56 protein-coding genes (1 of these 56 cut by a window edge) are annotated in these 55,267 nt (G+C 66.4%); 31 read left to right on the forward strand and 25 right to left on the reverse strand.

Going from position 1 to position 55,267, the window contains the following annotated elements:
* From ABIA73_RS17835 to ABIA73_RS17870, 8 genes are all read left to right on the forward strand, one after another.
* A partial coding sequence (locus ABIA73_RS17835; protein ID WP_354276097.1) for a hypothetical protein occupies positions 1 to 295 on the forward strand: 295 nt, incomplete at its 5' end.
* Between the two features lie 81 nt (positions 296 to 376).
* Positions 377 to 769, forward strand: a complete 393-nt coding sequence (locus ABIA73_RS17840; RefSeq protein WP_025874023.1) for a PTS sugar transporter subunit IIA — start codon at positions 377 to 379, stop codon at positions 767 to 769.
* The gene (locus ABIA73_RS17845; protein ID WP_354276098.1) at positions 762 to 1,031 is read left to right on the forward strand and encodes an HPr family phosphocarrier protein; all 270 of its coding nucleotides are present in this window, start codon (positions 762 to 764) and stop codon (positions 1,029 to 1,031) included. Before ABIA73_RS17840 ends, ABIA73_RS17845 begins: the two co-directional genes overlap by 8 nt.
* 2 nt (positions 1,032 to 1,033) lie before the next feature.
* A complete protein-coding gene (gene ptsP / locus ABIA73_RS17850; RefSeq protein ID WP_033830522.1) occupies positions 1,034 to 2,803 on the forward strand; it encodes a phosphoenolpyruvate--protein phosphotransferase in 1,770 nt (589 codons plus the stop codon).
* A gap of 434 nt (positions 2,804 to 3,237) precedes the next feature.
* Entirely contained in the window at positions 3,238 to 4,599 is a 1,362-nt protein-coding gene (gene mgtE, locus ABIA73_RS17855; RefSeq protein WP_025874026.1) for a magnesium transporter, read from the forward strand.
* 11 nt (positions 4,600 to 4,610) lie between these two features.
* Entirely contained in the window at positions 4,611 to 4,877 is a 267-nt protein-coding gene (locus tag ABIA73_RS17860; RefSeq protein ID WP_025874027.1) for a hypothetical protein, read from the forward strand.
* Positions 4,878 to 4,947: 70 nt separating this feature from the next.
* Positions 4,948 to 5,745: a carboxylesterase family protein gene (locus tag ABIA73_RS17865; protein ID WP_080149500.1), complete on the forward strand. Its 798-nt coding sequence runs from the start codon at positions 4,948 to 4,950 to the stop codon at positions 5,743 to 5,745.
* A gap of 132 nt (positions 5,746 to 5,877) precedes the next feature.
* Entirely contained in the window at positions 5,878 to 6,369 is a 492-nt protein-coding gene (locus ABIA73_RS17870) for an REP-associated tyrosine transposase (RefSeq protein ID WP_025874029.1), read from the forward strand.
* A gap of 81 nt (positions 6,370 to 6,450) precedes the next feature.
* On the opposite strand, the gene ABIA73_RS17875 is transcribed toward ABIA73_RS17870, so the two are convergent.
* Genes ABIA73_RS17875 through ABIA73_RS17885 form a run of 3 tightly spaced genes read right to left on the reverse strand, consistent with a single transcriptional unit; the run spans position 6,451 to position 8,444 of the window.
* On the reverse strand, positions 6,451 to 7,401 hold the full coding sequence (locus ABIA73_RS17875; RefSeq protein ID WP_025874030.1) for an aspartate carbamoyltransferase catalytic subunit: 951 nt from the start codon (positions 7,399 to 7,401) through the stop codon (positions 6,451 to 6,453).
* 16 nt (positions 7,402 to 7,417) lie between these two features.
* Entirely contained in the window at positions 7,418 to 7,885 is a 468-nt protein-coding gene (ruvX, locus tag ABIA73_RS17880; protein ID WP_025874031.1) for a Holliday junction resolvase RuvX, read from the reverse strand.
* Positions 7,878 to 8,444 (reverse strand): YqgE/AlgH family protein, encoded by a 567-nt coding sequence (locus tag ABIA73_RS17885; RefSeq protein ID WP_088099852.1) that lies wholly within the window; start codon positions 8,442 to 8,444, stop codon positions 7,878 to 7,880. Before ABIA73_RS17885 ends, ruvX begins: the two co-directional genes overlap by 8 nt.
* Positions 8,445 to 8,525: 81 nt before the next feature.
* Here ABIA73_RS17885 and ABIA73_RS17890 point away from each other — a divergent pair, with 81 nt between their 5' ends.
* Positions 8,526 to 10,337 (forward strand): DUF4153 domain-containing protein, encoded by a 1,812-nt coding sequence (locus ABIA73_RS17890; RefSeq protein ID WP_354276099.1) that lies wholly within the window; start codon positions 8,526 to 8,528, stop codon positions 10,335 to 10,337.
* Positions 10,334 to 10,879 carry a DNA-3-methyladenine glycosylase I gene (locus tag ABIA73_RS17895; protein WP_025874034.1) on the forward strand — a complete coding sequence of 182 codons (546 nt, stop codon included), beginning with the start codon at positions 10,334 to 10,336 and terminating at the stop codon, positions 10,877 to 10,879. Before ABIA73_RS17890 ends, ABIA73_RS17895 begins: the two co-directional genes overlap by 4 nt.
* 74 nt (positions 10,880 to 10,953) lie before the next feature.
* Here ABIA73_RS17895 and ABIA73_RS17900 read toward each other — a convergent pair whose 3' ends face one another.
* A complete protein-coding gene (locus tag ABIA73_RS17900) occupies positions 10,954 to 11,661 on the reverse strand; it encodes a YitT family protein (RefSeq protein WP_025874035.1) in 708 nt (235 codons plus the stop codon).
* A gap of 404 nt (positions 11,662 to 12,065) precedes the next feature.
* Positions 12,066 to 12,278, reverse strand: a complete 213-nt coding sequence (locus ABIA73_RS17905) for a DUF4287 domain-containing protein (RefSeq protein WP_033830520.1) — start codon at positions 12,276 to 12,278, stop codon at positions 12,066 to 12,068.
* A gap of 277 nt (positions 12,279 to 12,555) precedes the next feature.
* Here ABIA73_RS17905 and ABIA73_RS17910 point away from each other — a divergent pair, with 277 nt between their 5' ends.
* A complete protein-coding gene (locus tag ABIA73_RS17910) occupies positions 12,556 to 13,455 on the forward strand; it encodes a LysR family transcriptional regulator (protein WP_354276100.1) in 900 nt (299 codons plus the stop codon).
* 129 nt (positions 13,456 to 13,584) lie between these two features.
* On the opposite strand, the gene ABIA73_RS17915 is transcribed toward ABIA73_RS17910, so the two are convergent.
* From ABIA73_RS17915 to ABIA73_RS17925, 3 genes are all read right to left on the reverse strand, one after another.
* Positions 13,585 to 14,568, reverse strand: coding sequence for an aldo/keto reductase (locus tag ABIA73_RS17915; protein WP_080150841.1), 984 nt, complete (start codon positions 14,566 to 14,568; stop codon positions 13,585 to 13,587).
* Between the two features lie 141 nt (positions 14,569 to 14,709).
* On the reverse strand, positions 14,710 to 15,852 hold the full coding sequence (locus ABIA73_RS17920) for a PilT/PilU family type 4a pilus ATPase (RefSeq protein WP_025874039.1): 1,143 nt from the start codon (positions 15,850 to 15,852) through the stop codon (positions 14,710 to 14,712).
* Positions 15,853 to 15,952: 100 nt separating this feature from the next.
* On the reverse strand, positions 15,953 to 16,990 hold the full coding sequence (locus tag ABIA73_RS17925; protein ID WP_004147099.1) for a type IV pilus twitching motility protein PilT: 1,038 nt from the start codon (positions 16,988 to 16,990) through the stop codon (positions 15,953 to 15,955).
* Between the two features lie 87 nt (positions 16,991 to 17,077).
* Between ABIA73_RS17925 and ABIA73_RS17930 the strand changes: the two genes are divergently transcribed.
* Both ABIA73_RS17930 and proC read left to right on the forward strand, forming a co-directional pair.
* Positions 17,078 to 17,755 (forward strand): YggS family pyridoxal phosphate-dependent enzyme, encoded by a 678-nt coding sequence (locus tag ABIA73_RS17930; protein ID WP_100436580.1) that lies wholly within the window; start codon positions 17,078 to 17,080, stop codon positions 17,753 to 17,755.
* 16 nt (positions 17,756 to 17,771) lie between these two features.
* Complete coding sequence (gene proC / locus ABIA73_RS17935) at positions 17,772 to 18,593, forward strand: pyrroline-5-carboxylate reductase (RefSeq protein ID WP_059063283.1); 822 nt, start codon at positions 17,772 to 17,774, stop codon at positions 18,591 to 18,593.
* A 54-nt stretch (positions 18,594 to 18,647) separates the two neighbouring features.
* Here proC and ABIA73_RS17940 read toward each other — a convergent pair whose 3' ends face one another.
* Positions 18,648 to 19,523 carry a LysR family transcriptional regulator gene (locus ABIA73_RS17940; protein WP_354276101.1) on the reverse strand — a complete coding sequence of 292 codons (876 nt, stop codon included), beginning with the start codon at positions 19,521 to 19,523 and terminating at the stop codon, positions 18,648 to 18,650.
* A 98-nt stretch (positions 19,524 to 19,621) separates the two neighbouring features.
* On the opposite strand from ABIA73_RS17940, the gene ABIA73_RS17945 reads away from it, so the two are divergent.
* Positions 19,622 to 20,224: a short chain dehydrogenase gene (locus ABIA73_RS17945; protein ID WP_025874043.1), complete on the forward strand. Its 603-nt coding sequence runs from the start codon at positions 19,622 to 19,624 to the stop codon at positions 20,222 to 20,224.
* Positions 20,225 to 20,261: 37 nt separating this feature from the next.
* Here ABIA73_RS17945 and soxR read toward each other — a convergent pair whose 3' ends face one another.
* Positions 20,262 to 20,696 (reverse strand): redox-sensitive transcriptional activator SoxR, encoded by a 435-nt coding sequence (gene soxR / locus ABIA73_RS17950; protein WP_032951587.1) that lies wholly within the window; start codon positions 20,694 to 20,696, stop codon positions 20,262 to 20,264.
* An 88-nt stretch (positions 20,697 to 20,784) separates the two neighbouring features.
* Between soxR and ABIA73_RS17955 the strand changes: the two genes are divergently transcribed.
* Entirely contained in the window at positions 20,785 to 22,146 is a 1,362-nt protein-coding gene (locus ABIA73_RS17955) for an MFS transporter (protein WP_059063279.1), read from the forward strand.
* Positions 22,147 to 22,166: 20 nt separating this feature from the next.
* Here ABIA73_RS17955 and ABIA73_RS17960 read toward each other — a convergent pair whose 3' ends face one another.
* Positions 22,167 to 24,209, reverse strand: a complete 2,043-nt coding sequence (locus tag ABIA73_RS17960) for an esterase/lipase family protein (RefSeq protein ID WP_059063277.1) — start codon at positions 24,207 to 24,209, stop codon at positions 22,167 to 22,169.
* Positions 24,206 to 25,183, reverse strand: coding sequence for an Lnb N-terminal periplasmic domain-containing protein (locus ABIA73_RS17965; RefSeq protein WP_059063275.1), 978 nt, complete (start codon positions 25,181 to 25,183; stop codon positions 24,206 to 24,208). Before ABIA73_RS17965 ends, ABIA73_RS17960 begins: the two co-directional genes overlap by 4 nt.
* Positions 25,184 to 25,347: 164 nt before the next feature.
* On the opposite strand from ABIA73_RS17965, the gene ABIA73_RS17970 reads away from it, so the two are divergent.
* Entirely contained in the window at positions 25,348 to 25,752 is a 405-nt protein-coding gene (locus tag ABIA73_RS17970; RefSeq protein ID WP_032977314.1) for a GFA family protein, read from the forward strand.
* A gap of 275 nt (positions 25,753 to 26,027) precedes the next feature.
* On the opposite strand, the gene ABIA73_RS17975 is transcribed toward ABIA73_RS17970, so the two are convergent.
* A complete protein-coding gene (locus ABIA73_RS17975) occupies positions 26,028 to 29,129 on the reverse strand; it encodes an efflux RND transporter permease subunit (RefSeq protein ID WP_354276102.1) in 3,102 nt (1,033 codons plus the stop codon).
* 4 nt (positions 29,130 to 29,133) lie between these two features.
* A complete protein-coding gene (locus tag ABIA73_RS17980; protein ID WP_318533503.1) occupies positions 29,134 to 30,300 on the reverse strand; it encodes an efflux RND transporter periplasmic adaptor subunit in 1,167 nt (388 codons plus the stop codon).
* A 152-nt stretch (positions 30,301 to 30,452) separates the two neighbouring features.
* Here ABIA73_RS17980 and ABIA73_RS17985 point away from each other — a divergent pair, with 152 nt between their 5' ends.
* The 3 genes from ABIA73_RS17985 to ABIA73_RS17995 all read left to right on the forward strand — a co-directional run bounded on the left by ABIA73_RS17985 (position 30,453) and on the right by ABIA73_RS17995 (position 34,692).
* Positions 30,453 to 31,136, forward strand: coding sequence for a response regulator transcription factor (locus tag ABIA73_RS17985; RefSeq protein ID WP_025874050.1), 684 nt, complete (start codon positions 30,453 to 30,455; stop codon positions 31,134 to 31,136).
* Positions 31,114 to 32,499 (forward strand): sensor histidine kinase, encoded by a 1,386-nt coding sequence (locus ABIA73_RS17990; RefSeq protein ID WP_218788817.1) that lies wholly within the window; start codon positions 31,114 to 31,116, stop codon positions 32,497 to 32,499. The genes ABIA73_RS17985 and ABIA73_RS17990 overlap by 23 nt, the downstream gene beginning before the upstream one ends.
* Before the next feature lie 99 nt (positions 32,500 to 32,598).
* On the forward strand, positions 32,599 to 34,692 hold the full coding sequence (locus tag ABIA73_RS17995; protein WP_354276103.1) for a TonB-dependent siderophore receptor: 2,094 nt from the start codon (positions 32,599 to 32,601) through the stop codon (positions 34,690 to 34,692).
* Between the two features lie 541 nt (positions 34,693 to 35,233).
* On the opposite strand, the gene ABIA73_RS18000 is transcribed toward ABIA73_RS17995, so the two are convergent.
* The 3 genes from ABIA73_RS18000 to ABIA73_RS18010 all read right to left on the reverse strand — a co-directional run bounded on the left by ABIA73_RS18000 (position 35,234) and on the right by ABIA73_RS18010 (position 37,982).
* A complete protein-coding gene (locus tag ABIA73_RS18000; protein ID WP_354276104.1) occupies positions 35,234 to 36,118 on the reverse strand; it encodes a LysR family transcriptional regulator in 885 nt (294 codons plus the stop codon).
* 39 nt (positions 36,119 to 36,157) lie between these two features.
* A complete protein-coding gene (locus ABIA73_RS18005) occupies positions 36,158 to 37,039 on the reverse strand; it encodes an SDR family NAD(P)-dependent oxidoreductase (RefSeq protein ID WP_025874054.1) in 882 nt (293 codons plus the stop codon).
* Between the two features lie 79 nt (positions 37,040 to 37,118).
* Entirely contained in the window at positions 37,119 to 37,982 is an 864-nt protein-coding gene (locus ABIA73_RS18010; protein ID WP_354276105.1) for a DMT family transporter, read from the reverse strand.
* Between the two features lie 133 nt (positions 37,983 to 38,115).
* Between ABIA73_RS18010 and ABIA73_RS18015 the strand changes: the two genes are divergently transcribed.
* Positions 38,116 to 39,504 carry an aminotransferase-like domain-containing protein gene (locus tag ABIA73_RS18015; RefSeq protein WP_354276106.1) on the forward strand — a complete coding sequence of 463 codons (1,389 nt, stop codon included), beginning with the start codon at positions 38,116 to 38,118 and terminating at the stop codon, positions 39,502 to 39,504.
* 73 nt (positions 39,505 to 39,577) lie between these two features.
* Entirely contained in the window at positions 39,578 to 40,279 is a 702-nt protein-coding gene (locus ABIA73_RS18020; RefSeq protein ID WP_154231473.1) for a hypothetical protein, read from the forward strand.
* Between the two features lie 11 nt (positions 40,280 to 40,290).
* Here ABIA73_RS18020 and ABIA73_RS18025 read toward each other — a convergent pair whose 3' ends face one another.
* Positions 40,291 to 40,764 (reverse strand): hypothetical protein, encoded by a 474-nt coding sequence (locus tag ABIA73_RS18025; protein WP_154231474.1) that lies wholly within the window; start codon positions 40,762 to 40,764, stop codon positions 40,291 to 40,293.
* A gap of 117 nt (positions 40,765 to 40,881) precedes the next feature.
* Here ABIA73_RS18025 and ABIA73_RS18030 point away from each other — a divergent pair, with 117 nt between their 5' ends.
* Positions 40,882 to 41,565: a class I SAM-dependent methyltransferase gene (locus ABIA73_RS18030; protein ID WP_134832077.1), complete on the forward strand. Its 684-nt coding sequence runs from the start codon at positions 40,882 to 40,884 to the stop codon at positions 41,563 to 41,565.
* A gap of 15 nt (positions 41,566 to 41,580) precedes the next feature.
* Here the strand turns inward: ABIA73_RS18030 and smqnr are convergent, their stop codons facing one another.
* Positions 41,581 to 42,228: a SmQnr family pentapeptide repeat protein gene (gene smqnr, locus ABIA73_RS18035; RefSeq protein WP_025874060.1), complete on the reverse strand. Its 648-nt coding sequence runs from the start codon at positions 42,226 to 42,228 to the stop codon at positions 41,581 to 41,583.
* Between the two features lie 173 nt (positions 42,229 to 42,401).
* Between smqnr and ABIA73_RS18040 the strand changes: the two genes are divergently transcribed.
* Positions 42,402 to 43,175 carry a DeoR/GlpR family DNA-binding transcription regulator gene (locus tag ABIA73_RS18040; protein ID WP_033832060.1) on the forward strand — a complete coding sequence of 258 codons (774 nt, stop codon included), beginning with the start codon at positions 42,402 to 42,404 and terminating at the stop codon, positions 43,173 to 43,175.
* Positions 43,176 to 43,186: 11 nt separating this feature from the next.
* Positions 43,187 to 44,320 (forward strand): MFS transporter, encoded by a 1,134-nt coding sequence (locus ABIA73_RS18045; protein ID WP_354276107.1) that lies wholly within the window; start codon positions 43,187 to 43,189, stop codon positions 44,318 to 44,320.
* Positions 44,321 to 44,408: 88 nt separating this feature from the next.
* Here the strand turns inward: ABIA73_RS18045 and ABIA73_RS18050 are convergent, their stop codons facing one another.
* The 5 genes from ABIA73_RS18050 to ABIA73_RS18070 form a co-directional block, all read right to left on the reverse strand.
* The gene (locus ABIA73_RS18050; RefSeq protein ID WP_243377984.1) at positions 44,409 to 45,545 is read right to left on the reverse strand and encodes an RICIN domain-containing protein; all 1,137 of its coding nucleotides are present in this window, start codon (positions 45,543 to 45,545) and stop codon (positions 44,409 to 44,411) included.
* 305 nt (positions 45,546 to 45,850) lie between these two features.
* Positions 45,851 to 47,356, reverse strand: a complete 1,506-nt coding sequence (locus ABIA73_RS18055) for a PepSY-associated TM helix domain-containing protein (RefSeq protein WP_354276108.1) — start codon at positions 47,354 to 47,356, stop codon at positions 45,851 to 45,853.
* Between the two features lie 11 nt (positions 47,357 to 47,367).
* Positions 47,368 to 49,506, reverse strand: a complete 2,139-nt coding sequence (locus ABIA73_RS18060) for a TonB-dependent receptor (protein WP_354276109.1) — start codon at positions 49,504 to 49,506, stop codon at positions 47,368 to 47,370.
* A gap of 118 nt (positions 49,507 to 49,624) precedes the next feature.
* Positions 49,625 to 50,014, reverse strand: a complete 390-nt coding sequence (locus tag ABIA73_RS18065) for a DUF2946 family protein (RefSeq protein ID WP_218788807.1) — start codon at positions 50,012 to 50,014, stop codon at positions 49,625 to 49,627.
* A 191-nt stretch (positions 50,015 to 50,205) separates the two neighbouring features.
* Positions 50,206 to 50,586 carry a tautomerase family protein gene (locus ABIA73_RS18070; RefSeq protein ID WP_132825782.1) on the reverse strand — a complete coding sequence of 127 codons (381 nt, stop codon included), beginning with the start codon at positions 50,584 to 50,586 and terminating at the stop codon, positions 50,206 to 50,208.
* A 568-nt stretch (positions 50,587 to 51,154) separates the two neighbouring features.
* Between ABIA73_RS18070 and ABIA73_RS18075 the strand changes: the two genes are divergently transcribed.
* Together ABIA73_RS18075 and ABIA73_RS18080 are read left to right on the forward strand one after the other, a co-directional pair.
* A complete protein-coding gene (locus ABIA73_RS18075) occupies positions 51,155 to 51,583 on the forward strand; it encodes a hypothetical protein (RefSeq protein ID WP_354276110.1) in 429 nt (142 codons plus the stop codon).
* A 220-nt stretch (positions 51,584 to 51,803) separates the two neighbouring features.
* Positions 51,804 to 52,976 (forward strand): site-specific integrase, encoded by a 1,173-nt coding sequence (locus ABIA73_RS18080; protein ID WP_354276111.1) that lies wholly within the window; start codon positions 51,804 to 51,806, stop codon positions 52,974 to 52,976.
* A gap of 79 nt (positions 52,977 to 53,055) precedes the next feature.
* Here ABIA73_RS18080 and ABIA73_RS18085 read toward each other — a convergent pair whose 3' ends face one another.
* Positions 53,056 to 53,523, reverse strand: a complete 468-nt coding sequence (locus ABIA73_RS18085; protein ID WP_354276112.1) for an Arc family DNA-binding protein — start codon at positions 53,521 to 53,523, stop codon at positions 53,056 to 53,058.
* Positions 53,524 to 53,618: 95 nt separating this feature from the next.
* Here ABIA73_RS18085 and ABIA73_RS18090 point away from each other — a divergent pair, with 95 nt between their 5' ends.
* From ABIA73_RS18090 to ABIA73_RS18110, 5 genes are all read left to right on the forward strand, one after another.
* Positions 53,619 to 53,813: a helix-turn-helix domain-containing protein gene (locus tag ABIA73_RS18090; RefSeq protein ID WP_354276113.1), complete on the forward strand. Its 195-nt coding sequence runs from the start codon at positions 53,619 to 53,621 to the stop codon at positions 53,811 to 53,813.
* 100 nt (positions 53,814 to 53,913) lie between these two features.
* Positions 53,914 to 54,273, forward strand: a complete 360-nt coding sequence (locus tag ABIA73_RS18095) for a hypothetical protein (RefSeq protein WP_354276114.1) — start codon at positions 53,914 to 53,916, stop codon at positions 54,271 to 54,273.
* Between the two features lie 217 nt (positions 54,274 to 54,490).
* Positions 54,491 to 54,889: a hypothetical protein gene (locus ABIA73_RS18100; RefSeq protein WP_354276115.1), complete on the forward strand. Its 399-nt coding sequence runs from the start codon at positions 54,491 to 54,493 to the stop codon at positions 54,887 to 54,889.
* Positions 54,886 to 55,146: a hypothetical protein gene (locus ABIA73_RS18105; protein ID WP_354276116.1), complete on the forward strand. Its 261-nt coding sequence runs from the start codon at positions 54,886 to 54,888 to the stop codon at positions 55,144 to 55,146. Before ABIA73_RS18100 ends, ABIA73_RS18105 begins: the two co-directional genes overlap by 4 nt.
* Position 55,147: 1 nt before the next feature.
* On the forward strand, positions 55,148 to 55,267 hold the 5' portion of the coding sequence (locus ABIA73_RS18110; RefSeq protein WP_354276117.1) for a hypothetical protein. It continues 81 nt past the right edge of the window; 120 of the gene's 201 nt are visible here — the first part of the coding sequence; the start codon lies at positions 55,148 to 55,150; the stop codon falls past the right edge of the window.

Here is a 55,267-nt window from a genome sequence, read left to right on the forward strand (position 1 = left end):
CCTGCAATTTGAAACAAACCTCATATCTATTCATGTAACCCTCGGGGTTGGATCAGGTGTCCAACTCCTGGGGGTCACTTCACCTTGGGGGCTTGGCCGCGGCATCCATGCCGCGGACACCCCCGCCACCGGACCCACCCCGCCTTCGACAGATAGCGGCGCATCGTCGTTTGGCTGTTGGTGGGTGTCGACCTTGGTCGACACGGTAGATCCACGCCATGCGTGGATGAATCTCTGTCAGGCATCGAAAAAACGGATGGAGTCGGATCCCTTTTTCAACGAAAAAGGGCTCTGACCCGAACAACGCTGAATACGGGACACAGTGCCCCTCTCCTGCTGCTATCGCCAATTCACCTTGACCTGTTAACGTGCAGTAATGACCTGTGGCATTCTCCTCGTAACACATCCTGGGGTCGGGATCGCCCTGCTCGACGTGGCGACCCGGCTTCTGCGGCAGTTGCCGCTGAAGACCGAAGCTTTCGAAGTACCGTTCGACGCAGACCTGGATGCTCTGCTCCCGCTCGCCTCGGCCGCTCTGCGGCGGGTCGATGGGGGCGATGGCGTGCTGATCCTGACCGACCTGTACGGCGCCAGTCCTGCCAACCTTGCCGGGCAGCTGGCCCGGTTGGGGACCCCGGTTCGCCGGGTGTCGGCGCTGAGTCTGCCGATGTTGCTGCGGGTGATGAATTATCCGGAACAGGGACTGGATCAACTGCCCGCCACTGCGGCGGCGGGCACCCGTAATGGAGCGATAGTCGACGATGCTTGAACGAGAACTCACTGTGAGCAACCGCCTGGGCCTGCATGCCCGGGCCACCGCCAAGCTGGTGCAGACCCTGGCGCCGTTCCGCTGCAACGTGACCATGGCCGCCAAGGGCCGTGAGATCAACGCCAAGAGCATCATGGGCGTGATGCTGCTGGCGGCCGGGCAAGGCACGCCGGTCACCATCCGCATCAACGGCGAAGACGAAGTCGCCGCGATGGATGCGGTGGTCGACCTGTTCGAGCGTCGCTTCGACGAGGACACCTGAGCGTGCCGCGCGCGCGCGCCGGCCAAACCCCTACCGGCCAACGGCCGGTACAGCTGCTGGCCGGCCACGGCGCCGCCCGCGGCACGGCAATGGGCCGCGCCCGCGTGCGCCTGCCGCATGCACTGGAAGTGGCCGAACAGCGCGTCACCCCCTCCCAGGTTGAATCCGAGCTGGCACGCCTGCATCGCGCCGTGGATGCGGCGCGCACGGAGATGCACGAGCTGCGCCAGCGCCTGCATGGCGCGCTGAACCAGGAAGTGGGCGAGTTCCTCGACCTGCATGCACTGCTGCTGGACGATCCCGAACTGCTGTTCGGCCTGGACGAACTAATCCGCAGCGGCCCCTACAGTGCCGGCTACGCACTGCGCCTGCAGCGCGACCGCCTGGCCAAAGTCTTCGACGGCATGGACGATGCCTACCTGAAGAGCCGCATGGACGACCTCGACCATGTGATCGGGCGCATCCACGCGTTCCTGCAGCCCGAGCGGCCCGCAGCGGTCAAGGGCCTGGCCGGCGAAATCCTGGTCTGCGACAACATCGCCCCTTCCGAGCTGGCCCAGCTGCAGTCGCACGGTGTGGTCGGCATCGTCACCAGCGCTGGCAGCGCGCTTTCGCACAGTGCGATCCTCGCCCGCAGCCTGCACCTGCCGTTGATCGTCAGCGTGCCGCAGCTGCTGAACAAGGTGATCGACGGCGACGTGCTGATCATCGATGGCGCTGACGGCAGCATCACCGTCAATCCGCAGGCTGACAACCTGCGTGATTACCGCGCGCGCCTGAAGGAGCACGCACGCGAGCAGCGCGAGCTCGGCCGCCTGCGCAGCAAGCCCAGCCGTACCCGCGACCAGGTCGACATCGCACTGCTGGCCAACGCCGAATCGCTGGAAGATGTGACCCAGGCGCATGCGCTGGGCGCCCATGGCCTGGGCCTGTACCGCACCGAATTCCTGTTCCTGCAGCGCAACGAGCTGCCGGACGAAGAAGAACAGTTCCAGACCTACCGCGATGCGGCGCTGGGCATGAGTGGCCGGCCGGTGACCATCCGCACCCTCGACCTGGGTGCAGACAAGGCCGACCGCACCGGCCTGACCCTGAGCAACGAGGAAAACCCGGCGCTGGGCCTGCGCGGCGTGCGCCTGTCGCTGGCGCGGCCCAAGGTGGCCGACACCCAGATGCGCGCGATCCTGCGTGCCTCGGCCTACGGCAAGCTGCGCGTGCTGGTGCCCATGGTCAGCACCCGCGACGAACTGCTGGCGGTACGCCGGCGCATGCTGAAACTGGGCGAGCAACTGCGCGCCGAGGGCCACATGGTGGCCGAGCATGTGCCACTGGGTGCGATGATCGAAGTACCCGCCGCCGCGCTGGCGCTGGAGAGTTTCATCGACCTGGTCGACTTCCTGTCGATCGGCACCAACGATCTGGTGCAGTACCTGCTGGCCGCCGACCGCAACAACGAAGCACTGGGCGAACTGTATTCGCCGCTGCATCCGGCCGTGCTGCGCCTGCTGCAGATGGTGATCGAGACCGGCGCACGCCATCGCATCCCGGTGGCGGTATGCGGCGAAATCGCGGGCGACGCACGGATGACCCCGCTGCTGCTGGCACTGGGCCTGACCGAGTTCAGCCTGCACCCGGGCACCCTGCTGGAAGTACGCCGTGCTGTCCGTGATGCCGATCTGGGAGCCCTGCGCGCCCGCGCACCGAAGCTGCTGGGCATGCGTGACCGCCGCGGCATCGAGCGCTGGCTGGCGCTTGTGGCGGACGCGTCCTGACCCCCGCGCTACGCGCTCGCCGGGCACGGCCCGGCGCTACCGCCGCGTGTCACCTTTGGTAGCGCCGGGCCATGCCCGGCGGATTCGATACCGCCGCGTGTCACCTTTGGTAGCGCCGGGCCATGCCCGGCGGATTCGATACCGCCGCGTGCCACCTTTGGTAGCGCCGGGCCATGCCCGGCGGATTCGATACCGCCGCGTGCCACCTTTGGTAGCGCCGGGCCATGCCCGGCGGATTCGGTCTGGAGCAGCAGCCCCTTGTTGTTCAAGGAGCGCGCCGACAGGCGGGGGATGGGGTGGCATGCGTGGACCCCAGTGGCCTGTGGCCAGCGGGGTATGCGCTGAAACATCCCCTTGCGATAATGACGCGCTGAACACCCCTGTTGCCGCATCCTTGCCAGGATCGCGGCTTTTCTTATCCCGCGGGAGCTGCGATGGCTGAGGCCGTACGCCACGACAAGACTGCGCGCCAGCTGCGGATGCTGTCCGATGCACTGGACAGCGGTCGGCTGGGCCCGGTACGTCGTCTGGTCAATACCCTGGCGCCGGCCGAGATCGGCAACCTGCTCGAATCGCTGCCGCCGGGCAAGCGCGAGATCGTCTGGGGCCTGGTCGATCCGGAAGACGATGGCGAGGTACTGGTCCACGTCGGCGACGACGTGCGCGAAAGCCTGCTCGCGGACATGGACCCGGACGAGATCATCGCCGCGGTCGAAGACCTCGACATCGACGATCTGGCCGACCTGGTCGAAGACCTTCCGGACACGGTCATCGACGAAGTCCTCAAGTCGATGGACCGTGAGAACCGCGAGCGCCTGGAGCAGGTGCTGTCCTACCCCGAGGACAGCGCCGGCCGCCTGATGAACCCGGACGTGGTGACGGTACGCGCCGACGTCAACGTCGATGTGGTGCTGCGCTACCTGCGCCTGCGCGGCGAACTGCCGGACCACACCGATCACCTGTTCGTGGTCAGCCGCCGCCACCAGTACCTGGGCCGCGTGTCTCTGGCCTCGCTGGTGACCCACGAAGACACCACCCCGATCAACCGCCTGATCGACGATGAGCAGCCTGCCATCGATGTCGGCGAGAGCGACCAGGAAGTGGCGCGGCAGTTCTCCGACCATGACTGGATCTCGGCGCCGGTGGTGGATGACAACAACATCCTGATCGGCCGCATCACCATCGATGACGTGGTCGACATCATCCGTGGCCAGGCCGAGCACCAGGCGCTGGGCGCCGCCGGCCTGGACGAGGACGAGGACCTGTTCAGCCCGGTCTGGCGCGCGATGCGCCGCCGCTTGATGTGGCTGTCGGTGAATCTGTGCACAGCCTTCTTGGCCTCCAGCGTGGTCGGCCACTTCGAGGGCACCATCGACAAGCTGGTCGCCCTGGCGGTGTTGATGCCGATCGTCGCTGGCCTCGGCGGCAACGCCGGCACCCAGGTACTGGCGCTGATGGTGCGCGGCCTGGCACTGGGCCAGGTCGGCAGTTCCAACGCACGCACGCTGCTGTGGAAGGAAGTGCGGGTGGCCCTGCTCAATGGCGTGGTGCTCGGTTCGGTGCTGGGCCTGATCGTGCTCGCCTGGTTCCACTCGCCCGGGCTCTCGGCCGTGATCGCCATCGCGCTGACCTGCAACCTGTTGTTCGCGGCGCTTGCCGGCGTGCTGGTGCCCCTGGGCCTGAAGCGCTTCGGCTTCGATCCGGCGCTGGCCAGCGGCATCTTCCTGACAGCGGTGACCGACTCGATGGGCTTCTTTACTTTCCTCGGCCTGGCCACCATGGTCCTGCTGCACTGACTGGAACTGCCATGGCAACGACGATCGAAAACTACTTTGCACCGGGTTGGCGCGACCAGCTTCACACCTGTGCCGCCTGCGAGTGGAAAGGCAGTTCGCGGGCAATGGTGATGGAACTGGACGAGGACGCCACCGAGTATGTGTGCCCGGTGTGCGAGAACCCGTTGCTGGTGGTGCTGCACCCGGACATGGCGCAGGTGCAGGCCGCGGCCGCAGGCGGCAATGCCGAAGCACAGGAGCAGCTGGAGATCATCGCCAGCTTCCCGCGCCCGCAGTGATGCGGCGCACGATGCCGGGCCGGTCGCGGCGCACTACCATCGAGGCGACATCGCCCTCATGGGAACCGCCATGCTTCGATCGCTTCTGCGCTGGCTGCCGCTGCTGGCCCTGCTGATGTTGACCGGGTGTGCCAGTACGCCGCCCGGTGCCCGCGGCCACTTCGAGGCACGTGCGGTGAAGGTGGACGGCGACACCGCCTACTACCAGGTGTTCATACCGGCCGCCGCCGCGCGCGCGGCTGGTCCGCTGCCGGTGGTGCTGTTCCTGCACGGCTCCGGCGAGCGCGGCGGCGATGGCGTGAAGCAGACCCACGCAGGCCTGGGCCCGTACCTGCGTCGGCACGCGGCCGACTTCCCCGCGCTGGCGGTGTTTCCGCAGGTTCCCGGCGACGAGGAATGGAGCGGCCGCAACAACCGGGTGGCGATCGCGGCACTGGATGCCACGATCGCCGAATTCGGCGCTGATCCGGCAAGGCAGTACCTGACCGGAATGTCGATGGGCGGCTATGGCAGCTGGAACATCGCGCTGGACGATCCGAAGCGCTTTGCCGCGATCGTGCCGGTGTGCGGTGCGGTGCTGGCACCACGTGCGGTACGCCCTACCCTGTTCGTCGAGCAGGTGGCGAACGAAGCGGATCCCTATGCGGTGATCGCGCAACGGTTGCAGCGCACCCCGATCTGGATCTTCCACGGCGCGCTGGATGATGTGGTGCCACCGGATGATGATCGCCGGCTGCATACCGCGTTCCAGACCGCCGGCGCGCGCGACGTGCGCTATACCGAGTACGCGGAAGGCAACCACAATGCCTGGGATGCCACCTACGCCGACGCGGCGATGTGGGCGTGGTTGTTCGCCCAGAAGCGCTGAGCGCTTGCTCCGGTAGAGGCCAACCTTGGTTGGCCCCATTCTGGTAGATGCCAACCTTGGTTGGCACCAGCCTACCCAAGATCAAGCCATTCCCCGATGTCCGTCGCAAGCGTGTCCGCCCAAGCTTGCGCCATGCAAAACGTCCGCCTCCTGCTCGGCCGTCGCTCCAGCATCGGCCTCAGCTACATCCTGACTACCGTCGTGGATCGCCGCGCGCCCCTGTTCGCCAACGACGCTGCCGCAGCCCTGGCAATCCAGGAATTCCAGAGGCTGGATCAGGAAGGCTTCACCCGCTCGATCGCCTACGTGGTCATGCCCGATCACATCCACTGGCTGCTCGAACTACGCGCGGGAACACTGGAAACCGTCATGAAGCGCTTCAAATCGCGCACGGCGCAGCAGGCAAACCGGTTATTGGGAAGGGGCGGGCGCTTCTGGCAGGCCTGCTACCACGATCATGCGATCCGCTCGGACGAATCGTTGTACCGGCATGCGATGTACCTGATGGGCAATCCGATCAGGGCGGGTCTGACGACGCAGTTGGGGCAGTATCGGCACGCATGGTGCAAGTGGGAGCTCGAGGCCTTGGGTGATCGACCAGAGGCATTCAGCACGGACGGATAGTGCCAACCAAGGTTGGCATCTACCAAAGCAGTGCACGTGCCAACCCAGGTTGGCACGCACCAACGCAGCAATCGGAGGCAATCAACCCAGCAGGGTTTCCAGCACGGCCATGCGTACGGCGACGCCGTTGGCGACCTGGCGCAGCACCCACGACTGCGGGCCGTCGGCCACTTCATCGGTCACTTCCACGCCGCGGTTGATCGGGCCCGGGTGCAGCACGGCTGCGTCCTTGCCGGCGCGGGCCAGGCGTGCGGTGTTCAGGCCGTACTGTGCGTGGTACTGCTCCAGCGACGGCACCAGGCCTTCTTCCATGCGCTCGCGCTGCAGGCGCAGCATCATCAGCGCGTCGACGCCTTCCAGCATCGCGTCGAAATCATCACCGACCACGCAGCCCTTGAGGGTGTCGTCGTCAGGCAGCAGCGACTGCGGGCCACATACGCGGATCTCGCCCACGCCCAGCGTGCGCAGGGCATGCAGGTCGGTGCGGGCCACGCGCGAGTGCTTGACGTCACCGACGATCACCACCTTCATCTTCGAGAAGTCCGGGCCCTTGGCCTGGCGCAGGGTCAGCATGTCCAGCAGGCCCTGGGTCGGGTGCGAGCTGCGGCCGTCGCCGGCATTGACCAGCGCGGTGCCCTCGCCCGCCACCGCAGCCAGCGCCGCCACGGCGCCGTCATCGGGGTGGCGCACGACGAAACCACGCACGCCCATCGCTTCCAGGTTCTTCAGCGTGTCGCAGGCGGTTTCGCCCTTGCGTGTGGACGAGGTGGAGGCGTCGAAGTTCAGCACGTCCGCACCCAGCCGCTGCGCCGCCAGATGGAACGAGCTGCGGGTACGGGTGGAGGGTTCGAAGAACAACGTGCACACCGCCGATCCGCCCAGCACGTGGCGCTTGTTGCCGACACGGCCGACCGCGGCATCGCGGATCTGGCCAGCGCGGTCGAGCAGTTGCACCAGGGTGTCGCGGGGAAGACCTTCAAGCGTCAACAGGTGGCGCAGGCGGCCGGAGTCATCGAGTTGCTGGGCGGTCATGGCGGGGTTCGTATCGTCAGGGAATGGGAATGGCGTCGTCCGGCGACGACAGCCAGCGGTCGATGATCACCGCCGCAGCCACGGCATCGAGTGCAGCCGCGTCGCGGCGACGCTTGCGCCCTTCGGCGCGTTCGACGGCGAAGCGGCGGGCGGCCTCGACCGAGCTGGAACGCTCGTCGATCATCACCACCGGCAGCTTGAAACGTTCCCGCAGCTGGCGGGCAAAGCCCTGCGCGCGCTTGCGGTTGGGCTGGTCCTGGCCGTCCAGGGTCAGCGGATCGCCGACCACCAGGCCATCGGGCTTCCATTCCTTGAGCAGGCGTTCGATCGCCGCCCAGTCGGGGCCATTGCCGTGCACATCGACCACGGCCACCGCGCGTGCATGCGCGGCGAAGGCACTGCCGATCGCCACGCCGATCCGGCGCGAGCCGACATCGAAACCGAGTACGGTGCCATCGCGACGGATGAGGGCCGGCTCAGACATGGCCGCTGTAATCGGTCAGCCGGAACAGATCGACGCCAATGCGCGACGCGGCGCCCTGCCAGCGCTGTTCCAGCGGCAGCTGGAACACCAGTTCGGCATCGGCCGGCACGGTCAGCCAGCTGTTTTCGGACAGTTCGCTTTCCAGCTGGCCGGCACTCCAGCCCGCGCAGCCCAGGGTGACCACGGCATTGGCCGGGCCTTCGCCACGCGCCATCGCCTCGAGGATGTCACGCGAGGTGGTCAGGTACAGGCCCTCACCGACGACGAGGCTGGAATCCCACGCGCGCGCGTCGTCATGGATGACGAAGCCACGCTCGGGATGCACCGGTCCGCCATTGAGCACCGGACGCGCCTGCAGGACGCCATCGCCGGTAGCGATCTCCATCTGCGCAAGCACTTCGCCCAGGGTGTACTCGGACGGCTGGTTGACCAGCACCCCCATTGCCCCGTTCTCGTCGTGCTGGCAGATCAGCGCGACGGTGCGGGCGAAGGTGGCGTCGATCAGCGACGGCAGCGCCACGAGCAGGTGATTGGCGAGGGAAGTCGGCGTTACTGGCATGGGCGCCATTCTAACCGCTGCGACCGGATGCGGGCGCGAAGGGATGGGCTAGGATGGCGCTCTTGCAAGGAGGACGACCCGATGCAGCAGGATGCAACGCTGTCATGGCCCACCCGCAGCATGATCGTGTTGATCGCACTGCTGCAGGGGCTGATGCTTTTCGCGGCCCAGGAACTGGCGGATCAATGGCCGTTCCGGGACATCGGCTGGCGCTACTGCTGGTATGCCTGGGTATTGACCGTGCCCACCGCAGTGGCCTTGACGCTGGTCGATCTGAAGGCCTGGCGCCTGTGGCTGCACGCCGGGTTGGCCTCGTTGCTGGTCCTCGCACTGGCCGCCTGGACCGCCTGGAACCTGAGCGGAGAAACCGCACTGTATGCGGCCGTGCTGCAGGTTCCGCTCTCGATCTGCCTGGCCGTTGCCACGTTCATTGCCCTGCCGTGGTGGCAGTTCCGCCTGCATGCCGGACATTGGCGGGCCGACTATGGCGCGTTGTTCGAACGCGCCTGGCAGAACGGGCTGACCCTGGTGCTGGCGGTGGTGTTCACCGGCTTGACCTGGCTGCTGCTGTGGCTGTGGGCGGCGCTGTTCCGGATGGTCAAGGTCGACTTTTTCCACGTCCTGTTCGGCAGCGATGCCTTCATCGCCTTGGCCACCGGCATGCTGGCAGGCTTCGGCGTGCTGATCGGGCGCACCCAGCATCGCGCGATGCAGATCACCCGCCAGGTGCTCTTCGCGATCTGCCGCGGCCTGCTGCCATTGCTGTCGTTCATCGCGGTGCTGTTCGTGCTGTCGCTGCCGTTCACCGGGCTGGCGCCGCTGTGGGCCACGCGTTCGGCCGCCAGCCTGCTGCTGGTGCTGGCGGTGCTGCTGATCAGCCTGGCCAACGCGGTCTACCAGCACGACGACGGCACCCCGCCCTACCCGGCATGGCTGCGCCGGCTGGTCGAGGCCAGCCTGCTGGCACTGCCGATCTACGCCGGCCTGGCGCTGTATGCGATGTCCCTGCGGGTCAGCCAGTACGGCTGGACCCTCTCGCGCTTCTGGGGCGTGGCGGTGGCAGTGCTGATTGCCGGCTATGCCATCGGCTACGCCTTCGCCGCACTGCGCCGGCAGGGGCGTTGGCTGCATCGGCTTGAGCCGGTCAACCGCTGGATGTGCTGGGCCGTGCTGGCAACCGCACTGCTGGCCATCTCGCCGGTGATCGACCCGGTGCGCATCACCCTGGCCAGCCAGATGAAGCGCCTGCGCGCCGATCCGGCGTTGATGACCGCGGACGCCGCAAATCAGCTGCGTTTCGAGCTGGGCCGTCGAGGTGTGCAGGCGCTGCGCACGCTGCAGAAAGCACCGTCATTGGCGGCCGACACCCGCGCCTCCAGCATCATCGTGCAGGCCCTGGCCCGGCAGAAGCGTGAGTCACGCTGGGATAACGACATCGACGATGGCGTGCGCGACCTCGCCAGCCTGAAGTCCCGGATCGTGCAGGCCAAGGGCACCGCCTCGCCAGCCGATGACTGGTGGCAGGCGGTACTGGACCGTCGCTTGGATGCGGGCGATTGCCTGGACGACGACAAGACCGGCGACAACCGCTGCGTCACCCTGCGCCGTGATCTGGACGGCGATGGCCAAGACGACGTGCTGCTGTGCATGACCAGTCTGTACAGCGGTCCGCGCTGCCAGCTGCACGTGCGTGAACCGGCTGGCTGGAGAAAGGAGGGGGAGGTTTCCTTCCAGGACGTTGACCAGCGCACCTCGGACGGGGCCCCGCAGGCCCTGCGCGACGGCCGCCTGACCATGCAGCCGCCGCGCTGGCCGACGCTGCTGCTTGACGGCGCGGCGGGCCAGCTGGAGATTGATCGCAGCCACGACCGCGCGGAGGCGGCCACACCATGAGCGGATACTGCCGCATCGCCCCGGGCCATCCGGTGCACGAGTACTACCACGCCAATGAATATGGCTTCCCGCAGCGCGATGAGCGTGAACTGTTCGAGCGCCTGCTGCTGGAGATCAACCAGGCCGGCCTGAGCTGGGAGACCATCCTGAAGAAGCGCGAGGGATTCCGCGCGGCCTATGACGCGTTCGACGTTGATCGCGTGGCGGCCTACGCCGAGCAGGACATCGAGCGCCTGCTGTCGGACCCGGGCATCATCCGCAACCGCTTGAAGGTGCTGGCGGCGATCCACAACGCGCAGGTGATCCAGCAGCTGCGCCAGAGCCACGGCAGCTTCGCCGCCTGGCTGGACGCACACCATCCGCGCAGCAAGGCCGACTGGGTGAAGCTGTTCAAGAAGACGTTCCGCTTCACCGGTGGCGAGATCACCGGCGAGTTCCTGATGAGCCTGGGCTACCTGCCGGGCGCGCATGCCGAGGACTGCCCGGTGCATGCAACGCTGCTGAAGCTGGCACCGCCGTGGGTACAGGCAGCGCGCGGCTGATGCGCATCCGCCGGGCATGGCCCGGCGCTACCGGGGCGCGTGGCGCCAGGGCGGGCGATCCGCCGAATGCGGAATCAGACGCCCATGTAGCGGCCCGGGCGGTGGTTGAACATCAGCACCAGGCTGAGCACCACCGCACCGATGGCCGAGTACATCACTTTGGACGGCGACAGCACGAAGAACGCGGCCACCATCAGGCACGCATCGAAGGACATCTGCACCTTGCCGGCGCTCCAGCCGCGGGTGCGCTGCAGGTACACCGCCAGAATGCCGATGCCGCCGAGGCTGGCGCGATGGCGGATGAAGAACAGGATGCCCAGGCCGGACAGCGCGCCCCCGACCAGCGCCGAGTACAGCGGCGCGATATGCGAAAAGTCCGCCCAGCGCGGCAGGATGTCGGTGAGCAGGCCGCAGGCAGTGACCGCTGCGAACGTCTTCAGGGTGAATTCCCAGCCCATGCGGCGCACGGCCACCCAGTAGAACGGCAGGTTGACCAGCACGAACACCAGGCCGAAGTTCCAGCCCATCGAATAGTGCAGCAGGAAGGCCATGCCGGCCATGCCGCCGATCATCAGCCCGCCCTTGGCGAAGATCGCCAGGCCCAGTGAGGCCACGAGCATGGCCAGCACCATGCCCTGCACGTCCTCGGCGACCGAGTGGCGCAGCGCCTTCTCATCGGCGGGGGTGCCGGCAACATCGGGCGGCGGGGTCAGCGGGCCAGCGGTGACCAGGTGGCCGTCAGCGTCGTCGCACGGCGCCGGGCCATGGGATTGGAGGGACATACAGGTGGGGGCACTACGGGTGGGGAGCGGTATTAGACACGATCTGCATGACAGTTGCAGATGAAATCGTTCAGTTGGGAGTTGCGGCGAACGGCGCAGCCCCTCGTGGCTGGTGTACCAACAGCAAAAGCCGCGCTTGGCCGGGGGAGATGGGTTCGCGGGGGACGCCGTGAACCCGTCCTTGGGGACTTGGCCGCGTCTTGCTCGTGTGCGCTGTCCTGCGCACACGGCAAGACCGGGGTTGGGCGTCCTGCCCAACCCGCCCGCGGCATGCCTCGGGCCCATGCCGCGGACCCCCCCGCAGCCTCACCCCACCCGGCCTTGGACAGGTTCCGTGCGCGTCCAGCCACGTAGAGAGAAAAGAAGAGCAGAAGCGGGTCGCTGCGCTCGGTGGAGCGGTTGTCTCAGCGCTGGGTGGCCAGGTGGTGGGCGACCAGGGCGTTTGCATGGCCATGGCCCAGCCCGTGCTCGGATTTCAGGAAGCTGACCAGTTCCATGTGCTTCAGCCCCGGCCGTTTCGCCAGCAGACCCAGCCAATGCGCCACCGGCTGCCCGTAGGTCTTCTCGATGGAAGGAAAATAGGACGCCGGGCCCTTGGGTTTGCTGTCGGTGCTCATGTGCTGCTCCCTGTTGTTTGGAAAGTACCCGATCGACGAACCACGGAACCACAAATCGACATGGCGCATTAACCGACCAGCACCGGCAACACCGGGCACGCATCCACGCATAGCGTGGATCTACGTGTCGACCGAGGTCGACACCCACCAAGAGCAGGCCATGCGGCTCCACAGGAAGCCCGCTGTTGCTGTTGCTCCGGCTGTTGCTGTTGCGGTTGCCGGCCAGCGGCCGGCACTACCGCGGGCGCCGGGCGCGGCCCGGCCGTATCATCCCCTCATGCCGCGTGAAAACCTCAACGACCTGCAAGCCTTCGTCCACGTTGCCCGCGAAGGCAGCTTCACCAAAGCCGCTGCCCAGCTGGGTGTCTCCCAGTCCGCCCTCAGCCACGCCATGCGCGGGCTGGAAGAGCGACTGGGCATGCGCCTGCTGACCCGCACCACCCGCAGTGTCGCCACCACCGAGGCCGGTGCCCGCCTGCTGGAAACCCTGGCCCCGCGCCTGGCCGAGATCGAAGACGAACTGGCCGCGCTGGCCGAGTACCGCGAGCGCCCCGCAGGCACCATCCGCATCAACGCCACCGGCCACGCCGCCGAATACCTGGCCTGGCCCAGGCTGGCACCGCTGCTGCAGCAGTACCCGGACCTGAAGGTCGAGCTGACCACCGATTACGGCTTGGCCGACATCGTCGCCGAGCGCTACGACATCGGCATCCGTCTCGGTGAGCGCCTGGCACGCGACATGGTGGCGCTGCCGATCAGTCCGCCGCTGCGCATGCGCGTGGTGGGGGCACCGTCGTACTTCCGCCGGCACGTGGCGCCGGTGCATCCGCACGATCTGGCCGCGCACAACTGCATCACCCTGCGCCTGCCCACCCATGGCGGCCTGATGCCGTGGGATTTCGGTCAGGATGGCAACGAGCTGAGCATCCGCGTCTCCGGCCAATGGACCTTCAACACCATGGGCATGACGCGGGCTGCGGCGCTGGCCGGCAGCGGACTGGCCTGGCTGCCCGAAGACCAGGTGCAGGCGGCCCTGCTGGAGGGCCGCCTGCAATCAACACTGGATGACTGGTGCCCGCACTTCGATGGCTACTACGCGTATTACCCGTCACGCCGGCACGTCACCGTGGCGATGCGTACGGTGCTTGATGCGCTGCGCGGACCGATGGTGGGGTGAGGCGTGCGGACCAACGGTCTGCACCCACCACAGGACGAGAGTCCGCACCCACCACAGATCGAAAGTCCGCGCCCACCAAAGATCGAAAGACCACACCCAGCACAGGACGAAAGTCCGCACCCACTGCGATCAGCCCTTGGCCTGCGCTGCGCGCTGCGCGTTGTAGCGCTCGCCGACGATGGCGATCTCCTGCAGCGTCTGCGCGATGCGCTCCAGCTCGGCGGGAGACAGCTGCAGGTCGGCGGCGGCAAGGTTCTCTTCCAGGCGATGGATCTTGGTCGTACCCGGAATCGGCACGATCCACGGTGCCTGCGCCAGCAGCCAGGCCAGCGCGACCTGTGCCGGGGTGGCGCCCCGCGCCGCCGCGATCGTGGTGATGCGGTCAACCAGCGCTTGATTGGCGCGACGCGCTTGCACTTCGAAGCGTGGCACGGTGTTGCGGAAATCGTTGTCGGCGAAGGTGGTGTCGGCGTTGATCGCGCCAGTCAGGAAGCCGCGACCGAGCGGGCTGAACGGCACGAAGCCGATGCCGAGTTCCTGCAGCGCCGGCAGCAGTTCGCGTTCCGGTTCGCGCCACCACAGCGAGTACTCGCTCTGCACTGCGGCCACCGGTTGCACGGCATGCGCGCGACGCACCGTGGCGGCACTGGCTTCGGACAAGCCGAAGTGGCGCACCTTGCCCTCGGCGATCAGGTCACGCACGGTGCCGGCCACATCCTCGATCGGCACGTTCGGATCCACGCGGTGCTGGTAGAACAGGTCGATGTAGTCGGTGCGCAGGCGCTTGAGGCTGGCTTCGGCCACCGCACGGATGTTCTCCGGACGACTGTCCAGGCCGGTGTCGACCTGTGCGTCCTTGAAGCCGAACTTGGTGGCGATCACCAGCTTGTCGCGGTGCGGTGCCAGCGCCCTGCCGAGCAGGTCTTCGTTGGTATATGGACCATAGACTTCGGCGGTGTCGAAGAAGGTCACGCCGCGTTCGACCGCGGCGTGCAGCAGGGCGATGCCCTGGCTCTGCTCGACGGCGGGACCGTAGCCGTGGCTCAGGCCCATGCAGCCCAGGCCCAGGGCGGAGACTTTCAGGCCGCTGCGGCCGAGTTCACGTGTCTGCATCGTCGTGCTCCAGTAAGGGAGCGATGACGATACGCCTGCAGGGGCAGCGGATTGAACGACCTGGATGGCAGTCGGTCATGACTGGATTTCATGAATGCCGTCCTGCCATCCATCGCACTGCCGACGGCAGCGGCACCTTCGTTACCGGACCTCTGAAATCTCCACGCCATCCAACCCCTGCGACAGGGTGCGGGCATCGCCGCCCTGGCTGAGCTTGATGCGCAGGCGCACTTCGTTCTGCGAATCGGCGTAGCGCAGCGCGTCCTCGTAGCTGATCTCACCGGCCTGGTACAGCTCGAACAGGCTCTGGTCGAAGGTCTTCATGCCCAGCTGGACCGATTCCTTCATCAGCTCCTTCAGCTTGTGGATCTCGCCGTCGCGGATGTAGTCCTGCACCAGCGGCGTGCCCAGCAGGATCTCCATCGCCACCTTGCGCGAGCGGCCATCCGGCGAAGGAATCAACTGCTGCGCGACCACGCCCTTGAGGTTCAGCGACAGATCCATCAACAGCTGGTTGCGGCGATCTTCCGGGAAGAAGTTGACGATGCGGTCCATCGCCTGGTTGGCGTTGTTGGCGTGCAGCGTGCACAGCACCAGGTGACCGGTTTCAGCGAAGGCGATGGCGTGGTCCATGCCCTCGCGGGTACGCACCTCACCGATCATGATCACATCCGGCGCCTGCCGCAGGGTGTTCTTCAGCGCGGCTTCCCAGCTGTCGGTATCGATGCCGACTTCGCGCTGGGTGATGATGCAGCCCTCGTGCTTGTGCACGAATTCGATCGGATCTTCGATGGTGATGATGTGCCCGGTCGAATTCTGGTTGCGGTAACCGATCATCGCTGCCAGCGAGGTTGATTTACCGGTACCGGTAGCGCCGACGAACAGGATGATGCCGCGCTTGGTCATCGCCAGCGTCTTGATGATCGGCGGCAGGCTCAGCTCTTCCACGGTGGGAATGCGCGTCTCGATGCGACGCAGCACCATGCCGACCTGGTTGCGCTGGTAGAAGCAGCTCACGCGGAAGCGGCCGACGCCGGACAGGCCGATGGCGAAGTTGCATTCGTGGGTCTTTTCGAATTCTTCGCGCTGCGCCGGCGTCATCACATTCAGCACCAGGTCGCGGCTCTGCTGCGGCGTCAGTGGCGTCTGGGTGATCGGCGAAATCTTGCCGTTGACCTTGATCGCCGGCGGCATGCCGGCGGTGATGAACAGGTCCGAGGCGCGCTGGTGCGCCATCAGCTTGAGGAACGAGGTGAAATCGATGGTGGTCGCGGTGGTGTTCACGGCGGGCTCCCAATGGGGCATGTACCAGGAATCGGTCGGTGGAGGAAACAGCGCGGGGCCGGCGACGTATTCGCGCGCCCTGCCCCGCCATTGCCTCGCCTTACTCGAACAGACGCTTGTCCTTGGCGTATTCGCGGGCCTGGTTGCGGGTGATCAGGCTGCGCTTGACCAGGTCCTGCAGGTGCTGGTCCAGGGTCATCATGCCGTACTGCTGGCCGGTCTGGATGGCCGAATACATCTGCGCCACCTTGTCCTCGCGGATCAGGTTGCGGATGGCCGGGGTGCCCACCATGATTTCCCACGCAGCGGTACGACCGCCACCGACCTTCTTCAGCAGCGCCTGCGAAATGACCGCGCGCAGCGATTCGGACAGCATCGAGCGCACCATCGGCTTCTCGCCGGCCGGGAACACGTCGATGATGCGGTCGATGGTCTTGGCCGCCGAACTGGTGTGCAGGGTGCCGAACACCAGGTGGCCGGTTTCCGCGGCGGTCAGCGCCAGGCGGATGGTTTCCAGGTCACGCAGTTCGCCGACCAGGATGATGTCCGGGTCCTCACGCAGTGCCGAACGCAGCGCTTCATTGAAGCCGTGCGTATCGCGGTGCACTTCGCGCTGGTTGATCAGGCACTTCTGCGAGGTATGCACGAATTCGATCGGATCCTCGACGGTGAGGATGTGGCCGTATTCGTTCTTGTTGATGTAGTCGATCATCGCCGCCAGCGTGGTCGACTTGCCCGAACCGGTCGGGCCGGTCACCAGGATCAGGCCCTGCGGCTGCTGGATCACCTCGCGGAACAGCGGCGGGCAGGCCAGGTCTTCCAGGGTCAGCACTTCGGACGGAATGGTACGGAACACCGCACCGGCGCCACGGTTCTGGTTGAACGCGTTGACACGGAAGCGCGCCAGCGACGGGATCTCGAAGGAGAAATCGACTTCGAGGAATTCCTCGTAATCGCGGCGCTGCTTGTCGGACATGATGTCGTACACCAGCGCGTGGACCTGCTTGTGGTCCAGGGCTGGAATGTTGATCCGGCGAACATCACCGTCCACGCGGATCATCGGCGGCAGGCCTGCGGACAGATGCAGGTCGGACGCTTTGTTCTTTACGGAAAACGCCAACAGCTCGGCGATATCCATGAGCGGCTACTCCCCAATAACGGCTTCGACTGGAAGGATCTTTCCCCGGGCGGCAGTATAGCCTCCTGATTGAACGGAACGCGTTACGTGGCCACTCCCCTGCCCCAGATCCTGAGCAACCTGCACAACGCCGCCGCTGCCGCCGGGCGGCCACCGCCGCGCCTGCTGGCGGTGTCCAAGACCCAGCCGGCCGAGGCCGTGGCTGCGCTTGCCGCGCAGGGCCAGACCGCGTTCGGCGAAAACTACGTGCAGGAAGCGCTGGCCAAGATGCAGGAACTGCAGCCGCTGGGCCTGGAATGGCACCTGATCGGCCACCTGCAGTCGAACAAGGCCGAACCGGTGGCCACGCACTTCGACTGGGTGCAGAGCGTGGACCGGCCCAAGCTGGTCGCCGCGCTGGCCCGCTACCGCCCCGCTGAACGCGGCCCGCTGAACGTACTCATCCAGGTCAACATCGATGACGAGTCGAGCAAGCACGGCTGCGCGCCGGACGACGTGGACGCGCTGGCGGCAACCATCGCCGCCGAGCCGAACCTGCGCCTGCGCGGCCTGATGGCGATTCCTGCGCCGTGGCCCGACGCCGAGCGCCGGCGCGACGCGTTCGTGCGCATGCGCACACTTTTCGAGGCGCTGGCTGCCGGTCATCCCCAGGTGGACACCCTGTCGATGGGCATGAGCAGCGACTACGCTGAAGCGATCGCCGAAGGTGCCACCCTGGTGCGCATCGGTACCGCCCTGTTCGGCGCGCGTCCGCGCCCGGCCTGATTCCAAGGAGATTCCCATGGCAGCTGATTCCATCACCTTCATCGGCGGCGGCAACATGGCCCGCAGCCTGATTGCCGGCCTGATCCGGCAGGGCGTGCCGGCCGCGCACATCCACGTGGCCGAACCGGTGGCCGAACTGCGCGAAAAACTGGCTGCCGATTTCGGCGTGCAGACCCACGACAACGCGGCCGCTGCGGCGGCGCAGGGCAACACGTGGCTGCTGGCGGTGAAACCGCAGGTGCTGCGCGAGGTCTGCCAGTCACTGCAGGTGTTGGCGCAGGCACAGGAGCCGTTGGTGATCTCGATCGCCGCCGGCATCACCAGCCCGCAGCTGCAGCGCTGGTTGGGTGGCACGCTGCCGGTGGTGCGCGCGATGCCCAACACCCCGGCCCTGCTCGGCGCCGGGGTCACCGGCCTGTATGCCACGCCAGCGGTGGATGCGCAGCAGCATGCGCAGGCCGAACGCGTGCTGGCCAGCGCGGGACGCACGGTGTGGATCGACGACGAAGCGCAGATGGATTCGGTCACCGCCGTATCCGGCAGTGGCCCGGCCTATGTGTTCCTGCTGGCCGAAGCAATGGAAGCGGCCGGCATCGCACAAGGCCTGCCTGCAGAAGCGGCGCGCACGCTGGTGGTGCAGACACTGCTGGGCGCCTCGCGCATGCTGGACGAAGCCGGTGAAAGCCCAGCCGAACTGCGGCGCCGGGTGACCTCACCCAACGGCACAACCCAGGCGGCGATCGAAAGCTTCCAGGCAGGTGGGTTTGAAGCGTTGGTGGAAAAGGCACTGCGTGCCGCGCAGGTGCGTGGGCAGGAACTGTCTGCCGCCAATGATTGAAACAAGTGTGCCGACCAACGGTCGGCACCCACCGCCATCCACGCATGCGTGGATCTACGTGCCCAGCCTGGCCATGACGAAATCAACGAAACACTGCAGCCGCGGTCGGGGGCGACGGTCGGGCAGGTAGATCAGGTGCATCGGCCGTGGCTCGGGCAGATAGTCGCGCAGCAGTGGCTTCAATCGTCCCGCTGCGATTTCACCGGCAAGCAGCGCGGTCGGCTGCAGCACCAGGCCTGCGCCCGCCACGGCTGCTTCGCGGAGCGCGTAACCGTCATTGCTGGTCAACCGCGCTTCCCAATCGACCTGTTCGCCATTGGCCAGCTGCCAACCGTGACCGCCGCGCCAGGCCAGGTGGCTCAGGCAATCATGTCCTTCAAGATCGGCGGGCGTGCGCGGCGTACCACGGCGGCGCAGGTACGACGGTGATGCACACAGACTCATCGCATACGGCGGCAGCGGCCGCGCCACCAGTTCCTGCGACGGCAGCGGACCGACGCGGATGGCTGCATCGAAGCCATCCTCGATCAGGTCGATGCGGCGATTGCTCAGGTCCAGCTCGATGTTCAGCAGCGGCTGTGCCCGCAGCAGATCGCTCAACACGGGAGCCAGCATGCAGCTGCCCCAGGTGGTCGGCGCACTGACCCGCAACAGCCCGCGTGGCTGCACCTGCAGCCCGGCCACGTCCGCCTCGGCCTGCTGCACCTGTTCCAGCACCTGCCGGCAACCGGCCAGGTAGGCAGTGCCGGCTTCGGTCAGGCGTTGGCGACGGGTGTTCCGCTGCAGCAGCGCGGCGCCCAGGTGCGCTTCCAGCTGCTGGATGTACTTGCCGACCATCACCGCCGACACCTGCAGGTGGCTGGCGGCGGCGGAAAAACTACCGTGCTCGGCCACGGCGACGAAGGCCTGCATGCAGCGCAATGTATCCATTGCAAACCCATGGTTAGGAATATGCGAATCATACGCCACTTACCAAACCAACCGGTGACGGCGCAGACTGCGTCCATCCCCTCTCGCAAGGAGCTGTCATGAAGATTCTTCTCGTCGGTGCCAGCGGCACCCTCGGCCAGGCGGTGGCCCGCCACCTGGGCCAGCAGCACGACATCCTCGCTGCCGGCCGCCACAGCGGCAGCCTGCGCGTGGACCTCACCGACGACGCCAGCGTGCGCGAGCTGTTCGCGCAGACCGGCCCGGTCGATGCGGTGATCTCCACCACCGGCAAGCTGCATTTCGGCCCGTTGCAGCAGATGACACCCGAACAGTTCAACGTCGGCCTGCAGGACAAGCTGCTCGGCCAGGTACGCCTTGCACTGGCCGCGCAGCACCATCTCAACGCTGGCGGCTCGATCACCCTGACCAGCGGCATCGTCAGCGCGCAGCCGATCCGCGATGGCGCCAACGCCACCGCCGTCAACCATGCGCTGGAAGGTTTCGTGCGGGCGGCGGCGCTGGAACTGCTGCCGCGCGGGCTGCGCATCAACGTGGTCAGCCCGAACGTGCTGGTGGAATCGATGGAAGCCTACGGCCCCTACTTCCCCGGCTTCGAAGCGGTGACCGCACAGCGCGCGGCGCTGGCCTTCCAGCGCGCGGTGGAAGGCATCCAGAGCGGCGAAACCATCACCGTCTGGTAACGAGCGTGCCGACCAGGGTCGGCACCCACCAGCACGGTCAGCCCCAGCGCATCGGGCCGTCGCCGCGCTCGCCGAGCACGTCATCCGGGTTGGCCAGGCGGCAGCGCTTCAGTGACAGGCAACCGCAGCCGATGCAGCCGGTCAGCTCGTCGCGCAGCAGCTGCAGCATGTGGATGCGTTCCTCCAGCTCCACCTGCCAGCGTGCCGACAGCTTGGCCCAGTCGGCCTTGGTCGGCGCCCTCCCCTGCGGCAGGCTCTCGAACGCACGTGCCACTGCTTCCAGCGGCATGCCCACGCGTTGCGCCACACGGATCACCGCCAACCGGCGCAGTACGTCGCGGGCGTAGCGGCGCTGGTTACCCGACGTGCGCAGGCTGCTGATCAATCCCTTGCGCTCGTAAAAATGCAGCGCAGAGACGGCCACGCCGCTGCGACGGGCGACATCGCCGACGCTCATGTCCTGTGCCAGCATCGATTGACCTCAACTTTGGTTGAGGTGGCATGCTGCTACCATCGCCGCCAGATGACAAGCGCGGCCCGTCCGCCCCCGCAGGAACCCGATGCCCTCCCCCGCTGCCACGGCCGATCCGGTCGATTCCTCCATCCTGTCCGCGCGCTACCGCGCCACCACCCTGGGCATGGTCGCCCTGGTCTCCCTGCATGCCTTCGAGGCACTGGCGGTGGCCGCAGCAATGCCGACCGTGGCCGAGGCCCTGGACGGCCTGCGCTTGTATGCGTTGGCCTTCGGCGGCACCTTGGCCACCAGCGTGATCGGCATGACCCTGGCCGGCCGCTGGGCCGACCGCCACGGCCCCGCACGCCCGCTATGGTGGGGCCTGGCCTGCTTCGTGCTCGGCCTGCTGCTGGCGGGCTTCGCCCTGCGCATGGGCATGCTGGTGGCCGGACGCCTGCTGCAGGGCCTGGGCGCAGGCGCCATTTCGGTGTCGCTGTATGTGATGGTCGGCCGGACCTATCCCGAGCATCTGCGGCCGAAGGTCTTCGCCGCGTTCTCTGCCGGTTGGGTGGTGCCGTCGATGATCGGCCCCGCGCTGAGCGGCGTGATAGTGCAGCATCTTGGCTGGCGCTGGGTGTTCCTGGCGGTGCCGCTGCTGGCGATACCGGCCGGCCTGCTGCTGCGACCGGCGCTGGCGCGCATGCAGGCTGCAGCCACGGATGTTGCCGATGATGGCCGCGGCAACATCGTGCGCTGGGCCAGCGGCGCCTCCCTGGCTGCCCTGCTGCTGTATCTGGGCGGGCAACAACAGGGCGTACCTGCACTGCTGTGCATCAGCGTGGCGATGCTGGCGCTGCTGTTCTGCGTGCATCGCCTGTTGCCCGCCGGCACCCTGCGCCTGCGCCGTGGCCTGCCCAGTGTGATCGCATTGCGTGGTGTGGCCGCTGCCGCGTTCTTCGCCTGCGAGGCCTACCTGCCCCTGCTGCTGCAGCGCGAGCGTGGGCTGTCACCCAGTTGGGCCGGTGCCGTGCTGAGCCTGGGCGCGCTGGGCTGGTTCACCGGCTCGTGGCTGCAGGGTCACCAGCAGCGCGGCTGGTCGCGGCAGCAACTGCTGCGCGTGGGCACACCGCTGATGACCGTGGGCATCGGCGCGACGCTGGCGGTGCTGTTCACTGCGGTGCCACTGCCGGTCGCCCTGGTCGGCTGGACACTGACCGGCTTCGGCATGGGCATGATCTACGCCAGCCTGTCGGTGCTGACGCTGTCACTGTCACCACCACACGAACAGGGTGCGAACACCTCGGCCCTGCAGTTGAGCGAAGCATTGTCGGTGACCACCGCACTGGCGGTATCCGGCGCGCTGTTCGCACTGTTCGTGGAAAGCGCCCCGCATACCGGTTACATCCTGTGCCTGGCCATCACCCTGGGCCTGGCGGTGTTCGCCACGGTGATCGCACGTCGCGTGTAGACGCCCCGGAGAGCGTCCCGTTACGGCCTCGCCACCGTACCCACTTCATCGATGTCCTGGTGCAGGATGCGGCGCACTTCCAGCACTGCCTGCGGCGTCTCCTGCACGCTGTGGCCGGAGATGATCACCTTCTCCGACAACGCGCCCGGCAGGTGCGAGCTCCAGTACGGCACCAGCCCATCGTCGGATTTCTCCACCGGCAGTTCCGGTTTGCGCTGGGCGATGATGGAGTGGTACTTCAGGCCCGGCGTGATCGGCAGCTGCGCAGCGGCTTTCACGAACGGGTCGCTGGCCTTGAGGTTGTCGATGCTGTTGGGAATCTTCGGCTTGGCCGTGCCATCCGCCTGCTGCTCGGCCTGTGCCAGTGCCAGGAACACATCCTCGAACTTGCCGAGGATGGTCAGCGGCAGGCGCACCAGGCGGCCGATGAGGCGGCCGACCTTGTTGCCGGCGATGTCCGTGCCCTGGTGCGGGGCGGCGATGAAGATCGCACGCTCTACGTTCGGTTCGGCCTTGAAGTGCAGCAGCGGACCCAGCTTGGACTGCACCCGCTTCAGGCGTTCGCCCTTCAGGTTGTAGTTGGCGAGCAGATCGTTCCACAGCACATCGCCGGAATCGCTGACCAGCAGGCGCGCCAGCACGCCACCCATGCTGTGGCCGATGTAGACCATGTCCTTCGAGGCGCGCGTGCTGCCATTGGGGTCGAAGTGCTGCAACGTGTCGTTGAATGCGTTGGCGATCTCGTAGCGGTTCAGCGCGATCGGCGCATTGGTCGGGTAGTACACCTGCCACACCTGGAACTGCTGGCGCAGTTCGGGGTCACCCATGATCTCGTTGGCCAGGTTCACCCACGCTTCCGGGCTGCTGCCCAGGCCATGCAGCATGAAGATGATGCGGCGGTTCGGATCCCATGGCTGCATCAGGTAGATGTGCGGCTCGCCGATGCCCTCGCTCATGCCGAACAGGGTACGCAGCGACTGCGTGGCGAATCCGCTCTGCGCCAGCCACAGACCGTAGGCGGCGGTGAAGTTGCCCGCCAGCGGCACCTCTTCGCCATGCAGGGTGATGCGCTCGGTGGCCTCGGGCGAATAGCCATCCAGCAGCACCTGGCGGGTGCGCATCACGTCTTCCAGCGTGTTGCCTTCAAAACGCAGCAATGCCGTGACGTTGATCGAGGACATCTCGCTGTACTCGGGCACCGAATCATCGTGCTGGTGGCGTCGTCCGCGGCGGACGCCCTCCTCCTGCTCGTCCTTGGTGGCCTGCGCCTGTGCCGTTTCGGCCTTGGCCCCTTCCGCGGCGACGGCAGGCACCACCAGCTTCGGCGGGTCCATCACCATCACCAGCTCGGCGCCGAAACCGTCGCGGCGATAGGTGCTGCGCATGCCGACGAAGCTGACGGTACCGGCCGGCACCAGCTGCTTGGGGATGCTCTTCAATGAAAGGCGCTGGAAATCGGAAGCCAGCGTCCAGCTGCCCGCCGACACCGGCTTGGTGTAGTCCTCGCCGGCCAATGCTGCGGCACGGGCACGCGCGAACAACACCACGGCGGCCTTCTCGGCAGCATAGTTGTAGTAATCGCGTACCTGCGTCTGCCGATCCTCGAACGCGCGATCGGAGGGCGAGCGCCCGCTGTAGAAAAGATAGGCATAGCCATAGCGCGCCGCCTCCAGCCACGCATCCAGCGCCGCATCGCTCATCGGCGGTTCGTTGGCCGCCTGCTTCTTCGGCGTCAATGCCAGAGCGGCCTTCACCCACAGCTCGGACAGTGTCGACAACCGCTGTTCGACGTTGAGGTCATCGGTCATCAACAGCGTGCTGCGGCAGACCAGGAAGTCCTTCTCGCACTGCGATTCGTCCAGCCCGGCCGCACTCAGTGTCTCGCGCGAGGCGGGGCTGAGCTTGCCGGTGTTGAGCACATCGGCGCGCTTGTTGACCAGGTAATCGCTGGACGCCACCTGCTTGACGGTGACCATCGCGCAGCCGCTGCCGCCCAGCAGCAGGAAAGCAGCCAACAACGCCGGCAGCGCGCGCTGCCAGCGGAACAGGATCATCGGGGTCATTGCTGCGGGTCCTGCTCGGTGCCAGGGATGCCCTGGCGGATCACGGTGGAGAAATCATCGTCGGGTGCCATCTTCAGCGCGCGCTCGGTGATGCGGCCCTTGGCATGCAGTTCGGCGTACGGCACGCCAGGCGTGAGCGCCCCCACCTCCTGCGCGTACTCGGCCAGGTAGCCCGAGGCCAGCAACCGGTAGTCCAGCGGCAGGCGCGGGGCGATATGCCGCGCCAGGTCGAAGACAATCGTGGTGCAGTTGCTGGTCAGCGTGTTGTAGAAGCCGGGCGTGGCATCAAGCTGGCGCGCCTGGTCGATGTAGGCAGCAAACAGGGTCTTGAGCTGGTTGCGGTCCATGCCGTGCAGGCGGTACAGGTAGACATCCTCGCCGCGCGCGTTGGTGCGGGTGCGGATGATGTCGGTTTCTTCGGACGCGACCAGCGTCATCTCGAACTTGCGGAAGAAGCCGCCCAGTGCCGAGAACGATTCACCACGCTCCTTGCGGATTTCCAGCGAGAACACCAGATGGCGCCCGTCCTCGAATCCGAACGAGACCAGGGTGTGGGCGATCGCCGGGCCCATCCAGTACGACAGCACCAGGTCGGCCGAACGCAGCTGGTCCAGGTCGTAGCTGCGGCGCACCCAGCGCGCGTCGTAGTCGGTCTCGGTGCGCCAGGTGAAATCGCGCACGTTGTCCAGCACCACGTGGCGGCCATCGAAGGATTCCACGTGCAGGCGCTGCGCCACGTCATCGGCCCAGTCGCGGTCCTGGCGCGGGGCCAGCAGCAGCCACCACAGCCCCGCCAGCGCCAGAGCGCCGGCAAAGGCCGCCCACAGCCGGCGCGTGCCACGGCCGCGCGCCACCTGCCAGGCCGCCCAGGCGGCGGCCAGCAGCCACAGCATCGCCGCGGTCACGCGCAGCCAGCCTGGCCCGGGCATCTGGTAGGTCAGCAGACCGGCCACCCACAGCGCCAGCAGCACCATCACACATCCTGTCATCCATCGTCCTGCGGCTTTCACTGGCATCCTGTCGGGGTCCCGGGGCGGCATAGTTAGCCACAAGCCGCCTCACGGCGACATCTACGACGGTTCAGGCTGGCGCCGGCGGGCGCATACTGGCGTCCACCAAGGGTATACAGGGAGCGAGGATGGGCATTACCACCGTGGCCGGCGTCGCCGTGCAGGCGCAGCACCGGGCCAGCTGTCATTGCGGCACCGTCGAGCTGCTGCTGGACCTGCCCGAGGGCATCGTCGACCCGCGCCGCTGCGACTGTTCGATGTGCCGGCGCCGCGGAGCCATCGCCGCCAGCGTGGCCGAAGACGGGCTGCATATCGTGCGTGGCCAGGCCCATCTGCGCCTGTACCAGTTCAACACCCACGTGGCCGAGCACTACTTCTGCGACGTCTGTGGCATCTACACGCACCACCGCCGCCGCTCCAACCCGGACCAGTACGGCTACAACGTGGCCTGCCTGGAAGGCATCGATCCGTTCGCGCTGGGAACGATTCCGGTCAATGACGGGGTGAACCACCCCGCCGACCGCACCGGTTAGTGGCGGCTGCGCCGGGGCGGCGGCGCGACCTTCTGCCACGGGGCCATGCTGACCCGGCCGACGCGCAACGGACGCTTCAACGGCGTTCGACGCGCGGGCAGGTCCGCTGCAGGCGGCAGCGTCGCGGCGGGCAGCGCAGGGCGTGAGGGCCAGAGTCGGTCAAGCAAGCACATGGCAGGTCTCCGTGGGGACGGGGACGATCAACCCTACCGATGCCCGGGCCAAGACCGGGTGATGGCGTTGCGGCAGGATGGTGACAGCCGACGCCCCTGCCCTCAGTGCACCGGCCGCGCCCTGCCCACCCGCCGTACCAGCACGAAGAACAGCGGCACCAGCACCACCGCCAGCACCGTTCCGGAGAGCATGCCGCCGATCACGCTCATGCCGATTTCACGCCGGCTGACCGCGCCGGCGCCGGTGGCCAACGCCAGCGGGATGACGCCTGCCACGAAGGCCAGCGAGGTCATCACGATCGGCCGCAGGCGCAGGCGCGCGCCCTGCAGTGCCGCTTCCACCGCTGAACTGCCGGCGCGGTAGCGTGCTTCGGCGAACTCCACGATCAGGATCGCGTTCTTTGCCGACAATCCAATCGTGGTCAGCAATCCCACCTGGAAGTAGATGTCATTGACGAAGCCCGCAGCCGTGGTCGCCAGCACCGTACCGATCACGCCCAGCGGAATCACCAGCACCACCGCTACCGGCACCGTCCAGCTCTCGTAGAGCGCGGCCAGGCACAGGAAGATGAAGGCAATCGAAGCGGCGTACAGGTACAGCGTCTGGTTGCTGGCCAGTTGTTCCTGATAGGACAGCCCGCTCCATTGCAGATCGAAGCCGGGTTGATCGGCCACCAGCGCCTGCATGCGCTGCATCGCTTCACCCGAGCTGCGCCCGTCGGCCGCGCTGCCCTGGATCTGCATCGCCGGCAGGCCGTTGAAGCGCTGCTGAAGCTGCGGCCCACGCGCCCAGTGGCTGCTGGCAAAGCTGGCGAACGAGGCCATCTGACCGTTGCCACCGCGCACGTACCACTGACCGATGTCGTCGGGCACGCTGCGGTAAGGCTGGTCGCCCTGCATGTACACACGCTTGACCCGGCCGCGATCCAGGAAATCATTGATGTAGCTGCCACCCCAGGCGGCAGACAGCGTGGAATTGATGTCGGCCTGTGCCAGGCCCAGCGCGCTGGCCTGGGCGTGGTCGATGTCCAGCCGCAGCTCGGCCTTGTCGCCCAGCCCGTTCAATCGCACGGAGGTCAGTCCGTCGTCTTCGCCGGCCGCGCGTACCACCTGCTCCTGCGCGGCCTGCAACGCTACGCGTCCGGCCGCGCTGGTGTCCTGCAGCCACAGTTCGAAACCGCTGGACTGCCCGAGGCCGCGCACTGCCGGCGGCGCCAGCACGTTGACCTTGGCATCGGGCAGCTTGCGGAAATAGGCATTGGCGCGCGCGATGATCGCCGCTGCGGTGTTGTCGCCCTTGCGCTCGTCCCAGGGCTTGAGTGCCAGGAAGCCCTGCCCAGCATTCTGGCCGGTACCGGCGTTGTTGCGACCGACCACCACGAACACCACGTCCAGGTTCTGCTTCTCGTGCTCCATGAAGTAACGGCTGATCTGCTCGCCCAGCGCCTCGGTGCGCGCCATCGGCGTGCCTTCCGGCGTGGAGAACTGGAAGGTCACCTGGCCCTGGTCCTCCACCGGCAGGAAGCCGGTGGGCATGCGCGCGTACAAGGCAATCATGGCGATCACCAGCAGCAGGTAGAACGCCATCCAGCGCCGCGGACGTGACACCACGCCACCGAGCTTGCCCTGGTAGGCCGACTGGCTGCGTTCGACGCCACGGTTGAACGCGGCGAAGAAGCGCCCCGGTGGCTTCTGCGCCGACGAGGCCTTGAGCAGGGTCGCGCACAGCGCCGGTGTCAGGGTCAGCGCGACCAGCGCCGACAACGCCATGGCCGATGCAATCGTGATCGAGAACTGCCGGTAGATGATGCCGGTGGAGCCACCGAACAGCGCCATCGGCAGGAACACCGCACCGAGCACCACGGTGATGCCGATCAGCGCACCGGTAATCTCGCCCATCGACTTCTCGGTTGCCTCGCGTGGCGGCAGATGCTCTTCGTGGATGATGCGTTCCACGTTCTCCACCACCACGATCGCGTCATCGACCAGCAGGCCGATGGCCAGCACCATCGCAAACAGCGTCAGGGTGTTGATGGTGAAACCGGCCACCGCGAGGACGCCGAAGGTACCCAGCAGCACCACCGGCACCGTGATCGCAGGAATCAGGGTGGCGCGCAGGTTCTGCAGGAACAGGAACATCACCACCACGACCAGTACGATCGCCTCGATCAGGGTGTGGATGACCCCTTCGATGGAGACCCGTACGAACGGCGTGCTGTCGCGTGGATAGGCCACCTGCAGCCCGGGCGGGAACGTAGGCCGCAGCCGTTCAAGCTCGGCGCGTACCGCATCGGCAGTGGCCAGCGCGTTGGCGCCGGAGGCCAGGGTCACCGAGAAACCCGCAGCCGGATAGCCGTTGAGGAAGCTGCTGGTCTGGTAATTCTCCGCGCCGATCTCGACCCGCGCCACGTCGCCCAGGTGCACCGCCGCGCCGCTGGGCAGCGTGCGCAGGATGATCGCGCGGAACTGTTCCGGAGTCTGCAGGCGCGACTGCGCGGTGACGGTGGCATTGAGGCTCTGCGTCGCACTGGACGGCAACGCCCCCAGCTCGCCGGCAGTGACCTGGGTGTTCTGTGCCTGGATCGCGCTGCGCACATCCGACGGCATCAGGTCGTAGGCACGCAGCTTGTGCGGATCCAGCCACACCCGCATCGCATAGGCCGAACCGAACACATTGATCTCGCCGACGCCGGCAATGCGGCTGATCGGGTCCTGCACGTTGCTGACCAGGAAATCGGAAACGTCCACCCGCTCCATGCGCCGGCTGGTGTCGTACAGCGAAACCACCATCAGCGAGTCGCCCTGCGACTTGGCCACGGTCACGCCCTGCTGCTGCACTTCCTGCGGCAGGCGGTTGATGGCCTGGTTTACGCTGTTCTGCACCTGTACCTGGGCGATATCGGGGTTGGCGCTCTGGTCGAAGGTGACCGTGATCCGCGCCTGTCCCGAAGACGAACTGGTGGAGGAAAAATACAGCAGGTGGTCGATGCCCTTGATCTGCTGTTCGATCACCTGGGTGACGCTGTCTTCCACCGTCTGTGCAGACGCGCCGGTGTAGTTGGCGGTGATGTTGACCTGCGGCGGTGCGATGTCCGGGTACTGCTCGACCGGCAGCTGGGTCACCGCAATCGTGCCGAACGCCATGATGCAGATCGCCAGTACCCAGGCGAATACAGGGCGGTGGATGAAGAAGCGCGGCAGCATGCGCTCAGTCCTTTCCGGCCGGCGCAGCCACGGGCGCCGTCTTCATCCGCACCAGCATGCCGTCGGCAAGGCCCTGCGCCCCCGCCACCACCACCTGCTCGCCAGCGCTGATGCCATCAAGCACCAGCCACTGGTTGCCGACCGCGCGGGCGGTGCGGAAGGTGCGCAGCCGCGCCTTGCCCTCCTTGTCGACCAGCCACGCCTGCGCCTCGCCCTTGGCACTGCGGTCCACCGCCGACTGCGGTACCAGCAGCGCCTGCTGCTGCGTGCCCTGGCCCACCTGCGCACGCACGTACATGCCCGGCAGCAGTTGCCCATCAGGATTGGGGAACTGCGCGCGCAGGGTGATGCTGCCGGTCTCCTGCTGCACATCGATGTCGGCAAATTCCAGCGTGCCCGGCAGCGGGTAGTCGGTGCCATCGGACAGGCGCAGCCGCACCGGCGCGATGTTGGCCTGCACGCCCCCCTCGGCAATGGCGCGACGCAGCGCCAGGTACTCGTTGCTGGACTGGGTGATGTCCACGTTCATCGGGTCGACCTGCTGGATCCGCGCCAGCGGATCGGCCTGGGCGGATGTCACCAGCGCCCCCGGGGTGAACAGCGCACGCCCGATGCGACCGGCAATCGGTGCGGTGACCGTGGCAAAACCCAGCCGCGTACTGGCGGTATCGCGCGCTGCCTGCGCAGCCTGCACGGCCGCAGCCGCCTGCTGGCCACTGGCGATGGCATCGTCCACGTCCTGGCGCGCGGCCAGCTGGTCCTTGCCCAGCGCCTGCATCCGCTGCGCCCGCAGGCGAGCGGTCACGGCGGCCGCTTCGGCGGTCCTGAGGTTGGCCTGCGCCTCGTTCAGGGCGGCCTGGTACAGCGCCGGCTCGATCTGGAACAGGGGCTGCCCGGCCTTCACCAGCTGCCCCTGCTCGAACAGGCGCTTCACCAGCACCCCGTCCACCTGCGGGCGTACATCCGATTCCTGCGAGGCAATGGTGCGTCCCGGCAGTTCCTGCTGCAGCGCCAGCGTCTGGTTCTGCAGCGTCAGCACGGTCACTTCCGGCGTCGCCTTGCCTGGTTTGGGTGCGTCCTTGCCGCAGCCGGCCAGCAGGGTAGCCAGGGCAAGCACCAGCAGCGGCCGGCGCCAGCCCGCGGCAGGCAGGGAGAAGTACGGAAGGGTCATCGGCAGCAGGTTCCACGCGCGGGGGGAGCGTTCGGCGCCGAATATAGAAGACAGCGCGCTGCGATCCAGCGAAAAACGCATGAAACATTTTTCATTTGCAGTGCACACCCGTGGTTGCGAGGATGCGCAGGTCCCAATCTGCAAAGTGGCCCATGCCGCGCGTACTCACCATCGAGGACGACCTTGTCACCGCGGAGGAAATCGCCACCGAGCTGCGCAGCCACGGCTTCGAGGTGGACCTGGCCAGCGACGGCAGCAGTGGCCTGGCGCTGGCACGTTCAGGCGACTACGCGGTGATCACCCTGGACCGCATGCTGCCCGGCATCGACGGGCTGGCCCTGGTCACCACGCTGCGCCATGAAGGCATCGCCACGCCGGTGTTGATGATCAGTGCGCTGTCGGACGTGGATGAACGCGTGCGCGGCCTGCGCGCAGGTGGCGACGACTACCTGACCAAGCCGTTCGCCTCCGATGAAATGGCCGCGCGCGTGGAAGTGCTGATCCGGCGCCAGGGCCAGGCCGCTGCCAGCGACAAGGTGCTGCGCGCCGGCGACCTGGAACTGGACCTGATGAGCCGCTCGGTACGCCGTGGCGGCCAGGAGATCAACCTGCTGCCGACCGAGTTCAAGCTGTTGGAATTCCTGGTCCGCAATGCAGGCCAGGTGGTCACCCGCACCATGTTGTTCCAGGAAGTCTGGGGCTACCACTTCGACCCGGGCACCAACCTGATCGACGTGCATATCGGCCGGGTGCGCAAACGCATCGAACAACCCGGCCGGCCGCAGCCGATCCTGACCGTACGTGGAACCGGTTATGTCTTCGACGCGCAATCCTGACCATTGGCGCTCATCCAGCAGCCGCCTGCTGGGCCTGTACTGCATCCTGTTCGTGGCCTGGTCCAGCCTGCTGCTGGGCGTGATGTACTGGCGCATCTCGGACTACCTGAACGACCTGACCGAATCCGGCCTGCAGCAGCGCGCCCATCTGTTCATGAGTTTCGACGGCCCGGCGCTGGATGACGCGCTGCGCGACAGCCAGCGCTTCGACCTGCACCAGGTATATACGTACGGGCTGTTCGACAAGGCCGGCGTGGCGATGGCGGGCCCGCTGACGGCCATCCCCGAAGGACTGCCGCTGGATGGCAACTCGCACCAGGTAGCGGGTTGGACGCTGGTCGATGGCCGCCACGAGAGCGGTGGCAGCGCGCTCGGCGTGGTGACCCGGGATGGCCGGACACTGGTGTTCGTGCGCCAGAACGGCAAGCTGATGGCGGTCAACAGCATCATCCTCGATGCACTGCTGTGGGGCGTGTCACTGACCGTCATCCCCGGGCTGGTGGGCTGGCATCTGCTGCGCCGGCGCCCATTGAAGCGGATCCAGCAGATCGAAGCGGCCACCAACCGCATCATTGCCGGCGACCTCGGGCAACGCCTGCCGGTATCCAACCGACGCGATGAGATCGATCGGCTGTCGAGCATCGTCAATGCCATGCTGGAACGCATCGAACAGCTGATGACCGAGGTCAAAGGCGTGTGCGACAGCATCGCGCATGACCTGCGCACACCGCTCACGCGCCTGCGTGCACACCTCTACCGCATGCGCGTGGGCCTGGACGAACACGACCCGCATGCGGACCCGCTGGACAAGGCGCTGGCGGAGACCGACATGCTGATGGCGCGCTTCGCCGCCCTGCTGCGCGTGTCCGAGCTGGAAAGCCACCAGCGCCGTTCGGCCTTCGACGAGGTCGACATCGCCGACCTGCTGCAGGAACTGCACCAGTTCTACCTGCCATTGGCCGAAGAGAAACAACAGGATCTGCAGCTGCAGGTGGCGCCGCAGATCGGCATGCTGCGCGGCGACCGCGAACTGCTGTTCGAAGCGGTGGCCAACCTGCTGTCCAACGCCCTGCAGTTCACGCCTGCGCACGGGCGCATCCTGCTGCGCGCGGTGGACGACCACGGCGCGCCCCGGATCGATGTGATCGACAACGGGCCGGGCATCCCGCCGCAGGACCGCACCTTGATCTACCAGCGCTTCTTCCGCGGCAGCAGCAGTGCCGGGCAAGGGCCCGGCTTTGGCCTGGGGCTGTCGATCGTGGCCGCCATTGCCGGGCTGCACGGCTTCCGTGTCCGCGCCGGCAGCGCGCCCGGCGGCGGCGCCTGGATGAGCATCCGGGGCGCCGCAGACGGCCTGCCCTGAAGCCGGACTCATCACCGACAAGTGCATTTGGGAATCATTTGTATTTGGAAGCGGGCATCCGGATAATCCGCCGTCACCGCCCTTCCCGGATTCCCCACGATGCCCGCCCTGCCGTCGCGCCGCCCGCTGCTGTACGCGCTGTTCCTGCCCACCCTGCTGGCGTCGGCCATCGCCCAGGCCCAGGACGGCACTGCGGCCCGGACCCTGGACAAGGTGACCGTGGTGGCCGAGCGCGCCAGCACCGCGACCAAGACCGACACCGCCCTGACCGAGACGCCGCAGGCGATCAGCGTGGTCACCCAGCAGCTGTTCACCGATCGCGGCGCACACAACCTGCAGGAAGTGCTGCGCTACAGCGCCGGTGTCACCGCTGACGCCTGGGGCCTGGACACCCGCAATGATGCCAGTTCGGTACGCGGCCTGGACCCGGTGCAGTACCAGGATGGCCTGCGCCGCAGCTACGGCTTCAGCCCACTGGCACGCCCGGAGGTATACGGCCTGGAACGGGTGGAAGTGCTGCGCGGCCCGTCATCGGTGCTGTACGGAGCGGGCGCCACCGGCGGCATCATCAACGCGATGAGCAAGCGCCCGGCCTTCGGCGCCGCCAGCGGTGAGGTCGGCCTGCAGCTGGGCAGCTTCGATCGTCGGCAGCTGCAGGGCGACATCGGCGGTGCGCTGAATGACGACGCCACGATTGCCGGGCGTTTGGTCGGCCTGGTCCGCGAATCGAACATGCAGACCGATGTCCTCAAGGACGACCGCGTGTATCTGGCACCCTCGATCAGCTGGCGCGGTGAACGCAGTACGTTGACCCTGCTGGCCAGCTACCAGCACGACAAGACCGGCTCCAGCCAGCAGTTCCTGCCGCTGGCCGCGACCCTGCACGCAGCGCCCGGTCGCCGCCTGGATCCGACCACCTTCATCGGCGATGCCGGTTTTGACCGCATCGATTCGCGCGTGTACAGCCTGACTGCCCTGTTCGATCATCGCTTCAACGATGCGGTCAGCCTGCGCTCGGCGGTGCGCTACATCGACGGCAAGACCACCCTGCAGCAGTTGTATGTGGATAGCTACAGCAACCCGGAAAACCCCTTCATCGATGCCGACCGGCGCGTGGTCAACCGCACCGCCTACGGCACGCAGCCGAACATCCAGGTGATCAGCGCCGACAACGCGGTGCAGTTCGACTTCGCCACGGGCGCCTTCCAGCACCTGCTGCTGGCCGGCGTGGACTACAGCCAGTACAAGGAGCAGCTGCAGCGGCTGGATGCCACCGGCACGCCCATCGACGTCTACGCGCCGGTATCGACCGCCCCGACGGTACGTGGCTGGGAGCGCCAGCCGGACCAGGAATCTTCCCAACTGGGCGTGTATGTGCAGGACCAGATCCGCTGGGCTGATCGCGTGTCGCTGGTGCTGGGTGCGCGTCGCGACCATGCTCGTTCGAAGACCGAAGGCCAGCCCAGCCAGACCGACGATGCCACTACCTACCGTGCCGGACTGATCGGCGACGTCGGCGGCGGCGTATCGCCGTACCTGAGCTACAGCGAATCGTTCCTGCCGGTGTCCGGCCAGGATCTGTTCGGCAACGCCTTCAAGCCGATGCGCGGACGCCAGGCCGAAGGTGGCATCAAGTGGCAACCGGCCCGCAACATGCTGTTGACCCTGGCCGCCTACCGCATCACCGAGACCAACCGCCAGACCAACGACCCGGACAACGTGCTGAACGTGGTCCAGACCGGCCAGATCCGTTCCAAGGGCGTGGAGCTGGAGGGCCAGTTCCAGTTCGCCAACGACCTTACGGTCACTGCGGCTTACGCGCGCAACGAAGCCGAAGTCAGCCGCAGCAACTTCGCACTGGAAGTGGGCGAACGCCTGAACGACACCCCGCAGGACCTGGCCTCGGCCTGGGTATCCAAGGGCTTCCAGCTGGATGACGCCGCACGAATGAAACTCGGCCTGGGTGTCCGCCATGTCGGCAACACGGTGTCGCTGGGCAACGGCGGCCGCGTCATCACCCCCAGCTACACCCTGGCCGATGCGCTGGTGGAAGTGCAGGTGACCAACTGGACCTGGGCCTTGAACATCACCAACCTCACCGACAAGCGTTACTACGCGCCGTGCCGCACCTTCGGCGATTGTTTCGCCGGCTACCCGCGCGTGGTCACCGGCACCATCAGCTATCGGTTCTGAGCACGGCAACGGCCGGCGACCGCCGCAGCAGCACAGCCAGCACCCCATTGCTGGCGTGCTGGCCACACGTTACGCAGGTGCGCAGATGCACCGCCCGCCGCCGCTCCCCATGCACGACGCGCATTGCCACCCCCGAGGCAAGCGCCATCAGCGCACTCGTGGCTGACCACGAACGGGCGGCGGGCGATGCGGGTTGGCGTACCGGACAACTCTGGGACTGACCGGCGGATCATTGTGATCCCCACACATCGCCCACCACGGACAGCGGGTCACGAGATCCGCAGGCGCCATCCGTGCGCCTGCCGATCACGTGCCAGAGTTGATTGTGGGACGCCAATCCCAGCCGGCCGATGATGGCCGACGGGGGCATGCTGAGTGCTGTCGCCGAGGCGGTATGTAGGGGTTGTCCGCGCCCGCGCCTCAGGCTTGCCGCAGGTGCGATTTCCAAGGGCAGAACTGCAGGACGAGTCACACTCCGCAGGCATGCACGACGCCGATCAGCGTCGCACCACTGCACGCAGCACAGATGCTCAGCTGGCAATCACGACACCGGTTGCGCTGCCATCGCCAGGAAATTCTGCAGCACCGGCGCAGGCGATTCCGGGCGCATGCAGAACTGCAACTCGAACGCAGCGTTGCCGCCATCCAGTGGTCGATAGACGATTTCTTCGGGACGGAACCCGGCCATGCTGGCCGGCACGATCGCCACGCCCGCTTCCACGGCCACCAGCGACAGCACTGCGTGCATGCCCTGTGCTTCCTGCACGACCCGCGGCGTGAAGCCGGCAGCGGTACACAGGCCCAGCACCTGCGCGTGGAAGCCGATGCCTTCGGCCGACGGCCATGAAACGAACGGCTCGTCCACCAGCGCGGCGACATCCAGCCGTGGCCGTGCGGCCAGCCGATGCGCGCGCGGCAGGGCAATGGCCAGTCGATCATGGTCGAACGCCTGCAGATGCAGCTCTGCGGAAATGATCGGCGGAATCAGGATGCCCAGGTCGATGCGTCCCTCGCGCAGCCACTGTTGCTGCTGCCGCGAGGTGGCTTCGTGCAGATGCAGCTGCACCTGCGCAAACGCATGGCGGAACAGGCGGATCAGTGCCGGCAGTCGCCCATAGAGTGCGCTGCCGACGTAGCCGACACGCAGGCTGCCGGTCTGCCCTGCCGCCGCTTCCCGCGTGCGCTGCAGCGCCTGTTCGGCGTGCTGCAGGGTTGCACGCGCCTCCACCAGCAGCGTCTGCCCCGCTGCGGTCAGGCCCAGCGTGCGGTTGCCGCGTACGATCAGCCCGGTACCCACCTCGTCTTCCAGGCGCCGCATCGCCGCCGTCAATGGTGGCTGCGACATGTGCAGGCGTGCAGCAGCGCGATGGAAGTGCAGTTCTTCGGCCACCGCCACGAACTGGCGGAGCAGGCGCAGATCGATCATTTCATCGCAGGCAGGGGGAGACCTGCCTAGGGTACGCGTTCAACCGCGCGCGTCGACACTCGGCCGTGCAATGACCGGCCACTGCAGGGCCACCGATTCGATGCTGTCCGCTGCCACCGCACGCAGGTCGCGCGGATAGGCCACGTGTTCGGCTTCCTGCAATCGCAATGCATGGAACTGGCCGTTGCTGGCCCGCAGGGTCCAGCCACCCTGCCGGCACCGCGTAGAGGCAAGGAAGGCGACCCCGGGTGCCACCGCCTCTGGATGCAGTTCATCCGGTTCCCCGTCGATGCCCCACATGCGGGTCTTGGCCACCGGCGACACCGCGTTGACGACGATGCCGTGCTCGGCACCTTCCAGGGCCAGCACATTGACCAGCCCCTGCGCAGCCAGCTTGGCCATCGCGTAGCCGCACAGGCCGCGCTGCGCATACTGCGGGTACAGCGCGCGATCGGAGGTGGTCAGCACGATGCGGCCGCCGCCGGCAGCACGCATCGCAGGCCATGCCGCCTGTGCCAGCCACAGCGGTGTCTTCGCCGCCAGGCACAGCATCTGCTCCAGCGCATCGTCTTCCACCACTTCAATACCGGCGTAGGCCACCCAGCCGGCGTTGTGGATGATGAAGTCCAGGCGACCATGCCGCTGCAGGATGTCCTGCACGAGCGCGTGGCAGCCACTGCGCTGGTTGATGGGGCCGCTGGCGGCTTCGACCGGCAGGCCCTGGGCATGCAGTGCTGCCACCGCTTGGGCGATGCGCTGCGGATCGGTACCCGTGCCGTCCGTCGCGGCGCCCACGTCATGCATCACCACGTGCGCGCCACGCTGGGCCAGCAGGCGGCTGTAGGCCAGGCCGAGGCCACCGGCGGCACCGGTTACCAGGCCCACCTGGTCTTCGAACGAGATACTGGAATTGGGTTTCATCGGCACAGCTTCAACCAGGCGCGCCGGCCCCGGCCAATACTGTTGGCTGCACGCCACGATACGCCGACGCTATCGCGCGTCATCGGTTGAAGCGGCGGGCGCCGGCCACGCAGATCACCGCTGCCACGGTCACCAGCAACATGCCGGCGCTGACGGTCTCGTGCAGCAGCAGCGCCGCCAGCGCCAGGCCGAAGAACGGCTGCAGCAGCTGCAGCTGGCCGACCGCAGCGATACCGCCCTGGGCCAGGCCGCGATACCAGAACAGGAAACCGACCAGCATGCTGAACACCGCCACGTACCCCAGCGCCCACCAGGCCGACGCGGCGACCGCCGTGAACGAGGCCGGACGCATCGCCACCATCAGCGGCAGCATCACCGGCAATGCCAGCAGCAGTGCCCAGCTGATTACCTGCCAGCCACCCAGATGCCGGGCCAGGCGGCCGCCCTCGGCATAGCCAAGTCCGCACACCACGATCGCTGCCAGCATCAACAGGTCGGCCTGCAGTGAGGCTTCGATGCCGTTGCGCGCGGCGTAGCCGACCACACAGGCGCTGCCCAGCAGCGAGAACACCCAGAATGCCGGGCGTGGCCGGTCACCGCCGCGCAGGACGCCGAATACCGCCGTGCTCAGCGGCAACAGGCCCAGGAACACGATGGTATGTGCCGAGGAGGCGTGGCGCAGGGCAAGCGCGGTCAGCAACGGGAAGCCCACCACCACGCCCAGGCTGACCAGCACCAGACCGGGCAGATCGCTTCTGACCGGGCGCGGCTGGCGCAATGCCAGCAGCAGCACCAGCCCCAGCAACGCGGCAATGCTGGCGCGTGCGGCGGTGACGAAGCTGGCGTCCAGCTCCATCACTGCCAGGCGGGTGGCCGGCAACGAGCCGGCGAAGATCACCACACCGATGAAGCCATTGATCCACCCGCTTGCCGACCGTTCCACACCCTGCTCCAGAAATGCCGGGCAATGGCCGGCCGTGCCCGTCATTGGGCCACCGGGCACGGGCGATACACAGCTACAATCCAGTACAGTCACAAGTAACTGTACTGCCCACAATCCCCTTACAGTCACGCGCATGTCCCGACCGCCCAGCCGCATCGACAGCGTCATCCACGCCGTCCGCTCCCGCATCAGTTCGCGCCTGGATGGCCCGGGCAGCCGCCTGCCCTCGGTGCGCGCGCAGGCCACGGCGATGGGCGTTTCCGTGTCCACCGTGGTCGAGGCCTACGAACGCTTGGCCGCCGAAGGCGTGATCGCCGCGCGCGCCGGCTCCGGCTTCTACGTGGCTGGCCCGGCGGCACCACTGGCGCTGGCGGAAATGGAACCGCGGCTGGATCGCGCGGTGGACCCGCTGTGGGTATCACGGCAATCGCTGGAAACCCCGCCGGGACACCTCAAGCCTGGCTGCGGCTGGATGCCCAGCGACTGGCTGTACCACGATGGCCTGCGCCGCGGCCTGCGCCGCATGGCCCGCGCCGACTCCGCGCAGCTGGTGGACTATGCAGGACCGCTGGGCCTGCCGGCATTGCGGCAGACACTGCAGCGACGCGCGGCCACGCTGGGCATCGACGCGTCGATGGAGCAGTTGCTGCTGGCCGAATCGGGGACGCACGCGGTCGACCTGATCTGCCGCTTCCTGCTGAAGCCCGGTGACTGCGTGCTGGTCGACGACCCGAGCTATTTCAATTACCACGCGATGTTGAAGGCCCATCAGGTGCAGGCCATCGGCATACCGTACACGCACACCGGGCCGGACCTGCAGGTGTTTGCCAGCGCGCTGCAGGAACACGCGCCACGCCTGTACATCACCAACGCCGGACTGCACAACCCGACCGGCGCGGTGCTGTCGGCGACCACGGCACACCGCCTGCTGGGCCTGGCCGAACACAGCGAACTGATCATCATCGAAGATGACATCTTCGCCGACTTCGAGCTGCGCCCGGCGCCGCGGCTGGCGGCGCTGGATGGATTGTCGCGGGTGATCCATGTCGCCAGTTTCTCCAAGACCATTTCCGCGGCATCGCGCTGCGGCTACATCGCCGCGCGCCCGGACTGGATCGAGGCACTGACCGATCTGAAGCTGGCCACCAGCTTCGGCGGTGGGCACCTGGCTGCGCACCTGATGCAGATCGCACTGACCGACAGTGGCTACCGCCGCCACATGCAGGCGGTGCGCACGCGCCTGGCCGATGCGCGCAAGCACACGCTGCGGCAGGTGCAGAAGCTGGGCATTACGCCATGGCTGCAACCCGATGCAGGGCTGTTTCTGTGGTGCCAGCTGCCCGATGGCCGTGATGCATCGGCGGTGGCCAGGCAGTGCCTGCGCGAAGGCGTGGTGGTAGCGCCGGGCAATGCCTTCAGCCAGTCGCAGCGGGCTGCCGACTACGTGCGCTTCAATGTGTCGCAGTGCCAGGACCCGAAGATCTGGCAGGTGCTTGGGAAGGCGTTGCAGCAGCACAGCTGAAGCATCCGAGTGCGTTATCCTGCCAGCCATCCAGGCAAGGAGCGCCCGCATGCGTCGATGGATTGGCATCACCTTGGTCTGCGGGCTGGCCAGTGGTTGCGTCACGTTCGGGCCACCCGACGGCTCGCTGCAGATCGCTGGCTATGCGCCCACGGATGGCAACTGCCAACTGCAGATCACCGCGCCGGGGGCGTCCAACACGGATGCCGAGCCGGTACAGGGCTATTTTCAACGGCACTTGATGGTTCATTCCAGCAGAACCGGTCGCGTCGCACTGCTTTGCAATGGCAGGCCGCAGGCCGAACGCAGCTTCCGCTATGGCCGCGACGTGGGGTTCGGCGAGGTTCTGCCGCTTCTTGTTTTCGAACGCAGCGCGCTGGATCTGGGCGGCAGCACGCCGGTCGTACGCATGCGCGCCTTCCAGTCCGACTTCCTGGAATGGAACAAGGCCTCGCTTGCACGGCTGGCAGAGCATGGCCCATCGCGCGGCCAGGCATTGGCCGATGCGTCGTACGCGAAGCTGGTGGAGCACTATGCCCTGCCGGGCACCTCTCGCACTGTCATGCGCCGGCCCAGCGTCGAGTCAGCGCATGATCCGGAAATGGAACAGGTCCTGGCCGTGCATATCCTCGGCGACGCAGCGTCCATACGTACCGCGCAACAGCGTCGCTCAAGCGTCCGCATCCATGAGTACCGGCTGCAGCGCGTACACGATGACTGGCGATTGACCGGCCTGTATCGCCTGGAAGCAGACGGGATGAAGCCCGCGCTCTGAAAACCCCGGGCTCAATGGGCGAGGTAGGTCTCTGCCGGGATGTCCAGAAGCTCCGGACCCGAAAGCGCGGCGCCCTGCAGATCGGCGCCGGTATTCAAGGCGTTGTCGATCGCGTTGAGCGACGAACTGCGCTGGCAGATCGCCCGGAACGCGGCGCGTGGCCCTTCGTGGTACATGACGAGGGCGCGCTGGAGACCGGCAGCGAATACAGGCTCACGGTCGAGCGGCAGTTCATGCAGGTCGCCCTGTGCGTCGGAGGCGGTGAAGGTACCGGGCAGCTGCACGCCCAGTTCCATATGACCGATCAGCGCCATGGCGAAGGCTTCAGGCAACCACACCAGCAGGCGGCGCATCTGCCAGTGTTCGCTGCCGAGCGCGAGCAGCGCCCGCTCGGCCTGCTCCTCATCCACGCCCTCCCGTCCCAGCATTGTCAGCGCCAGTTCGAAGGCTTCCGCCGATGGCATCGCGGGGCTGCGAGGGTCCATTCCCGATCTCTTGAATGCATGCAGGCGCAGACCTTAAGCAAAGGCGAGCCACTGTGCAATCGACACTTGCCGAGCACGGTAAAGTGGATGTTCGCCATTGCCGCAGGAATCCTTCCGATGTCCTTCTCCGATCCCCATGCCGTGGCCCGCTACGCGGAGGGCCCGCTTCGGCAGGTACCCGGTTTCCTCGGACTGCAGCAGATGAGCCACCTGCTGCTGGCCGAACACGTACCCGATGACGGCCAGGTGCTGGTGCTCGGCGCAGGCGGCGGTCTGGAACTCAAGGCCTTCGCAGAAGCGCACCCGCAATGGCGGATGCTCGGCGTCGATCCTGCCGCGCCAATGCTCGCGCTGGCCGAACAGACCCTGGGGCCGTTGATGGCCCAGGTGACGCTGCTGGAAGGCTACATCGACGATGCCCCGCGCACCGTCTTCGACGGCGCCACCTGCCTGCTGACCCTGCACTTCCTCACCGTTGAACAGCGCCTGCACACCCTGCGCGAACTGCGGCAACGGCTGCGCGCAGGTGCGCCGTTGGTGGTGGCGCACCACAGCGTGCCGCAGGACGCGGCCGGCAAGCATCGCTGGCTGCAGCGCTACGCCGCGTTCGCCGAGGCTTCCGGCATTCCACGTGCCGATACACAGCGCGCGATCGAGGCGATCGCCGAGCGCCTGCCGCTGCTCTCACCCGAACAGGAAGTGGCGCTGCTGCAGGAGGCCGGCTTCGAGAACGTGGAACTGTTCTACGCCGGCTTCAGCTTCAGGGGCTGGGTGGCACATGCGCCGGCCACACCGGCATAGCGCCGCGACGCACGCTCATGGCACCACGGTGATGCCGATCCGCTGCATCAGCAGCGCGACCTGCTGCACATCGAGCGTGGCGCCACGCAGGTTGGTGCTGCGCAGGTCCAGTTCGCCCAGTTCGGAGTTGGTCAGGTCGCAATCGGTGAAGTTGGCGGAATTCCAGTCGACGCCATCGAACTGGCCGCCGGACAGGTCCGACCCTGCAAAACTGGCGCCGCTCACGTTGGCACCGTCCCAGCGGTTCTCCCACAGCTCGCACTTCTCCAGCGTCACCCGCGAGAAGTTGGCATAGCGCAGGTTGCTCTTCTTGATGAAGGCACTGCAGAACCAGCTGCGCGTGGTGATCTGGTTCATGAAACTGGCGTTGCTGAAATCGGCACCCTGTGCGCGGCATTCGCTGATTTCCAGCCCCAGCGCCTTGATGAAGTTGAAATTGCACATGCTGATGTCGCACTGGCAGAAGCTGGCTTCCTTCAACGTGGCACCACTGAAACGGCACCCGGTGCGCGTGTCGGCATCGTAGAAAACGCAGTTCACGAACTCGGTGGCGGTGAGGTCAGCGCCGGAGAAATCGCATTCCAGGAACTGCTGGTCGACCACCTTCTGGCCGGTGAACTGATCGGCGCCGATGCGCAGCTTATGGTGAACAGTGGAGGGCATGCAGGGTTCCGTGCCGGGTGCCTTGCCATGATGCCGCGCTGGAAAGGCGATGGGCAGGACGCGCTCGCGTGGGATTCACCAGCGCTGCAGCCGAAGTGTGTACATCCCACCCTTACGCGCCACCGCCAATACCCGATCTTGCACGTTGATGCATGATTGTGCACACTTCAGGCATGACCTCCGACCCGACACTACCCGCCGAACGTACCCAGTTGATCCTGCAGGAGTTGCGCCAGCAGGGACGCGTGGTCGCCGCCGAACTGGCCCGCCGTTACGCGGTTTCCGAAGATTCGATCCGCCGGGATCTGCGTGAACTGGCTGCCCAGGGCCTGTGCCAGCGCGTCTATGGGGGTGCGGTGCTGCCAGCCCCGAAAGCCGTGCCACTGCGCGAACGGATGACCCAGGACCGCACCGGCAAGGACGAGCTGGCCGCCCGTGTCTGTACGCTGCTGCAGCCCGGCCAGGTCCTGCTGATCGATGCCGGCTCGACCAACCTGGCCATTGCCCAGCAATTGCCGGGCGCGCTGGGGCTGACGGTGATCACCAACGCGCCGCAGATCGCCACCGCCGCAGCGTGGCGGGAGGGCACCACCGTACAGCTGATCGGTGGGCGACTGGCTGCCGGCGGCGGCGCGGTTGGCGCCGAGGCGCTGGCCCAGGTGCAGCGCCTGCGCGCGGATGTCTATCTGCCCGGCCCCTGCGCCGTGGACGTGGACACCGGCGTGTGGGCGATGGATGCCGAGGAGGCCACGCTCAAGCGCGCGATGGTCGCCTGCAGCAGCCGCATCATCGTCGCTGCCACCAGCGAAAAACTGGGCGCGCGAGGCAACTGGCAGATCGCCAGCCTGGATGACATCGACGACCTGGTACTGACCACGTCTGCACCGCCTGCCCTGGCCGCCCGCTTCCGCGCCGCCGGCATCACCGTGCATCCAACACCTCCCTGACCGGATCGCCCATGTCCCTCGTCAACCGACCGCGTGCCCAACAGCACGCGACCCGCGCTGCATTCTTCATTCCCGGCTTCGCTACCGCGCTGTGGGCCACGCTGGTGCCCTTCGCCAAGACGCGCACCGCCATCAACGATGCAACACTCGGGCTGGTGCTGCTGTGCCTGGGCGCGGGCTCGCTGCTGGCCATGCCGCTGTCGGGCGTGCTGGCCGCACGGCTGGGCTGCCGCCGGGTAATGCTGGCTACCACGCTGATCATCTGCGCGACGGTGCCCGGCCTGGCGCTGGCCGACTCGGCGTGGTTGCTGGGCCTGGTGCTGTTCGTATTCGGTGCCGGCGTAGGCGCGATGGATTGCACGATGAACGTACAGGCCGTGGTGGTGGAACGCGAAGCGCAGCGGGTGATGATGTCCGGCTTCCACGCGTTCTTCAGCATCGGGGGATTCCTCGGCGCGGCGACCATGACCCTGTTGCTGAGCGCACGCATGGCGCCGGTTGCTGCGGTGCTGCCGGGCGTGTTGATGATGGCGGTGGTCGCGCTGCTGTCGGCACGCCACTGGCGCAGCGAGCGCATCGCGCACGACATGCCGTTGCTGGCCTGGCCACGTGGCATCGTCATGTTCATCGGCGTGCTGGCCTTCATCGCGTTCCTGGCCGAGGGCGCGATGCTGGACTGGAGCGCGGTGTTCCTCACCGACATCCGCCAGGTCGATGCCAGCCATGCCGGCATCGGCTACGTGACCTTCACCCTGACCATGACAGGGGCGCGCCTGTTCGGTGACAGCCTGGTGGAGCGCATCGGCCGGCAGAAGGCGATCGTGGCCGGTGCGCTGCTGGCCTGCGCCGGCGTGCTGGTGCTCACCCTGGTCACGCCATGGCAGGTGTCGTTGGTCGGCTATGTGCTGGTCGGCCTGGGCTGCGCCAACATCGCACCGGCGCTGTTCTCGCTGGCTGGCAGCCAGAACCGGATGCCGCAGGCGATCGCCATCACCGCCGTGTCCACCCTCGGCTTTGCCGGCATTCTTGCCGGCCCGGCGCTGATCGGTTTCGCCGCCAATCACTTCGGCCTCATCGCCGCCTTTGACGGCGTGGCGATGGCACTGTTGCTGGTGGCAGTGTCGACGCGCTGGCTGCGGATGTAGACCTGCATGGCAGGCCGTTGACCTGTCCCTGCAAAGAACCGTGCGCGCGAAGGCGCACGGTTCCACAACACTGCATCGGGCCGAAAACTCAGTAGGAGGAGAATTCCCAGCGCTGGTTCTCTGTGCCCTGGCACATCCACATGTGCACCTTCGAGCCATTGGCATTACCCATGCCCGGGTCATCCAGGCACATGTTGGTCTGCGGGTTGCGGATCTCGCCTACCAGCCGCCAGGACTGGTGCGCGCCACCATTGCAGGACCACATGCGGATCGGATTCCCATCGTGGCTCGCACCGTCAGCCGCTTCCAGGCATTTGCCGCCCAGCCCACGGATGGACCCGTCCGCGCCCAGTTCGAAGCGCTGCTGCGGCACGCCCGTGCAGTCCCACAACTGGACGCGGGTGCCATCCGCAGAATTGGCCCCTTCAACATCCAGGCACTTGCCACCGACACCGACAATCGAGCCGTTGGCGGGATTGAACTCCCACTTCTGGTTGCTGGTCAGCGCATTGCTGTACAGCTGGATCTTGGTGCCGTTGGCGCTGGACGCACCAATGGCATCCAGCACCTTGTTGGCCACGCCGACGATGGATGTGTTGGTGAACTTCCACGACTGATTCCAGTCACCATGGGCGTCGTAGAGCTGGATCCGGCTTCCGTTGCTTGTGCCATAGCCCACGATGTCAAGCACGCGATTGCTGGGCACGCCCGTGATGGTCGACGTATTGGGCTTCACGGTCCAAAGCTGCTGCGCGGTGCCCGGTGTGCAATCCCACACCTGGATGGCCGTGCCTGGCGCGGTGTTGGCGCCCTCGGCATCCAGGCACTTGTTGCCCATGCCGCGGATCTCACCAAAGGTCGGAATGTTGCGCAGGTTGACGGGCGCCGACACCGACCCTTGCGTGAACTGACCATCGCCACTGAACGTCGCCGTGATCGACGCGGTAGTGAAGCCTGCCGGAACGGTGTAGTTGATCGCAACCCTGGCCGGACGGCCGTAGGCGTACTTGTGCGTACAGGCCTGGACGTCACGGATGGCATCCCAGCACCCCTTGTCCAGGTCGGAAACCGTACCGAGGAACGGCGTGTTGACGGTACTGACCTGCACCTTGCCCACCGCTTGGCCATTGACCTTGAATTCGACGAAGCCGCCGATCTGCTCATTGCCTGGAATGTGATACAGCCCGAGTGCCTGGCCATCGACCTGCGCAGACAACTGGATCACCTGCCCCGGTGCCGGCAGCGCATTGGAAACAGACGCGGTCGTTGTGGTTGGAAAGCTGTACAGGCGCGGCAACGATTTGGCCTGAACGCTTGAAGACGCCGCTGCAATTCCAATTGCGAGAACACCCATCGAAACGTAATTCATCCTTGCTCCATTTACGTTGTGTGGAAATCCTATCCAGGGACTACCGTTGCACCCTTGCAAGCATTGAGCCCCTGCACTTCCCTGGCCATCGACATCGGGCCGCAGCCTTCATGGCCAGGAACTCCCGATAGTCTCATACGCGCCAGGCCAACGTCAGGGTGCTACGGCCGCCGACGCCGCACCTTCATCCGCAGACGCCGGTAACCGATCACCGCAGCGGTGGTACACAGTGCCGTGCCAGCCACGCTCAGCAACAGCAGCACGCCCAGCCGCGTGTTCTGCTGACGCAGCGCGGCAGGCAGGTCCCAGCTGTGCAGGAAAGAGAACAGCCAGCGCCCGGCCCGCTCGCGATGCCCCATCGTCAACAGCGGATCGCCGGTCGCCAGATCGATGTAAACGCGCGTGGCCTCGGCATCGCCGAACCACGCCACCGCCACCGGGAAGCGCCGCACCGCCGCACCGTTCATGGCCTCCGGCGCGCGCGCATAGAAGTACGCATCCGGCGCATGCCGGATCGTGAAACCCTGAATCGGCGCAGCGGACATCGCCTGCACCTTCTGCTTCAGCCATGCCTCCGGCAGCAGCCGTGCGACACGCAGGCGCCCTTCGACGGCCGACACGATGCGGGTATCGCCCTGCCCGTCCAGCAGCACGGCGAACAGTTCGCCACCGATACGTCGCCACTGGATCTCCACCGGCACGAAGCCAACGTCCGTCGATGCAGCCAGCAGCCGGCCGGGCTCGGCCAGTGCGCCCTCCCCCGTCACCACGCCACCTCGATAGTGCGCGGTGTCGATCACCACGCCCGTGCTGCTGAACACTCCCAGCGGATTCATCGACATCAATCCACTGAAGATCCAGGTGAACACGAATGCACTCGCCATCAAGCCGATCAGGTGATGCCAGCGCATCCACGGCTCCTGGTACGGCGTCTTCGACCCCGACCGGTACTGTCCGCGAAACCGCCAGCGCCAGATGCCGACCACGACCCCGCTGATCGCGGCCACGGTGCACAGCGCCGACAGCACGATCACCGTCCAGGTCCATACCGGGTCCACCGACTGCATGCGCAGGAAGTACAGCCAGTGCAACCACGCACCCACATAGTTCCAGCGCTGCTGCAGACGCGGCGCATCCAGCACGACTTCGCCGGTCCGCGAGGACACGTAGACATCTCCGGGCTGTGCACCACCGACGCCGACGCGGTACAGCGGTCGATGCGGATCCAGCGCGCGCGAATGCGTCCAGCGGTCTTCGTCCAGCGGCATGGCGCCAACGAAGGCAGGGCCGCCGGCGAACTGCGCGGCGGAAACCTCGGCCAACTGCGCCGATACCGGCGGCAATGCCTGTCCGGTAAGCGCCGACCACGCGCCCACGTTCGCGCCGGAGCGCACCACGTAGGCGGGCTCGCCACGCAGCGTCGTCAACACGACCCGCTCAGGCCCCTGTCGAACGGCTTCCGGCAACACGGAAAGTGCCTGCCAGCCGCGCGCGTCGACCAATGCGGGCAGCGCGGCCAACCGCTCCGCTGGCGTCAGCTTCGGGTAGCCGACGAACAGCATCACCATGCCGCTGACGAACCACAGCAACATCAGCAGGCACCCGCCGATGCCCAGCCAGCGATGCGTCAGGTAGGTCCAGCGTTTGGCGGTGGATCGCAACGACATGACGTGCGTCCTCAGAAGCGATGGTCGACGCTGAACTCGACGCGCCGGTCTGCGCCCAGCAACCACTGCGTGCTGGTGTAGTACGCCGTGGCGTAGTACGCCTTGTCGAACACGTTGAACACGCGCGCGGTCAGCCGTGTGCGCGGCGCGGCCTGCCAGGTCAGGGCCAGGTCGGTGGTGGCGTAACCCGGAAGCTGCAGCGTGTTGGCGTTGTCGGCATAGCGCTTGCCCACGTAACGCACGCCACTGGCCACGCTCCAGTCGGGCTGGAACTGCCAGCTCAACCAGACGTTGGCCAGGCGCTCGGCCACGTTCGGCGGCACGTTGCCATCACGCGAGACGATCACCGCCGGCGTGCCGGTGGCTTCCAGGAAATCCTCGAACCCGGCCTTGAGCACGGTCGCGTTGGCATCCAGCGACCACTGTGGAGCGAAGTTCCAGTTCAACGAAGCTTCGATTCCCTTTGAGGTCTGTGCCCCCACCTGCACCCGCCGGTCGGGCTGCAACGGGTCACGGCTGAGCAGGCCGGTCTTGCGGATGCGATAGGCCGCCAGCGTCCACTCGCCTCCGTCAAAGGCCTGCTTCATGCCAACCTCGACCTGCTTGCCCGTGGCCAGATCAAACACGCCATTGGCCGGGCTGATCATCAACAGGCCACTGACCGGGTCGGCCGCCTGCGAGTACTGCGCATAGAGGGTCAATGTTGGTTGCAGCGCAAAGATCGTGCCCGCGCGCCACCCGGTGCTGTTGTAGGTCCTGGAGAACGCACGCTGGCCGCTGACCAGGTCATTGCGGTCGATCGTGGCGCGATCGTGGCGCAAGCCCGCGAGCACCGACCAGCGCTCGCTCAGTTCCAGCCGGTCTTCCACGAACAACGCGACCTGTTCGGCGCTGTTGCGGTAGCGCGGCAGGTTGGGGGCATCGCTGCTGAACCCACCGGGCACCGGGTTGAAAGGATCCACCGGCCCCGAGCTGCCCGCATAGGTGTTGTTGGTGTGCTTGAAATGCGCACGGTTGGCATCGAAACCGACGGCGAAACTGTTCGGCAGCCCACCCGCATTGCCCAGCAGGCGCAGCGTGGAAGTCAGTCCGGTCTGGTCCTGGTTGTGGGTGATCTGGGTGTTGCCGGAACGGTCGATCAGGCCGGTGCGCCCGTTGTAGACATAGGCCTCGGCATTGCGCCAGTCACGCTGGCTGTCGATCTGGTAGACGCGCGCGCGCCATTCCACGGTGTCGTTCGGCGTCCAGGCCGCATCGAGCTGGGTCCAGCGGTCGCGGAAACGGATCACGCTGTCGGCCACGTTGTAGTTCTCGTGGCGCAGCGCGTCCAGCTGCCGCCCATCGATCAATGGCGTACCGAAGTAGCGCATCGGCTTCTGGTAGCCCTGCGCATGGGTCAGCGTGAACTGCAGGTTCGTCCGTGGCTGCCATAGCAGCGCAGCAGAGAACGTGGCATCGCCGTTCTGGCCGCGATCGACCCACCCGCTGCTGTAGTTGCCGCTGACATCCACGCGGTAGGCCAACACGGGCGTAAGTGCGCCACCGCTGCCGAAGCCCAGGCGCGCAGTGTCCTCACTGCCCAGGGTTACGCTGACCTCGTTCTCGATGGCGCCGCGCGAAGGCTTCTTCGGCACGATGTTGACCACGCCGCCGATGGCGCCATCGCCGTGGATGACCGAGGCCGGCCCGCGCAGCACCTCGATGCGCTCGATCGACCAGGTATCGAACGGAAAGGTGATGCCCACACCACCGTACTGGCGCAGGCCGTCGTACAGGCGCATCACCGAGGCGCCATCGGTGAAGCCACGACTGGACAGCGCACTCAGGCCGTTGCCCGGATGGGGCATGGCACTGATCGCGCCAGCGCGGGTGATCGCGTCGTTGAGATTGGAATCGCCGCGCTGCTCCAGCTGCTCGCGTGAAATCACCGTCAGGCTGGCCGGCGTCTGCAGCACGCTCAGCCCGAGCGCCGAACCGGTATTGGCGGTGGAGGACAGCGAACCGCTGCGGGTATCGACCACGCGGACGGTATCCAGGGTTGTCGGCAGCACGGCATCTGCAGCAAGCGCAGGCGTCGCCTGCAGGAAGGATGCGCACAACGCAGGCAGCATCGCCCAGCGCAGCGGGGCGAAGTTGGGGGTGATTTTCATGTGTTCACAGCATGCAAGGCCGCCCCGCACTGCGAGGCAGCAGAAAGAAAGGCGCACGCGGTAGTGCCAGGCCACGCCTGGCAACCCGGGAAAATCAATCAGCGCGTGCGCAAAGCGCTCAGACGGCCAGCAGCACCGGTGGCCCGCGCGCACCCAACGTGCCGCAGATCCGCTGCGGCAACGTCTGCACCGAACCGCGCAGCGCGCGGCACACCGGTGCCAGCAGAATCATCAACAGCAGCGCCGCCACCAGCAGGGTGATCAGTCGTGCGGCAATCAGGCAGTAATCGCAGTCCACGCCCATCTCGTGGTCGGCGTGTGGATCGGCCGGCGGCTTCGGTGTCGCTTCGCCATGCTGCATTGCCATCGCGTGGTGGTCGTGATGCCCTTCCATCGCGTGCTGCGCGTGCAGGGCGTGATCCATGACCGCCACCGGTGCGGCAGACGCAACAACGTGCCCATGTACCAGCCAGCGGCTCACCAGAGGCGCGAGCAGCACCAACAGCATGGCAAGCCATGCCAGGGTCTGGAACCGGCGGTGGAGAACGGAGCGGCGCACCCAGCCATTCTACGAGCCCGGGGCCAACCTTGGACCACGTTCAGGGTTTGGTCCCTGCGACACGGTGACGCAGGGTTCTGGCACCGACCACATGACGGATCCACAGTAGATCCACGCCATGCGTGGATGCTCTTCGCGCATCAACTCACGTACTGCGCTTGGCCATTACCGAACGACCAGTTCTCCCGCTTCACTTCCACCAGGTTGATGAACACATCCTCGCGGCGAATACCCACCGCCGCGTGCAGTCCATCGGCAATACCGGCATACAGCGCCTTCTTCTGCTCCAGCGTGCGCCCTTCGTTCCAGGTGATCTGGATGCAGATGAAATCATCGGTGCGAGCGATGCCCAGGTAACCCGGGTCGTACACCAGCGTGCCGGCGTCGTGCTCCTGGAAGATCTGGAAGCGATCGTTTTCCGGCACGCCGACGGCGCGCATGGCCTGGTAGATCGCTTCGCCGACACGCTGGCGATACTCGACGGATTTACCTTTGCGAAGATCGATACGGGCGAGCGGCATGGTGGCACTCCAGGGATGGGAGGGGGCGCGGCAATGGGCCGAGATTACGCCCGCCGAGGCTGGCGGGACAGCGCACGGATGGAACCCTCTGCTTTCATTCGTGGCATGGTCCCGCCCGCGTGCGCCAGGTGACGGAATTGCCATCGTGGCGCCGCTCTGGAGTCGTCATGTGCACGGTCGGCATGGGCGGCGATATGCGCCATCAGTGATGGGCGGCACTACTCGCGGTTGTCGGACGACACACAACCGAAAACGTCTGGCCTGCCTAGGGAAAGTTGAGAACTTTCCTTACAGACCGATGTGATTGCTTGGCTTGATGATCGCCACGCCGAGGCAAGACGCCTTGGTCGGGATTGGCGTCTCGAATAAACGAACAGGCTCACAGGAAGTTGCGATTTCAATCGCAGCAAAGAGAATGCACGACTGCCTTCAATGGCGGGCGGTGCGTGGGGATCGCAGGATCCGCCAGGCCTTTTCTCCCTGTGAGCCTTTCTGCCTTGGTACGCCAACCCGCACCGTCCGCCACCTTCTCTTTGGAAGGTGGCTCTATGCCAGTGAGGGTTCCGCCATGACCAACAACACCTTCCTCTTCCCGCGCCTGCATGCCCTGATCGGCGACATCGCCAGCAACGTTCCCGAAGACCTCGCACGCGAGATCGAGTGCGCACTGAAGGAGCAGCAGTTCCCTCCCGCGCAGCCGATGTTCTTCACCTTCCTGGATGCGATCCGCAGGGGAGATGGCGAAGACGGCCAGCCGTGCACCACGCAGATGCTCAACGCACAGACCCTCGCCTCCCTCGGCCGTTCACTGTCCGCACTGACCGCCGTACTCGATCTTCTGCACGCGGCAGAGCGCGCACGCGTGGACGGAAGTACCGACGGGCAGATCGGCGACTTCCATCGAAATGGTCTGCTGCTGGCCGCGCGCCAGATCGCGCATGCCGCGCAGACGGGTCTGGGCGATGCGATCACAGCGGTGGCAAACAAGCCCGGGTAAATCGCAGGCAACAAAAAAGCCCCCATCGCTGGAGGCTTTTTTCGTTCTGCAACATGGTGGGCGGTACAGGGATCGAACCTGTGACCCTTGCCGTGTGAAGGACGAGACAGGCCCTTGGTGCACAAGGGATACGCCCGAAATCCCTTGATTCTCCGTGTCGTTGCGTCCCACTGAATTTGGCCGCACACTGCAATTTGCACTTACGACGCACTTACGGGACATGGGAACCAAGCTGACGATCCGCGCCGTGGAGCTGGCCAAGCCCAGCGAGAAGCCCTACGAGATCAGCGACAGCGACATGAAGGGCCTGCTGCTGCGCGTGCAGCCCTCGGGCGTGAAGTCCTACATCGTGACGTGGGGCCGTGGAAAACGGCGAACGCTCGGCAAGCACCCGGTGATGACGCTGGCCGGCGCGCGCGCTGCGGCACTGGCTGCACTATCGGAAGCCTCCCAGCACGGCGCCCCGGTGGCTGTGAGCAAGCCCAAGGCGGACATCACGGTGTCCGACGCCTGCCGCGACTACGTGACCGCCCTGGAGAAGGACGGACGCAAGACTGCATCGGATGACGCCAGGCGCCGGTTTGAGCGTTGCCTCTACGGCGACAAGCTGGGCAAGATCCGCCTCAAGGATCTCCATCAGGATCACATTGAGGCCTGGCGCGATCGCGTTGAGAAAGGCGACCTCCCGCCCCTGCCGGTGAAACGCGGCCGCCCACCGGTGCCGAAGCCCTTGGCGCGGTCCAGCATCAACCGTATTCGCACGACGCTGGTAGCCGCTCTGAACCACGCCGTGGCGCGCCGCAAGGTCTCCCCTGACCTCGCATTCGAATGGAACGCCGTGAAGCCGCTCAAGGACGCCAGCCAGCGCCGTGGACTGTACTTGGAGCGGACGCAGCGCCGCGCGCTGCTGGAGGCCGCTGAGGGCCCCGTGCGCGACGTGATCGAGTGCGTGGCGCTGACGGGCTGCAGGCCGGGCGATCCGTCGCTGTGTCTGCGCTCGGACTATGACGGCCGCACCGCCAGCGTGAGGTTCCGCAGCAAGGACCACGACCGCAAGATACCGCTCTCCCCCGCTGCCACTGCGCTGTTCGACCGGCTGGCCAAGGGGAAGCTACCCAAGGCGCACTTGTTCACCCAGGACGGGAAGAAGGTGTGGACGCCCACCGACTGGAGCGAGCTCGTTCGGGATGCCGCAGCGCGCGCTGGGCTACCTGCCGGAGTGACGCTCTACACGCTGCGCCACTGCTGGATCACAGACGCCATCGTGGGCGGAATGGACCTGCTGACCGTGGCGAAGCTGGCCGGCACGTCGCTGGCGATGATCGAGAAGCACTATGGCCATCTGGTGCAGGGCGCAGCGCGCGACAAGCTGGCGCAGGTGCAGTTCCTTTAGCACGGCTCAATTTTGAGCGGTGCTTTGAAATCAGTAACCTGCTTGCAAACCTCAAAGATGAGGTTTGCAGAGCCCCCAACTAGAGCACGCCGGCACGAATTGCACGCTCTCGGAACTCGTCCACGTCGATCTCGGCGCCACACGCCTCCCCGACAGCCAGCTCAGAAAGCAGCAGAGCAGCAACCTCCATTTTGCGGTTGAATACCTTCAGCGCATCTTTCGTATCGGCGAGAGACTGCTTGAGAGTCTTCCCGCTCGCCTGACCTGGATACGGCTCATCACTGCCAAGTTGCAGCTGCGCCTCCATATGCTGCACGGCACGCGTCAGCATTTCGACAGACGCCTGATACACCTCACGCTGAGCAGCGATCCCGGCCCGAATGCCGAGGGTGCCAGGCGGCTCTAGCCGGCTAGGTTTAAATGACTGTTCCAGTCGGTGGACGAGCTCGGCGGACACGGACCGCCCTGCACGCTCGGCGGCGTCTTCCAGCTGCTTTTTCAACGGCGCTGGAAGCCGCAGTTTGAACTGAACGTCTTGGTTGCTCATGGCCGGAATGTTGGACCAAATTGGTCCTTGACCGCAAGGGACCATTGTGGTCCACTGCGCTCAACGGACCACATTGGTCCATACATGGAGCGAAGATGAACGACCAGCACGAACGCCTCAGCTACACCACCGACGAGGCCTGCGCCGTTACCGGCCTGAACCGCAATGCCCTCTATCGAGCAATGGCCGCAGGTCTGCTCTGCACCTTCAAAGTCGGGAAGCGCCGCATGGTCTCGGCCCGCGCGCTGCGCGAGTACATCGAGGCCCGCGAGAAAGAAGCTGCCGCCTAAGGGGCAAGCCATGACTAGGTGCCCAGAAATAGAAACGGCCCACCCGGTTGCAGCCGGAGTGAGCCGTGAAAGCCATCGAACCCTTACCAGGAACGAGACCATGACGCCCATCGTACACCAACCGATGCCGGCCGCAATCGGGCATACCCCCGTGCCCCTGCCGGACTTTTCTGACACCGCGCGCTGGGGCTTGGTAGAGGTGAAGGACAGCCTCAACTCCCCGCGCTATGAGCCGGGCGACCTGCTGCATGTAGACCTGCGCCGCAACTACTTCGCCGGCGACGCCTGCTATGCGGTAGAGATTGCCGGGCAGCAGTCGATTCGATTCATCCAAGCCCGCCCCGGTGGCTTGCACGTCTACACACGCAGCAATCCCGGCGCTGCCTACCCGATCCCTCCCGACCTGCTGGTAATCCTCGGGATGGTCACCTACGCCACCACCACGCGGAGGGTCGGATGAAGCCGCATGCCCCTGCCCCTGTCCGCAGTACCGGATACAACCGGCCACCAGGCGCGTGCGGCAACATCGAGTTCGCGCTCCACTTCGCGGCATGGATGGCCAGCCGTCGCCGACCGCCTGCAGTGCCAGAGATCATGAATCGCTGGTGCATGTCCCGCGCTACCGCCTACCGCTACCTGGCCCGCTATCGAGACGCCTTAGCCCTGGAGGCGTACCCATGAGCGCTCAGCTAATGGCTATTGGCGACAGCGGTCGACCGGAGCCAACCACCCCCGACGATGCCTACGCACCGCGCGCACTGCCAATGGGGCCGCGCAACGCGGTCACGCCGGCCAGCATCCGTTTCATCTACTGGAACCGCCCAGGAAACGAATGCCGGGCGGTGCGGGTCAAGCGCATCCACCGGCCGCACACCCGGTGCAACCGTGGCCCGTTCGTCAAGGTGGTGTTTGAGTGCACGCCAATCACCCGCGCCACGCTGCCAGAAGGCCCGCTATTGGCCGACGAGAAGCACGTTGCACTGACCCGCCCGGACGATGCCCACGACCCGTTGTGGGCGAATCTGCCAGCGCGGGACCGCGCGCGCCTGCACAAGGCAATGGGGGCGCAGCCATGAGCCGACAGAAGCGAAAGACCCCAGCACCGCGGCTGCGCGTCAGCCCGAATGCAGAGACGCTTCTGCGCACCATGCTGGCCACCTGCGATAAAGCCAAGCTGCGGGCCATGGCCGCAGATCCTGGCGGGCGGGCGGAACTGTACCGCCTGCAGCGGATAGCAGCGGCCCGCGTAGAGGAGTTTGAGGGATACCTACAGCTAGCTAGGGATGCCGAAACGATGTTCTCCACCGCGCTGAACTCCACGCTGGAGGCCTGAGATGAATCAGGATCTGTTCGACGCTCTGGAGAAGAGCAATTCCGCTGCGGCCAAGCGCGCTCTGCAGGACCTGGACTCCGCCAGGACTGTGGACGTGATCTATCGCTCCCAAGTTGGCGCA

The organism is Stenotrophomonas sp. 2694, from assembly GCF_040548715.1.
Classification (GTDB): domain Bacteria; phylum Pseudomonadota; class Gammaproteobacteria; order Xanthomonadales; family Xanthomonadaceae; genus Stenotrophomonas; species Stenotrophomonas indicatrix.

Coding starts and splice junctions, on each gene's coding strand:
- ABIA73_RS17840 (WP_025874023.1), top strand. CDS start 377: ATGACCTGTGGCATTCTCCTCGTAACACATCCTGGGGTCGGGATCGCC.
- ABIA73_RS17845 (WP_354276098.1), top strand. CDS start 762: ATGCTTGAACGAGAACTCACTGTGAGCAACCGCCTGGGCCTGCATGCC.
- mgtE (WP_025874026.1), top strand. CDS start 3,238: ATGGCTGAGGCCGTACGCCACGACAAGACTGCGCGCCAGCTGCGGATG.
- ABIA73_RS17860 (WP_025874027.1), top strand. CDS start 4,611: ATGGCAACGACGATCGAAAACTACTTTGCACCGGGTTGGCGCGACCAG.
- ABIA73_RS17865 (WP_080149500.1), top strand. CDS start 4,948: ATGCTTCGATCGCTTCTGCGCTGGCTGCCGCTGCTGGCCCTGCTGATG.
- ABIA73_RS17870 (WP_025874029.1), top strand. CDS start 5,878: ATGCAAAACGTCCGCCTCCTGCTCGGCCGTCGCTCCAGCATCGGCCTC.
- ABIA73_RS17875 (WP_025874030.1), bottom strand. CDS start 7,401: ATGACCGCCCAGCAACTCGATGACTCCGGCCGCCTGCGCCACCTGTTG.
- ruvX (WP_025874031.1), bottom strand. CDS start 7,885: ATGTCTGAGCCGGCCCTCATCCGTCGCGATGGCACCGTACTCGGTTTC.
- ABIA73_RS17885 (WP_088099852.1), bottom strand. CDS start 8,444: ATGCCAGTAACGCCGACTTCCCTCGCCAATCACCTGCTCGTGGCGCTG.
- ABIA73_RS17890 (WP_354276099.1), top strand. CDS start 8,526: ATGCAGCAGGATGCAACGCTGTCATGGCCCACCCGCAGCATGATCGTG.
- ABIA73_RS17895 (WP_025874034.1), top strand. CDS start 10,334: ATGAGCGGATACTGCCGCATCGCCCCGGGCCATCCGGTGCACGAGTAC.
- ABIA73_RS17900 (WP_025874035.1), bottom strand. CDS start 11,661: ATGTCCCTCCAATCCCATGGCCCGGCGCCGTGCGACGACGCTGACGGC.
- ABIA73_RS17905 (WP_033830520.1), bottom strand. CDS start 12,278: ATGAGCACCGACAGCAAACCCAAGGGCCCGGCGTCCTATTTTCCTTCC.
- ABIA73_RS17910 (WP_354276100.1), top strand. CDS start 12,556: ATGCCGCGTGAAAACCTCAACGACCTGCAAGCCTTCGTCCACGTTGCC.
- ABIA73_RS17915 (WP_080150841.1), bottom strand. CDS start 14,568: ATGCAGACACGTGAACTCGGCCGCAGCGGCCTGAAAGTCTCCGCCCTG.
- ABIA73_RS17925 (WP_004147099.1), bottom strand. CDS start 16,990: ATGGATATCGCCGAGCTGTTGGCGTTTTCCGTAAAGAACAAAGCGTCC.
- proC (WP_059063283.1), top strand. CDS start 17,772: ATGGCAGCTGATTCCATCACCTTCATCGGCGGCGGCAACATGGCCCGC.
- ABIA73_RS17940 (WP_354276101.1), bottom strand. CDS start 19,523: ATGGATACATTGCGCTGCATGCAGGCCTTCGTCGCCGTGGCCGAGCAC.
- ABIA73_RS17945 (WP_025874043.1), top strand. CDS start 19,622: ATGAAGATTCTTCTCGTCGGTGCCAGCGGCACCCTCGGCCAGGCGGTG.
- soxR (WP_032951587.1), bottom strand. CDS start 20,696: ATGCTGGCACAGGACATGAGCGTCGGCGATGTCGCCCGTCGCAGCGGC.
- ABIA73_RS17955 (WP_059063279.1), top strand. CDS start 20,785: ATGCCCTCCCCCGCTGCCACGGCCGATCCGGTCGATTCCTCCATCCTG.
- ABIA73_RS17960 (WP_059063277.1), bottom strand. CDS start 24,209: ATGACCCCGATGATCCTGTTCCGCTGGCAGCGCGCGCTGCCGGCGTTG.
- ABIA73_RS17965 (WP_059063275.1), bottom strand. CDS start 25,183: ATGGTGCTGCTGGCGCTGTGGGTGGCCGGTCTGCTGACCTACCAGATG.
- ABIA73_RS17970 (WP_032977314.1), top strand. CDS start 25,348: ATGGGCATTACCACCGTGGCCGGCGTCGCCGTGCAGGCGCAGCACCGG.
- ABIA73_RS17975 (WP_354276102.1), bottom strand. CDS start 29,129: ATGCTGCCGCGCTTCTTCATCCACCGCCCTGTATTCGCCTGGGTACTG.
- ABIA73_RS17980 (WP_318533503.1), bottom strand. CDS start 30,300: ATGACCCTTCCGTACTTCTCCCTGCCTGCCGCGGGCTGGCGCCGGCCG.
- ABIA73_RS17985 (WP_025874050.1), top strand. CDS start 30,453: ATGCCGCGCGTACTCACCATCGAGGACGACCTTGTCACCGCGGAGGAA.
- ABIA73_RS17990 (WP_218788817.1), top strand. CDS start 31,114: ATGTCTTCGACGCGCAATCCTGACCATTGGCGCTCATCCAGCAGCCGC.
- ABIA73_RS17995 (WP_354276103.1), top strand. CDS start 32,599: ATGCCCGCCCTGCCGTCGCGCCGCCCGCTGCTGTACGCGCTGTTCCTG.
- ABIA73_RS18000 (WP_354276104.1), bottom strand. CDS start 36,118: ATGATCGATCTGCGCCTGCTCCGCCAGTTCGTGGCGGTGGCCGAAGAA.
- ABIA73_RS18005 (WP_025874054.1), bottom strand. CDS start 37,039: ATGAAACCCAATTCCAGTATCTCGTTCGAAGACCAGGTGGGCCTGGTA.
- ABIA73_RS18015 (WP_354276106.1), top strand. CDS start 38,116: ATGTCCCGACCGCCCAGCCGCATCGACAGCGTCATCCACGCCGTCCGC.
- ABIA73_RS18025 (WP_154231474.1), bottom strand. CDS start 40,764: ATGGACCCTCGCAGCCCCGCGATGCCATCGGCGGAAGCCTTCGAACTG.
- ABIA73_RS18030 (WP_134832077.1), top strand. CDS start 40,882: ATGTCCTTCTCCGATCCCCATGCCGTGGCCCGCTACGCGGAGGGCCCG.
- smqnr (WP_025874060.1), bottom strand. CDS start 42,228: ATGCCCTCCACTGTTCACCATAAGCTGCGCATCGGCGCCGATCAGTTC.
- ABIA73_RS18040 (WP_033832060.1), top strand. CDS start 42,402: ATGACCTCCGACCCGACACTACCCGCCGAACGTACCCAGTTGATCCTG.
- ABIA73_RS18045 (WP_354276107.1), top strand. CDS start 43,187: ATGTCCCTCGTCAACCGACCGCGTGCCCAACAGCACGCGACCCGCGCT.
- ABIA73_RS18055 (WP_354276108.1), bottom strand. CDS start 47,356: ATGTCGTTGCGATCCACCGCCAAACGCTGGACCTACCTGACGCATCGC.
- ABIA73_RS18060 (WP_354276109.1), bottom strand. CDS start 49,506: ATGAAAATCACCCCCAACTTCGCCCCGCTGCGCTGGGCGATGCTGCCT.
- ABIA73_RS18065 (WP_218788807.1), bottom strand. CDS start 50,014: ATGCTGTTGGTGCTGCTCGCGCCTCTGGTGAGCCGCTGGCTGGTACAT.
- ABIA73_RS18070 (WP_132825782.1), bottom strand. CDS start 50,586: ATGCCGCTCGCCCGTATCGATCTTCGCAAAGGTAAATCCGTCGAGTAT.
- ABIA73_RS18075 (WP_354276110.1), top strand. CDS start 51,155: ATGACCAACAACACCTTCCTCTTCCCGCGCCTGCATGCCCTGATCGGC.
- ABIA73_RS18080 (WP_354276111.1), top strand. CDS start 51,804: ATGGGAACCAAGCTGACGATCCGCGCCGTGGAGCTGGCCAAGCCCAGC.
- ABIA73_RS18085 (WP_354276112.1), bottom strand. CDS start 53,523: ATGAGCAACCAAGACGTTCAGTTCAAACTGCGGCTTCCAGCGCCGTTG.
- ABIA73_RS18090 (WP_354276113.1), top strand. CDS start 53,619: ATGAACGACCAGCACGAACGCCTCAGCTACACCACCGACGAGGCCTGC.
- ABIA73_RS18095 (WP_354276114.1), top strand. CDS start 53,914: ATGACGCCCATCGTACACCAACCGATGCCGGCCGCAATCGGGCATACC.
- ABIA73_RS18100 (WP_354276115.1), top strand. CDS start 54,491: ATGAGCGCTCAGCTAATGGCTATTGGCGACAGCGGTCGACCGGAGCCA.
- ABIA73_RS18105 (WP_354276116.1), top strand. CDS start 54,886: ATGAGCCGACAGAAGCGAAAGACCCCAGCACCGCGGCTGCGCGTCAGC.